The 40,508-nt window shown below is 65.1% G+C and carries 32 protein-coding genes; 19 read left to right on the plus strand and 13 right to left on the minus strand.

The window, feature by feature from the left end; genetic code table 11:
• The 6 genes from BSTEL_RS10860 to BSTEL_RS11590 all read left to right on the plus strand — a co-directional run.
• Positions 1-1,080 (plus strand): DNA gyrase C-terminal beta-propeller domain-containing protein (locus BSTEL_RS10860; protein ID WP_034530342.1); only part of this gene is annotated, 1,080 nt, incomplete at its 5' end.
• Between the two features lie 226 nt (positions 1,081-1,306).
• A complete protein-coding gene (locus BSTEL_RS10865; RefSeq protein ID WP_034530344.1) occupies positions 1,307-1,978 on the plus strand; it encodes a hypothetical protein in 672 nt (223 codons plus the stop codon).
• The gene (locus BSTEL_RS10870; RefSeq protein WP_051923087.1) at positions 1,965-2,294 is read left to right on the plus strand and encodes a transcriptional regulator; all 330 of its coding nucleotides are present in this window, start codon (positions 1,965-1,967) and stop codon (positions 2,292-2,294) included. Before BSTEL_RS10865 ends, BSTEL_RS10870 begins: the two co-directional genes overlap by 14 nt.
• A gap of 182 nt (positions 2,295-2,476) precedes the next feature.
• The gene (locus BSTEL_RS12840) at positions 2,477-3,784 is read left to right on the plus strand and encodes an ABC transporter ATP-binding protein (RefSeq protein WP_238567705.1); all 1,308 of its coding nucleotides are present in this window, start codon (positions 2,477-2,479) and stop codon (positions 3,782-3,784) included.
• On the plus strand, positions 3,781-4,494 hold the full coding sequence (locus BSTEL_RS10880) for a hypothetical protein (protein ID WP_034530346.1): 714 nt from the start codon (positions 3,781-3,783) through the stop codon (positions 4,492-4,494). Before BSTEL_RS12840 ends, BSTEL_RS10880 begins: the two co-directional genes overlap by 4 nt.
• Positions 4,495-4,689: 195 nt before the next feature.
• On the plus strand, positions 4,690-5,340 hold the full coding sequence (locus tag BSTEL_RS11590) for a response regulator transcription factor (RefSeq protein ID WP_051923088.1): 651 nt from the start codon (positions 4,690-4,692) through the stop codon (positions 5,338-5,340).
• Positions 5,341-5,500: 160 nt separating this feature from the next.
• Here the strand turns inward: BSTEL_RS11590 and BSTEL_RS10890 are convergent, their stop codons facing one another.
• A complete protein-coding gene (locus tag BSTEL_RS10890; protein ID WP_051923089.1) occupies positions 5,501-6,352 on the minus strand; it encodes an inositol monophosphatase family protein in 852 nt (283 codons plus the stop codon).
• Between the two features lie 810 nt (positions 6,353-7,162).
• On the opposite strand from BSTEL_RS10890, the gene BSTEL_RS10895 reads away from it, so the two are divergent.
• The 5 genes from BSTEL_RS10895 to BSTEL_RS10915 all read left to right on the plus strand — a co-directional run bounded on the left by BSTEL_RS10895 (position 7,163) and on the right by BSTEL_RS10915 (position 15,962).
• Positions 7,163-7,621, plus strand: a complete 459-nt coding sequence (locus BSTEL_RS10895) for an NYN domain-containing protein (protein WP_162179003.1) — start codon at positions 7,163-7,165, stop codon at positions 7,619-7,621.
• A 62-nt stretch (positions 7,622-7,683) separates the two neighbouring features.
• On the plus strand, positions 7,684-9,861 hold the full coding sequence (locus BSTEL_RS10900; RefSeq protein WP_084686296.1) for an N-6 DNA methylase: 2,178 nt from the start codon (positions 7,684-7,686) through the stop codon (positions 9,859-9,861).
• 2 nt (positions 9,862-9,863) lie between these two features.
• The gene (locus tag BSTEL_RS10905; RefSeq protein ID WP_034530350.1) at positions 9,864-11,585 is read left to right on the plus strand and encodes a type I restriction-modification system subunit M; all 1,722 of its coding nucleotides are present in this window, start codon (positions 9,864-9,866) and stop codon (positions 11,583-11,585) included.
• A complete protein-coding gene (locus tag BSTEL_RS10910; protein WP_034530352.1) occupies positions 11,585-12,862 on the plus strand; it encodes a restriction endonuclease subunit S in 1,278 nt (425 codons plus the stop codon). The genes BSTEL_RS10905 and BSTEL_RS10910 overlap by 1 nt, the downstream gene beginning before the upstream one ends.
• Positions 12,863-12,881: 19 nt before the next feature.
• Complete coding sequence (locus BSTEL_RS10915; protein ID WP_051923090.1) at positions 12,882-15,962, plus strand: type I restriction endonuclease subunit R; 3,081 nt, start codon at positions 12,882-12,884, stop codon at positions 15,960-15,962.
• Positions 15,963-16,502: 540 nt separating this feature from the next.
• Here the strand turns inward: BSTEL_RS10915 and BSTEL_RS12845 are convergent.
• The 4 genes from BSTEL_RS12845 to BSTEL_RS10935 all read right to left on the minus strand — a co-directional run bounded on the left by BSTEL_RS12845 (position 16,503) and on the right by BSTEL_RS10935 (position 19,674).
• A complete protein-coding gene (locus BSTEL_RS12845) occupies positions 16,503-17,462 on the minus strand; it encodes a tetratricopeptide repeat protein (RefSeq protein ID WP_238567706.1) in 960 nt (319 codons plus the stop codon).
• A 52-nt stretch (positions 17,463-17,514) separates the two neighbouring features.
• Complete coding sequence (locus tag BSTEL_RS10925) at positions 17,515-18,003, minus strand: HIRAN domain-containing protein (protein ID WP_034530354.1); 489 nt, start codon at positions 18,001-18,003, stop codon at positions 17,515-17,517.
• Positions 18,000-18,719, minus strand: coding sequence for a hypothetical protein (locus BSTEL_RS10930; RefSeq protein ID WP_162179004.1), 720 nt, complete (start codon positions 18,717-18,719; stop codon positions 18,000-18,002). Before BSTEL_RS10930 ends, BSTEL_RS10925 begins: the two co-directional genes overlap by 4 nt.
• A 151-nt stretch (positions 18,720-18,870) precedes the next feature.
• Positions 18,871-19,674, minus strand: a complete 804-nt coding sequence (locus BSTEL_RS10935; RefSeq protein ID WP_034530358.1) for an ADP-ribosylglycohydrolase family protein — start codon at positions 19,672-19,674, stop codon at positions 18,871-18,873.
• A gap of 126 nt (positions 19,675-19,800) precedes the next feature.
• Between BSTEL_RS10935 and BSTEL_RS10940 the strand changes: the two genes are divergently transcribed.
• From BSTEL_RS10940 to BSTEL_RS10955, 5 genes are all read left to right on the plus strand, one after another.
• Complete coding sequence (locus tag BSTEL_RS10940) at positions 19,801-20,043, plus strand: hypothetical protein (protein WP_156963308.1); 243 nt, start codon at positions 19,801-19,803, stop codon at positions 20,041-20,043.
• A gap of 52 nt (positions 20,044-20,095) precedes the next feature.
• The gene (locus BSTEL_RS10945; RefSeq protein ID WP_034530364.1) at positions 20,096-20,317 is read left to right on the plus strand and encodes a hypothetical protein; all 222 of its coding nucleotides are present in this window, start codon (positions 20,096-20,098) and stop codon (positions 20,315-20,317) included.
• Positions 20,318-20,997: 680 nt separating this feature from the next.
• Positions 20,998-21,120, plus strand: coding sequence for a hypothetical protein (locus BSTEL_RS12935; RefSeq protein ID WP_274518550.1), 123 nt, complete (start codon positions 20,998-21,000; stop codon positions 21,118-21,120).
• 231 nt (positions 21,121-21,351) lie between these two features.
• Positions 21,352-22,497 carry a 4-hydroxybutyrate dehydrogenase gene (locus tag BSTEL_RS10950; RefSeq protein WP_034530366.1) on the plus strand — a complete coding sequence of 382 codons (1,146 nt, stop codon included), beginning with the start codon at positions 21,352-21,354 and terminating at the stop codon, positions 22,495-22,497.
• A gap of 2 nt (positions 22,498-22,499) precedes the next feature.
• Positions 22,500-22,928: a hypothetical protein gene (locus BSTEL_RS10955; RefSeq protein WP_034530368.1), complete on the plus strand. Its 429-nt coding sequence runs from the start codon at positions 22,500-22,502 to the stop codon at positions 22,926-22,928.
• A gap of 77 nt (positions 22,929-23,005) precedes the next feature.
• On the opposite strand, the gene BSTEL_RS10960 is transcribed toward BSTEL_RS10955, so the two are convergent.
• The 3 genes from BSTEL_RS10960 to BSTEL_RS10970 all read right to left on the minus strand — a co-directional run bounded on the left by BSTEL_RS10960 (position 23,006) and on the right by BSTEL_RS10970 (position 28,891).
• Entirely contained in the window at positions 23,006-28,030 is a 5,025-nt protein-coding gene (locus tag BSTEL_RS10960) for an Lhr family helicase (protein WP_034530370.1), read from the minus strand.
• A gap of 75 nt (positions 28,031-28,105) precedes the next feature.
• Complete coding sequence (locus BSTEL_RS10965) at positions 28,106-28,312, minus strand: helix-turn-helix domain-containing protein (RefSeq protein ID WP_034530371.1); 207 nt, start codon at positions 28,310-28,312, stop codon at positions 28,106-28,108.
• Positions 28,313-28,891 (minus strand): DUF2975 domain-containing protein, encoded by a 579-nt coding sequence (locus tag BSTEL_RS10970; protein ID WP_051923091.1) that lies wholly within the window; start codon positions 28,889-28,891, stop codon positions 28,313-28,315. It lies immediately after the preceding gene.
• A gap of 224 nt (positions 28,892-29,115) precedes the next feature.
• Here BSTEL_RS10970 and BSTEL_RS10975 point away from each other — a divergent pair, with 224 nt between their 5' ends.
• On the plus strand, positions 29,116-30,498 hold the full coding sequence (locus tag BSTEL_RS10975; RefSeq protein ID WP_051923092.1) for a DUF4153 domain-containing protein: 1,383 nt from the start codon (positions 29,116-29,118) through the stop codon (positions 30,496-30,498).
• 33 nt (positions 30,499-30,531) lie between these two features.
• Here the strand turns inward: BSTEL_RS10975 and BSTEL_RS10980 are convergent, their stop codons facing one another.
• The 5 genes from BSTEL_RS10980 to BSTEL_RS11000 form a co-directional block, all read right to left on the minus strand.
• Positions 30,532-31,761 (minus strand): MFS transporter, encoded by a 1,230-nt coding sequence (locus tag BSTEL_RS10980; RefSeq protein ID WP_034530373.1) that lies wholly within the window; start codon positions 31,759-31,761, stop codon positions 30,532-30,534.
• Between the two features lie 139 nt (positions 31,762-31,900).
• A complete protein-coding gene (locus BSTEL_RS10985) occupies positions 31,901-32,875 on the minus strand; it encodes a ribokinase (RefSeq protein WP_034530394.1) in 975 nt (324 codons plus the stop codon).
• Positions 32,876-33,554: 679 nt separating this feature from the next.
• Complete coding sequence (locus BSTEL_RS10990) at positions 33,555-35,843, minus strand: DNA gyrase/topoisomerase IV subunit B (RefSeq protein WP_034530375.1); 2,289 nt, start codon at positions 35,841-35,843, stop codon at positions 33,555-33,557.
• Between the two features lie 41 nt (positions 35,844-35,884).
• Positions 35,885-37,300: an RNA polymerase sigma factor gene (locus BSTEL_RS10995; RefSeq protein WP_034530379.1), complete on the minus strand. Its 1,416-nt coding sequence runs from the start codon at positions 37,298-37,300 to the stop codon at positions 35,885-35,887.
• A 155-nt stretch (positions 37,301-37,455) separates the two neighbouring features.
• Positions 37,456-38,169, minus strand: a complete 714-nt coding sequence (locus BSTEL_RS11000; protein WP_051923093.1) for a hypothetical protein — start codon at positions 38,167-38,169, stop codon at positions 37,456-37,458.
• Between the two features lie 184 nt (positions 38,170-38,353).
• Between BSTEL_RS11000 and BSTEL_RS11005 the strand changes: the two genes are divergently transcribed.
• Positions 38,354-39,451, plus strand: coding sequence for a polyprenyl synthetase family protein (locus BSTEL_RS11005; RefSeq protein WP_034530380.1), 1,098 nt, complete (start codon positions 38,354-38,356; stop codon positions 39,449-39,451).
• Positions 39,452-39,545: 94 nt separating this feature from the next.
• Positions 39,546-40,508, plus strand: a 963-nt coding sequence (locus BSTEL_RS11010; protein ID WP_156963309.1) for a protein kinase domain-containing protein, incomplete at its 3' end; no start/stop codon positions are given.

Below are 40,508 nucleotides of genomic sequence, written 5' to 3' on the forward strand. Positions count from 1 at the left end.
GTCTCGTCAGTCGCCGCCGACGTGGCCGCCGCGACGGCCGCCGCGAAGAAGGCGGGCGAGGAGGCGCCGGTCGCCGCCGCGCTGCAGATCGACGACGAGCCGTGCGTGGTGATGCTGAGCGCGACCGGACTGATCGCGCGTACCACGCCGAGCGCGATGGACGTGTACGCGGCGCGCTCCGCGTCCGACAAGCGCGCGGTGGACGACCAGATCCGCGCGATCTTCCCGACGACCACGCGTTCCACGTTCGCGTTGGTCACGTCGGCGGGACGTCTCGTGCTGTCGCATGCGGTCGAGCTCCCGGCGTTGCCCGCCTCCGAAACGCTGAGCGTGGCCGGCGGCGTGAAGGCCGACGAGCTGATCGGCATGACCGAAAGCACCGAACCGATCGACGGCGAGCATGTGGTCGCCGCGTTCGCGATGGAACCGTCCGAGGAGGGCGGCACGCTGCCGCCGCTTGCGATCGGCACACGCGGCGGCGTCGTGAAGCGCTGGAACCGCGAGGCTCCGACGACGATGGATTCGTGGCAGGTCATCGATCTGAAGGACGGCGACGAGGTGCTGGCCGCCGCGCCGGCCGCTGACGATGACCGCATCGTGTTCGTCGCATCCGACGCGTCGCTGCTCACGTTCGAGGCGAAGAACGTGCGCCCGCAGGGCCGTACCGCCGGCGGCATGGCCGGCATCCGTCTGGCCGCGGGGGCGCGCGTGCTCGCGTTCGCCGTCATACCGGCCGGCAAGGTCACGTGGACGTACGAGGAAGGCGAGAACGGATTGGCGTCCGCGTCCGGCGCGGTGGTGTTCACCGTGGCCGGCGACGCCGAGGCGTTGCCCGGCACCGAGAACGGTTCGGCGAAGGTGACGCCGCTGGAGATGTACCCGACGAAGGGCCGCGCGACGGGCGGCGTGCGTTCGCAGCGTTTCCTCAAGGGCCAGAACACGCTGATCGCCGCCTACGTGGGCGCGTACCCGCTCAACGCCTCCACCGATTCGGGCGCCCCGGTCGACCTGCCGAAGCCGGACATGCGCCGCGACGGATCCGGCACCGACCTCGCCGCTGCCATCGCGTTCGTCGGCTGATTCTCGTGCTGTGCTCCCCCTGTAGGGGGAGCTGGCGGCCGTAGGCCGGCTGAGGGGGTTTGCCAAACGTTCATCCGACACACCTCACCCAAACTTGTTTCCACATTGGAAAGTGATATTGTTTTCCATAACGGAAAGAGGTTTGGGCGCTTGCCATACCCGCTCGGATACGACGCGCCGCTTCGACCTCCCGTCCCGCATCGCCGTTTGCACGAAGGAGGTCATCATGACGGAACTGAATGGCGAGAAGAACGACCGCATCGACAAAACGGCCATGTCCGGCATGACGCGGCCAGAGCACATCGCGGCCACCGGCACGCCGCCGGACGTCATGGATGCGATGGCGTCGCTCGACGCATTGGACCTGGACCGCAACAACGTCGCGAATCGACTGGACGCAGGCACAAGGATCCCGAACACGCTGATCGGAGGCATCCTCGGACTGGCGAACGCCGGACTGTATTGGTTCATCGGCTGGGCGCTGCTCGCCGGTCGCGGCGAGTTCACCATCATCGACGTGTGGATCTACGTCATCGTCGCCATACTGATCGTAGGCGGCTATGCGGCGCTGATGGCCCGCGCGCAACGCGTCACCGGCATCGGCATGTGGAACCGCCGGCAGCTCTCCCCAGCCCCGCATGCGATGCGGGATGGCGGATACCGCACGGCGTTCATCGTCTTCACCACATGCAGCTGCGTGGCCGTGCCGGTCGGCATGCTGTTGCTCGGCCTGTTCTGCGCACCTTGGTGGCCCGCCCCGGTCGGCATCCTCCTGTGTACGCTGCTGTCCGCCGTGACCTACCTGCGGTATTACGACGAATACATGCGGCTCATGCGCGGGCCGCGCCTCACCGGAACGGGTTCGCATGAATCGGAGGCTCGTCATGACCGTATCTGAACCGCGTGGCACGGACGCCGCGGAACCGGTGTTCGACGAGACCATCCACGCGCCGGTGCGCCTGCGCATCTGCGGACTGCTCGACACCTACGGCACGGTGCGGTTCGATACGTTGCGCGACACGATCGGCGTGAGCGACGCCACCTGCTCGAAGCATCTGAAGACGCTTGTCGACCACGGCTACGTCACGCTCGATAAGCGCGCCGGGGACGGCGGCAAGGCGTATAAGGTCACGTGGGTGAAATTCACCAAGGAAGGCGAGGCCGCGTTCTGCTCCCACGTCGCCGCATTGCGCGCCATCGTCGCAGGACGATAGCAATCGTTCGCCCTCATCCGCAGACGCCTCCGGCGTTTGCCTGACGGCCCGGCCCGTCGGAGGCCCCGACCTTTCATCATCGATCCAGCGCAAGCCATGCCCGGAATCGCTCTTCACACGACATGGTCGGCGTAAGCATACCCAAAATCGTCATTCACCATCACTCCATCATCGAGGCGTATATGCACGCAGTCTTCTATAAGAATCTCATCCAATTCCGGCACGATCCGACGAAGCTGTTCGTCATCGGCCTCACCGTCATCTGTTCGGCGACGATCATCGCGCTCATCGCCGGAACGGATCTGACGGCGCGACTCGCATCGCCGTTGTACCAGTGCGCGTTCGCCATCATCGGCGTGGGGCTCGCGCCACTGATCGTGGACGCGTTCCGTGACGATGCCGCGGAAGGCGTCATCACGGCGATACGCGCGAGCGGCCAGACGACGTGGCGGTACCCCATGGCACAACTCGTCACCGCGCTGCTGCCGCCCGCCGTACTGTCGCTGCTGCTCGCGACCGTCCCGACGTCGCTTGTCCCGTCGCTACGCCCGCTCGCCGAAGGCGGGCAGGGCGTGGCGGCGGCGCTCACGCCGCTGCCGATCGTCGCCGCGACATACCTGTACCAACTCGTCTCCCACGGAAAGGCGATATTCATGACCACGAACACACTCGACCACGGCATCGCGGACGACGCATCGGACGCCGCCGTTCCCACCGCTCCCCTCGCCATCCGCGTGCGGGACCTGACGTTCGGATACAAACGCAACAAGCCGGTGCTCGAACACGTCGATCTGGACGTGCCGGCAGGCCAGTCGCTCGGCATCCTCGGCTACAACGGCGCGGGCAAGACCACGCTGTTCTCGCTCATCACCGGACTGCTGCGCCCATGGCATGGTTCCGCCACGATTAACGCGGACGTGTTCCATTCGATGCGCGACGTGTTCCAACTGACCGAATCCGGCAACCTCGCGATGAACATGACCATACGCGAGAACCTCAGATTCCACGCGATGCTCTACGCCACGCGCGACGACCCGCACCCAATCGACCTCGAACATCTCGACACGCTGCCGATGGTGCGCGCATTCGAACTGCAGGACCATCTCGACAAGAAGGCGAAGGAGCTGTCGACCGGACTGCGCAAACGCGCGGGGCTCATGGCGGGACTGCTGCTCGACCCGAAACTCATCCTGCTCGACGAGCCGACGAACGCGGTGGACCCAATCACCCGCCAGCTGCTCATCGACCTGATGCGGCAGCTCAAGGCGGACGGCCGCACGATTCTCACCATCACGCACGACCTCGACTACTGCCGGCAAGTGGCCGACCGCGTCGTCGTCCTCGACGACAAGCGGATCGTCAGGGATTGCATGGTCGCCGATTTCGCCGACGAGGACGCGTTCCGGAATGCGGTGACGCTCGGACGTGAACGCGACCACGTCGATTTCGGATTGCACATGAACCCGGCAAGCGGAAAGGAATCACGATGAAGGCGATCCTGTGGCGCGATTGGCGGATCTTCCGCACGTCTCCGTTCTGCTGGGGCACGTTCGCCCTGTTCCTCACGACGATGCTGCTGATGGTCGCGTTCCTGACGTCGACGCCGGGCGGCGGCAACGACGCCGGCATCTCCGACGGGCTGATATTCGCGATCATATGCGCGCCGATGACCGGCTGGTCCGCCACGTACAGCACGCTGCACACGATGGACGCCAACCGGTCGATGTTCTCCGAACCGTCCAACGCCGCCGGCGGCGAGCATGCGGGCGACGGCACCATGGAACTGTTCCGCTGCTCCGGCAAGCCGATGCTCACGTATTGCCTGGCGAAAAGCCTGCTGCCGATGGCGGTCGCCGAGACGATGACGCTGATGTTCATGGCGTACCTCGCATGGTGCGGACTGATGACGGCGCATGGGACCATGCCGATCCCCGATGTGCTGTTCACACTCGTCGCGCCATTGTCGACCGCGTTCGCGCTCGAGGAGATGCTGCTCGTCATCGGCGGCGGCGCCTTGGGGATGACCGCCGGCATGCTGGTGTCGCCGGTGCTGCTGACCGGGTTCGTCGGCCTGTGCCTGAGCCTGCCGCTCGGCTGGGCGCCGGCGCTGGCCGTCGTTTTCGGCTTGGCGATGGCCGCACTCACCGTGGCGTTGGCTCGCAGACGCTATCCGGACACGCTGCGCCCGGTGCGGGAGTGACCTATCCGCTTGTTCCCGCCGGCGGGAGCTGGCCCACGAAGCGGGTCTGAGGGTGGTATAGGAGGTTAGACGCAGACCACCCCCAGTCGGTTACGCCGACAGCCCCCGCCAGTGGGGGCCTGATTCTGTTCCCGCCCGATTCCGCACCGGCACCGCTGCGTTGCTACTACACTTGAGGCGCAGGAGGCGACAATCATGAGACTGCTTGTGGCGGTGGAAGGCGTGGCCCTGTCCCGCGCGATTGCGGATACGCTCGAACGCGCCGGTCACGTCGTGACCACGGTGAAGCCGGCGTTGGCCGGCACGTTCGGTTCGGCGGTGACGGACGCGCTACGCGACGACGAAAACGCGCCGTTCGACGCGGTCATCGTCGACACGCCGCAGGCGCTCGCCACGGCGTCCTCCGTGACGCCGCACGTCAGGTCGCTGCTGCTGGCGACGACCTCCTCGCCCGCACCCGAGCACTCCCCCGACGCGACGTTGCGCATGCCGTTCTCCGACACGGAACTGCTCGCCTACGTGGAGATGCTGTCGCGCGAGTCGAACGGGCTTGGCGCACGATCGATGATCATCCGCGGCGACCTGACGCTGGACCTCGCGAACCGCAAAGCCTATTTCGCGAGCACGCACCGGCCGATGCCGCTCTCCCGTCTCGAATACGACGTGCTGGAGGCGTTGGTGAAGGCGAACGGGCGGTTCGTCGATTTGAACGAGCTGCAACGTGGCATCGGCGGCTCGTTCACCGGGGAGGAACTGATCCGAAACGCGTTGTATACGCTGGACCGCAAGCTACGTCGCGCGGGGCTCAACCTGAACCGACATGATGATTCGTTCCGCGTGATGTAGCACGTGATGCGACGACGCGACCGGATCGTCCGACGCCGGCATTCCTCCCCGTATGCATCATTTGCATTCTTCGCATTGCAGGTGACGACACATGACCCGCGCATGCCGCACGAATGACATGTGGCGTTCGCACTTGCGCGCGATGCGCGCACTACACGCGCTATGCAAGGTAACGGTCGCGTAGCGCGGCGAAGACGGCGGGCGTGCCGGCGAGCACCCCGGTCTCGAGCTTGTGGCCGAGGTCATGGCCCTCCCAGTCGCCGACCATGCCGCCCGCCTCGGTGACGAGCAGCCGACCTGCCGCGTAATCCCAGAGCTTGATGTCCATTTCGAAGTAGGCGTCGGCGCGGCCGCACGCCACGTAGGCGAGGTCGAGCGCGGCGGAGCCGGTGCGGCGGATGTCGGCCGAGTCGACGAACACGCGGCGCATGATGTCGAAATTGCGTGCCGCGAGCTCGTGATGGTAGGGCGACGTGCCCACGTTGACGAGCGATCTCGCCATCTCGGTCTCGCCGGACACGTGGATGGGACGGCCGTCGAGATAGGCTCCGCGGCCCGCTTCTGCGGTGAACGTCTCGCCGCTGAACGGCTGGTATACGACGGCCTTGACGGTCCGGTCGCCGTCGAGCAGCGCGAGCGAGATGGCGCTGTGGCGGAAATCGTGGATGAGGTTCGTGGTGCCGTCGATCGGGTCGAGCACCCAGGTGAGGCCGGTGAAGTCCGCATGCTGTTCGCCGTTCTCCTCGCCGAGGAACGCGACGTGCGGCCAACGGTCGGCGAGCGCGGCTTTGAGGAAGGACTGCACGCCCGTGTCGACCTCGGTGACGAAGTCGGCCACGCCCTTGACGGTGATGCGCTCGCGCGCGTCGGCCGAGGAATCCGCGAGCACGTAACGTCGGGCGGCCTCGTGCACGAGCTCGGTCATGCCGTCGATGGTGATGGAGGTTGTGGGGGTCGGTGATGTGCTACCGTCGGTCGCCGTACCGGAGATCATGTCCGTTGTCTTGCTCATGGTTCCTTCTTTCGTACCGCGGTTCATGCTGGCGGATACCGGGTTCAGTCCACTCGACGAGTGATCGCAGGCCTTGCAGACCTCACTTCAATCCGTGTCACTGCACATTACAGAGTATGTTCAGGCCCACTTTCTTGACATTACAGAACACTTTTCACCTCTCGCAATGCACATTATAGAGGGGCTCGCAGGCAGTTGGAGTCACATTATGCGATTGCGGCCAAGGAGACCAACCCGGAAGAGAACAATGCGAATGGCCCGACTCAAGGTGTGAACGTGCATGGTTTCGGGGCGAATGTGCATGGTTCGGAGAGGAATGTGTACGGTTACGGGGTGGTTGTGTAGGATTTCGGGGCGAACGTGCATGATTCGGAGGGGAATGTGTACGACGCCATCGTGAAGACCCGTGAATCGTGCAGACAAGCGACCGACCATAATGGCGGAATTCCAAGGATTTCGGCCCATCACTCTGCCACTGATTCGACCTTCGGCCAGTCTTCTTCAACGGCACACCATGCAGGTTGCTCGTTTCTAGGTACAGGATGCCCGCGAAACCATACACATTCATGCCGGAACCATGCACGTTCGCCCTCAGACCCTGCACGTTCACGTTCATAAAAGCACTTCACAATGCAACACGCTGTGAACTGTGTTCACACTTGACTTTGTGAAGCACAGGCCTTATGGTATTCACATAACCCGTGAATACGGTCACACATACATTAAGTTGTGAAGGATGCTATTATGAGTACGTCAAGCGAGATGCCACGGCACGGCGCGAGGGTGCGTCGCGCACGGACGCTGTACATCGTGGATATCGAGAACCTGAAAGGAGCCGGCGCCATGAGCGATGCGGATTCACACCTTATCCGCAAGACGTTGTTCGAGCTCTTCCCCCGCAGGCCCGAAGACCTTGTCGTCGTCGGCAGCGGGTGCAATCAGAGCCTGCTGGCTTCGCGAATCTGGACGGGAGCGCGTCTGGTGTTCCGCAAAGGCCATAACGGCGCCGATCTGGCGTTGCTCGATGTTCTGAAGAACGAGAATGTCGCACAGCGTTTCGACCGATTGGTACTGGCCAGTGGAGACGGCATCTTCACCGGCATCGTGCGTCGGTTGGCCAACGAGGGCATGAGCATCCATCAGGTCGGCGTGACCGATCATGTCAGCCGTGCGCTCAGCGAAGCTGCGGACGAATCGGTGCGCATCATATCCCCGTCATGGATATACCCACACGCATCCAGAACCATTGAACTAACCCAGGCCGCATAGACCAGACAAACCTCCCGCCCCGGCATCATTCACCCACCTCCGAAATCACGAAAGACACGACAATGAACATCTTCTCCGGTACAAGCACCATCACTTCAGCCGAAATCGCCCGCATGGCCAAGGTCCGCCCTTCGGCGGTGTCGAACTGGCGCAACAGGGAGAACAAGCACTTCCCGAAGCCAGTGGATTCCAAGGACGGCCGCCCGTTGTTCGACTACGATCAGGTCGCCGCGTGGCTGAAAGACAACGGTATCGATTTCGAGGATTCGCGTCTCGAACAGGCCGCTTGGTCGTTTTTCGAACAGTGGCGCGGGCCGATGGATCCCGCCGCGGCGTCTTCCCTGCTGCTCTGGGGTCTCGCCCTTGGAGCTTCCGCACGACGCTTCGGCTTGTCTGCCGAATGGACGGAGATGGCCTCGTCCGACGCAACCGCCTCCGATGCCGCCGTGATCAACCGTTGCGAGCGATTGGTCGAATCGATTCTGGGGAAGGCGGCGCAAGACTCAGGCGGCTTCAACGTATTCCAGGTCGCCCTAGATGATTCCCGAATCCGCCATTCGAATGACAAGACGCTGCGGGAATTGCTTCGATTCTCCGATGACCTGTTGTCACTCGGAGACGCAAAGGCCAACCGATTGGCATCGATGATTCTTGAACGCGGCATCGTGGCCCAGGGACGCATGAGAACGGAATTCGGGTGCCCGAACGCTCCGGTCTCCACGTTGCTCGCCAAGCTTGCGACATCGTATGTCGACAGCCTGAACGGTTCACGCTCCGACATGATTTCCGTATACGACCCGGCCTGCGGCATCGCGGAAGGCCCCGTTCAGTTCATCGGAATCCGGAGAAACTCCGGAAATGGAACCGTAGGCATCTCGCTTCACGGCGCCGACATCAATCCCGATATGCCGGCGATCGCAGCCCGTCGCCTCATCCTCATGGGAGTCGATGATATGACGGTTACGCTGCACCAGCAGGATTCGCTCATGCAGGACGCCTTCCAGGGACTTCGTGCGGATATCGTCATGGTGGAGCCGCCATTCAGCTTGCGGTGGAATCCCGACGATCTGGATGCCCGGTGGAGGTACGGCGTACCGCCCAGATCCGATTCCGCGCTGGCTTGGATCCAGGATGCCGTGGCTCATCTTGCCGACGGCGGCCGCGCCTTCGTCGTGACTCCGGAAGGGCCACTGTGGCGGCCGAATGTGGAATCCTCGATTCGCCGCGCGCTCGTCGCGGCGGGCTGCGTGGAGGCCATCATCTCGCTTCCTTCGAATCTCTATATGGGTACGGCGATTCCCACGGCCATCTGGGTGCTGACTCCGCCCAACGCCTCCCGCGATTCCGTGGCCATGATCAGCACGGCCGCAGAACGGGATGAATACCATGGGGACGGCGAGCCGCCGGCTTGGATGCGCATCCCGTTGGACGAGTTCTCCCATGACCGGACAGTGACCCGCGTCGTGCGCATGGTCGACATCCTCGGCAAGGATTCCACTCCCCTGCTGCCCACGGATTGGCTGGAGCGAAACACCCCAGATGCCGATATCATCGCCGATGACTACGCGACGCGAAGGGCTGTGCTCGTGGAGTTGCGCTCTGACGCCGAGGAGGCGCTCCGCACCATCGAGGATTTCGACGCCCGCGGGTTCGACTGTTCGACGGCGGGAATGACGACATTGGGCGACATCGCCGCCATCAAACGCGGTGCGACGCCTACCGTGGGACGAGCGGACCCACACAAGCGCATCCCCTTGCCCGAGCAGCCCGCCGTCACCGCATCGGACGTCCGTGAGCACATGTTCCGGCCTCTTGCTTCAGCTACGGACGCCAGTGAGGGAACGGCGACCCAACCGGGCGACATCCTGCTGACGACGGCCGGCGAAATCCACGCCATGGCGGATATGAACGGCAACCACAGTGTGTCCACCGCCGTGCATGTCGCGCGGCTGAAGAGCGGGGAATGGAATCCCGAATATGTGGCCCTGATGCTCGAAGGCGAATGGAACGCCCATCTGATGGAAGGCGCATTGGTCAAGCGCGTACGCCCCGCACAACTGGAGGTGCCACGAATCCCGATGGAACAGCAGAACCGGGTCGTCGCCTACGCGCATGCCGTCAAGACCCTGCGGCGGCAGGCGGACCTGTGCCGCCACCAGCTCGACACGGTGGCGAACGCCGCGCGGTACAGCGCGGTCCTTGGTACGGTAATGGGAGACTCGAAGGAGAATGGAAGGTGACGATGAATCATCAGTCGATCGTGGCGTTCATCTGGTCGGTGGCGGATCTGCTGCGCGGCGACTACAAGCAGCATGAGTACGGCGACATCATCCTGCCGTTCACGGTGCTGCGTCGCTTGGACTGCGTGCTGGCGGAGACCAAGGATCAGGTGTTGGAGGCGGACAGGCTGACCGCCGGCATGACCGACGACCTCGTGGATTTCCAGTTGAAGAACGCTTCCGGCTTTCCGTTCTACAATACGAGCCGCTACACGATGGACAAGCTGCGTGCCGATCCGGGCAACATCGCGGCGAATCTGGGCGACTATGTGCGCGGCTTCTCACCGGACGCGTTGGACGTGTTCGAGAAGTTCGATTTCTTCGCCCGCATCGATTCGCTCGATGCGAACAATCTGCTGTTCCAGATCGTCGACAAGTTCTGCACGGTCGATCTCGGCCCGAAGGCGGTGAGCGACGTCGAGATGGGCAACATCTACGAGAATCTGCTGCGACGGTTCTCCGAAATGTCGAACGAGACGGCCGGCGAGCATTTCAGCCCGCGCGACGGCGTGGAGCTCGCCGTGGATCTTCTGATCGCGGGCGCGTCCGCAGACCTGTCACGCGGAGACAAGGTGGTGAAGGTGTACGATCCGTGCGCCGGCACCGGAGGTGCGTTGTCGATCTTCAAGGATCGGGTGAACGAGTATTACCCGAACGCGGACGTGTACTGCTATGGGCAGGAGCTGAACGCGGCCACATTCGCCACCTGCAAGGCGGATATGCTGCTGCGCGGCGGCGAGGCCGGGAACATCGCGTTCGGCAATACGTTGACCGAGCCCGCGTTCGCCGGCGAGGAGTTCGGCTATCAGATCTCGAATCCGCCGTATGGCGTGGATTGGAAGAAGTCGAAGCGCGAGGTCGAAGACGAGTACAAGAACGAGGGCTTCAAGGGGCGGTTCGGCGCGGGACTGCCGCGTGTGAGCGACGGCCAGCTGCTGTTCATCGAGCACATGGTCTCGAAGATGCGGCCGGCCGGTCTGGGCGGCGGTCGCATCGCCGTGTTCATGAACGGCTCTCCCCTGTTCACCGGCGCGGCCGGTTCGGGCGAAAGCAACATCCGCAAATGGCTGCTGCATGATCTGGACCTGGTGGAGGCGATCGTGGCGATGCCGAACGATTTCTTCTACAACACGGGCATCGCCACCTATATCTGGGTGTTGAACAACAGCAAGCCCGCGGAACGCCGCGGCAAGGTGCAGCTCATCAACGCGAACGGCGTGTTCACGAAGATGCGCAAATCGTTGGGTTCGAAGCGCAACGAGCTGAACGCCGAGCAGATCCGCGCGATCGTGCAGGAGTACACCGCGTTCGAGGAGACGAAGACCTCGAAGATCTTCGATGTGGATGATTTCGGCTATACGACCGTGACCGTGGAACGTCCGCTGCGCGACGAGCACGGCGAGATCGAGACGGACCGCAAAGGCCGTCCGAAGCCGGACACGTCGCTGCGCGACACCGAGAACATCCCGCTCAAGCAGGACATCGACGAGTATTTCGAGCGCGAGGTGAAGCCGTATGCGCCCGACGCGTGGATGGACCGGAAGAAGGACAAGGTGGGTTACGAGATTCCGTTCACGCGGTATTTCTACGAGTACACGCCGTTGCGCCCGAGTATGACGATCCTCGACGACATCCGCTCGCTGGAGGCGTCCATCGCCGACAGCCTCGCGAAGGTGGGACTGTAATGGAGCGATACGCAGAGTATAAGGATTCCGGCGTCGACTGGATCGGCAAGATTCCGGAGGGGTGGGAAACCACTGCCGCTAGACATATCTTTCAGCTCCATAGCGGAAAAACCTTGCCCGATAATCTGTATGCAGAAGACGGTGCTTTCCCGGTTTATGGTGGTGGCAATGTACGAGGACGAACCAATTTCTTCAATGTCCATGACCAAACCGTTATTGTCAGCCGGCAAGGTGCCACGTGCGGCACCACCCGACTCATTCAAGGAAAAGCCTGGATTACCGAACATGCATTAATCGCATATTTCCTGAGCAGCGATTTTCACAAACGATACTTTGCATATGTGTTGCAGGCAATGAACCTGGGGCAGCTTTCGATGACGGCAGCCCAACCCGGAATCTCGGCATCCCTTGTGCAAAGTCAACATATCCCGATTCCCGGTTACAGCGAGCAACGAGCCATCGCCGAGTATCTGAATAAAAAGACGGGGGCGATTGATGCGGCGGTCAAGGATATCGAGCGGTCAATCGAGTCGTTGAACGAGTATCGCCAGTCAGTCATCTCCGAAGCCGTCACCAAAGGTCTTGACCCGAACGCCCCCATGAAGGACTCCAGCATCGACTGGATCGGCCAGATTCCCGAAACTTGGAATGGTCTACGTATGAAAGCAATTCTGAATCGCATTGAACAAGGCTGGAGTCCGTCGGCTGCGTTGTCCATTGACGAGAATAACGGATGGCATGTGCTCACCCTCTCAGCCGTCAAGCATGGCTCTTTCATAGCCGATGCGGTCAAACCCATCGACATGAATTTCGCTATACCGGCAAATCTCGAATTGTCCGATGGTGATTTGCTGATGACACGAGCAAACACCAAAGAGCTTGTGGGCGATGTCTGCTTGGTCGACGATTGTCCTCCTCACGTGATTCCTTCTGACCTGATTTACCGGCTCACTCTCAACCGGTCTCTGGCCCTTCCCCGATTCATCATGTACGCGCTACTGTCGAATATGGTTCGGCGGCAAATATCAGCCGCTGCTAAAGGCTCAAGTGGGACAATGCCTAAGATTTCCCATAATATCATCAAGCAGCTTCAGCTATGTCTGCCACCGCTTAGCGAGCAGCAGTCAATCATAAATCATCTCGATAATGCAACGGCAGGCATAGACTCCCTCATTCAGCAGAAGCAGTCGCTCGTTGTCCGGTTGAAGGAATACAGGACGTCACTCATCAGCGAGTGCGTCACCGGCAAGGTCAAGGTTCCCGGCGTGGAGGAATGACGGGAGGAAAGGAATCATCATGGCAGTGAAGCCGACCCGCAGCATGAGCGAACACACGTTCCAGAAGCATGTGGTGGACGGGTTCGAAACACAGGGCTACACGTATGTGCCCCAGTCGCGGATGGACCAGAACTTCAACCGCGATACGGCGATCGACGAGGAAACGCTACTGCAATTCCTAGTCGATACGCAGCTCAAGGAGGTCACCAAGGTCCAACGCCAATACGGCCTCCGTTGGGGCCAGGCGGTCATCAAGCGCATCGAGCAGGTGATCGCGGACAAGGGTCTGTTGTGGACGCTGCGCAATCAGGTCGAGATGGCTCCGGGCGCGAAGTTCCGGCTCCTCTACTTCAAGCCGAAAAACGACCTCAACCAGACCGCGGTGGAACAGTACCATGCGAACCGTTTCCAGGTCACTGAAGAGTTCCATTACGGCACCTTCAAGAACGACGAGAACAACCGCATCGATGTGGTGCTGCTCGTCAACGGGTTCCCGTTCGTCACCATCGAACTGAAGAACCACCAGACCGGTCAGACCGCGAACAACGCGATCCGCCAGTACATGGCCGACCGCAATCCGAAGGAGCAGGTGTTCCAACCCGACCTGCGTTCGCTCGTGCATTTCGCGGTCGACGCGGACGACGTGTACATGACCACATGGCTCAAGGGCAAGGACACGAAGTTCGTCCCGTCCAACCAAGGCAACGGCAAGGACGGCGGCGGCAATCCCCCGGCCGAGCCGGGCAAGTTCGGCACCTCCTACCTGTGGGAGGAGGTGCTCGCGCCCGACTCCCTGCTGGACATCATCGAACGGTTCGTGCAGATCGTCCACCACAAGAAGGACAGGAACGGCAGGAGAATCACCCGCAAGTGCCGTTCCACGATGAAGGCGGTGGTCTTCCCCCGCTACCATCAGCTGCGCGTCGTGCGCCGTCTGCTTGAGGCGACGCGGGAGCAGGGGCCGGGACACAACTATCTCATCCAACATTCGGCCGGCTCCGGCAAATCGTATTCGATCGCATGGCTCGCCTATCATCTCGCCTCCCTGACGCATGATGACGGCGATTCGTTCTTCAACTCGGTGATCGTGCTGGTCGACCGCGTGGTCCTCGACAGGCAACTGCAAGGCACCATCATGAGCATGTCGCAAACGAGAGGGTTGGTCGCCATCGCCAAGGATTCGGCAGGACTGCGCGACGCGGTCAACGCCGGCTCGCGCATCATCATCTCCACCATCCAGAAATTCCCGTACATCTACGACCAGACCGACACGGCCGGCCGCACGTTCGCCATCATCATCGACGAGGCACATTCGTCGCAGAGCGGCGAGGCGCACCGCAAAACCAAGCAGGCGCTCGGCGACCACACCGGTTTCAACGCCGACGATGCGGACGAGTTTGAGGGCGAAAACTCCGATTCCGACGCGTTCGATTGGGACGACGGCGGATTGGACGAGGACGCGGACGACGCCGCGAAGCGCGTGCGCGACGAACTGAACGCGCAGGGCGTGCAGCACAACCTGTCGTTCTACGCGTTCACCGCCACGCCGAAGCCGAGCACGCTCGAAACGTTCGGCACGCCGAACCCCGCCACCGGCAAACCGGAACCATTCGACCTGTATTCGATGCGGCAGGCCATCGAGGAAGGCTTCATCCTCGACGTGCTCACCAACTACACGACGTTCCAGACGTACTTCCAACTGGTCAGGAAGTCCGACGAGGATCCGAAGCGGAAGACCGGGCGCACGAAGAAGGAGATCATGGACTTCGTGAAGCTCGACCCGAGCAACGTGTCGAAGATCTCCGAGATCATCGTCGACCATTTCCACGATCACGTCATGCCGCTGCTGCACGGCGACGGCAAAGGCATGGTGGTGACGTCCAGCCGCAAGGCCGCCGCCGCATACTTCCGGTACATGCAGCGGCTCGCCGCCAGACCCGAGTACGCCGGGGTGAAGCCGGTGGTCGCGTTCTCCGGCAAACTCGACATCGACGGCAAGGACGTGACCGAGGAGACGCTCAACGGATTCCCGTCCAGCGAGATCGCCGACCGGTTCGACACCCCCGAGTTCAACCTCATGATCGTGGCGAACAAGTTCCAGACCGGTTTCGACCAGCCGAAACTGTGCGCCATGTACGTCGACAAGAAACTCACCGGCGTGGCCGCCGTACAGACGCTGTCGCGTCTCAACCGCACCTGCGCCGGCAAGACCGCGCCGATCGTGCTGGACTTCGCCAACGAGGCGGCGACCATCCAGGCCGCGTTCGAACCGTACTACACGCAGACGGAACTCGACCGCGTCACCGATCCGAACGTCATCTACGACATGAAGACCGAACTCGACGCGTTCCAGATCTACGACGATGAGGACATCGCGGCATTGTGCCGAATCTGGCTCGGCAAGCCGGACGTGTCCACCATGCCGGAAGTGCTGCGGGCGCTCGGACCGGCCAAGGACCGGTACTCCGATCTGGACGAGGACCGTCAGGAGGAGTTCCGCAAACGCGTCGGCAAGTTCCTGCACACGTACACGTACGTGACGCAGCTGATCCGGCTCGACGACAGGCCGCTGTTCGAACTCGACACGTACCTGACGTTCCTCTACCGCGAGCTTGCGCCGGAACGCGAGGCGGAGGAACCCATCGACGGACTCATCGCCGTGACGCAACTGCGCATCGAGAACAAGGGGCGCGCCGGCATCAGACTCACCGGCGGCGAACCGGTCAAGAACAACGCCGGAACCGTCGGCGTCGGCAAAAGCGGCGACGACGAGGATTACCTGTCCTCGATCATCGAACAGATCAACCAACTGTTCGGCACCGATTTCAGCGATCCCGCACGCAAGTTCTTCGAAGGCGTGATGACGCTCCTGAAGGACGACGCCAAACTCGGCCAAAAGGCACGCAGCAACTCCCGCTCCGACTTCCGCACGCCGTTCGGCCGCGCGTTCCTCAACGCCTTCTTCAAATCGCAAGCGGAGAACACGGACCTCTTCCGCCGCATCAGCGGCAGCGAGGAGGCGCTGCGGATCGCACGCGAAGGACTCCTCAACGAGTACTACGACGAGGCGCGGAAGGAGCAGCCGAACCAGTCGGAATGACCTTGTCGTCGGATTGTTCACGAGCTGTTGACCTACATTGCCGGTGAGTCCGATACAGCGAATACACGCTCTCGGACTCGCCAGCATGTAAGGCACCGTCTCCTCGACGCTACTTATGACGCCGATGACGGTGAGATGACGGAAATGGTGGCGTTCGACACCGGACAATCCTCCAGGAATTCGGTTATTGACAGATAAGGGAGGCGGCAAATGAAGACCACAGAACGGCACACAGCACATCGCCCGACGTCGATTCCCGATGAAGCGACCATGCGATATAGGGAGTCACCCATCGGCACAGGCCGCTATCCGGGACGCAACGGTCCGTCTCCAACGGTACGCGCGCTCACAGGCATCGGCAGCGGCCCCGCGGACGAGGACGACTACCGACGCCATCTCGCAGAGAAAAGCCGATGAATCGTCTCGGTTGCATGTGAAAGCTCTCTCCCATTGAGGCGGCCACATTCCGGCGAAAAACCTCGGAAGAATCGCCGCAGCGGGCTGAATGGTGCACTGGCATAGCACGGGAACGTGCAAACGTCAGCGCGCCATGAGCCTCAACGCCTGCTGCATGTCCCTGACGCCGGCTTCCGCCTCCCATAGTCTGGCATCGTAGGCGGCACCGCCGTCACGCACCTCCAGTTCCAGACCCGTCCGCGCGACGCCATACCAGTGCAACGCCCGATCATAATCCAAGGCGCAGCCGCGCGCGTTCGCATACGCCCGTGCGAGACGCAACGCGACGCTTCCCCAGATGCGCGGCGAACCGTCGCGCCCGTAGCGGTACGCCTTCAGGAACATGTCGAGCGCCGCGGCATAGTCGACCTCGCAGCCGCGGCCTTCCGTCAGCATGTCGCCCAGCTTGTAGCAGCCTTCGGCCAGCCGCCTGTCGGCCGCATGCCGGAAACATTCGAAAGCCAGCGTATCCGTATCCGGCTTGGGCGGCACCTCGCCGAAATTATCGAAATAGGAACGATAGTATTCGCCTTCGCACCGGTCGTAGGCGTACACGTAGCCGAGGCACAGCCATCCAATCGTGTTGCCGCGGCCGGCGGCATGCCGGTACAGGATCTCCGCCGCCTTGAAACAGTCGATGCGTGCCCGTCTGTCCTCCGGAGCCGTATATCCCATGCCTTCCTCGTAGTACATGCCGCCGTACTGCAACGCCAGGCGCCCCTCCGGATCGCTTTCGTCGGCCACATGGCATAAGTCGTCCTCGGCGGTTCCGGCATCATAGAACGGCACACCCATATCGGCGGCATCATCCGCATGGCCGATGCCGACGGGATCGATCTCGACCGTCTCCGCATACGGATAACAATCGATCCGGTCCCGTCCGACCGCGCCATCGCCGTCGCGCACCGGTATGGTGATGAACAGCAACGGGAGAATAGGACCGATGACCGGATCATCGTAGAGGAAATACACGTCGCCGTAGTCGATGACGGGTATATCGTCATGCACGCTGAGCAATGGGTCATCACCGATGTCGAACACCATGGCGTTCACCTGCCTTCCACCGGAATCCGCAACGATTCCATGATTTCCACGATCAATCCTCCATGACCAGCGACACCCAGATACGGTGGTATTCGCCCAGCGTCTCCGTTTCCAGGTATTCGGCGTACACGTGTTTGCCGGCGTCCATGAGACGCGCGATGATCTCGTTCTCATGGGCGCGGACCACGCCGAGGAAGACGCCGTCGAGCGACGCCTCCACGGTCCACGGGTCGGCGGCGTCATCGGGTTCACGCCGCAGGACGATACGCGTCTCGCTCCCGGCGCTTCTGATGCCTTCGAGCATGCCCTCGTCGGCGCCGCTGCCGCCGAATCCGCGTCCGCCCACCAGATACGTGCGATCCACCAACGTGATGGTCGTCCCATACGGCTTCGGCAGGTCGACGTCTCCCGCCAACCCTCCGGAAACCGTCAACGCGAATCCGTCCTGCGCGAGCAACGACAACGCCTGCGACTCCGCCCGATCGGTTTCGCGACGCGCATGATCGCCCGCGTCATTCGTCTTGTCGGTCATATCGGTCATCGATCCTCCTTGATCAACCGGTCATACGCTTCATCGTAGTGTGTTTTCTCACGCTCGAACGCCTCCACCCGCGCCCTCAGACCGCCGACCACGCCGCTCACCCATTCCGGATCATCGAGTTTGGCCCGCAACGTGTACGGCTCGGTGGAAACCATCCGATTCAGATCTCCCCGGCAGGACGACAGACGATCCTCCAGCAATTCGATCTCACCGGCGAGCTCGTCCGCGGTCAGACGCCCATAGTCGACGTCGTCCGTCCAATCGGCCGTGGCCACGTCCAGCGCCCGCAGCATTTCCAAGTCGCCATTCGCGAGGGCGTTGCACGCCATCTCATAGTATTGCGCGCGTTGCTCGTCTCCCGGGAACAGGTCGGGGTGGAAACGCCGTGCGAGACGACGGAACAGCCTGTTCAGCTCCCCTGCCTTGCCCGCCGTCATACGCTGTCTGCCGCTACGCCATCGGAGGAGCGCATTGAGCGTGCGCATCTTCTCATCCATCATCCGCCTCCAATCAGCGAATTCGGCATCCAGCGCCTTCGTGATCGCTTCGGGTTCCACAGACTCCCCGCGATTCACGCGCGCCCGCGCCATCGCATAACGGCGTTTGGCGCGGCGCGCCGCAAGCTCGGCCTTGACCCGACGCACATTCCAGACGCCGATCTTGGTCGCGTAATCGGCTTTGATCCGCGGAATCACCTGCTGCCGAATCTCATCCATACGCGCCAACGTCTCCGACAGGTCGGCACGCAGACGCGTTATATGCGCGACGAGTTCCCTGCGGGAATCACCCGATTCCTTCACGTCCACTTCTTCGTCGTACCCCCCACACCACAGCAGGCTCCTTCGTCCATCATCCAACCGAAGCCGATCAGAACAGGCACCGCTCGATGACCTGCTTGCCACGCAACGTCGCCATCCAATCGAAGGGGATGCCGTCCACACCGTAGACGATGCCGGCGAGGCCTCCGGCCACGGCGGCCGTGGTGTCCGTGTCCGCGCCGAGGTTCACGGCCTTCAGCACGCACGCCGCATACGAGTCCGTGGCGAGCAGGCACCAGATCGCGGCGAGCAGCGTGTCCAGCACGTAGCCGCCGGAGCGGATCTCCGTCTCCGGAAGCGACGCCACGTCGGAGCGCACCGGCTTCGCCTCCGCCAACGCCTCGGCCGGGGAACGGCCGGCGATCAGCAGCCGGGCGAACGCGACCAGGCGCACGCACGCGTCCATGCTCGTCGGATGCGCATGCGTAATCGCGCTCACCGCACGAATCTCATCGTCGGTCGCTTCGGCGAACGCGAGCGGGATTGTGCGCATCAGCGAACCATTGCCGTTGTCCCACTCGCCGTCGCAGCCACGGCCCGTCATCAGCGCCTCGACCGTGGTGTTGCCGATGTCGAACAGGCCGTCGACCGTGTACGCGTCATGCCGATACCAATCCTCGAACCGTGCGCGCATATCCGCCACGTCGATGCGCCCGTCGTTCTCGCGGATGGAATCGCAGACCGCGAGCGCCATGCTCGTGTCGTCGCTCCATGTGCCTGCCGGCTGGTCGTGCGTGCCGTGACCGGTCATGGTCTCCGCATGGAAGCTCCCCCGCTTTTTGAACTCGTAGGGCACGCCGAGCGCGTCCCCCACCGCCTGCCCGTACACGGCATCCCGCAACATCGCTGTCATGGCCATCTCCTTGTCGCACTTCGTCGTCCAAACCGGTGTATTCCCAATTGGGAGAACCCTGTAACGAGCATAACCCAAGCCGAGGCGCATCATCCGACGTTCCAACTGACGGATATACTTACGGATATGAGAATGCCGAAGTTTTCCACGTTGTACATGGCTATCGCGGCGATGAACGCCCTGTCGACCATCCTCGAGTTCGCAAAGGACGACAGGGACAACAAGGCCCTGCTGTTCCGCGCCATCACAACGGTCAATTGGATCACCATCACCATCATGCAGCTGCGATGGGAACGGCAGGAAGCGCTGGAGGCCTCCGAAGACGAGGAAGCCGAAGAGAGCGGAAGCCCCGAACGCATCGAGGCGTAGCCGGCTCCTCGGCGTCTCCACGAACACCTCCATCGCCATCACGGAAACGATCATGACGCAACAGCACGAAACCCCCTCAACCCAACCGGAACGCTCATCCGGCTGGCCGAAGCCGCCGCGACATGACGGACAATCCTGGAACGAACCGAAGCGCGCGGACGGCAAAGCCCGGCAGCCCTCCATCAACGCGAACGCCCAGGGCGCGGCGAAATCCGCCAGGCGCGCGATGCCGTTCAAGGCGACCGGGCACAAGGGCGGCATCAGCTTCCGCTGACGCCGCCGCAGGTCTTCCGACCATGACTGGACGCACGCAAATAGGCGGCCCGGGCGACCGTTCCGGAGTCTCAAGGCGAATGTGCATGGTTCGGATGGCAACGTGCATGGCTCAACCGGCAACGTGTATGGTTCCGGCGGCAACGTGCACGATCAGAGGCCGAACGTGCACGGCCATGCCGTGAAGAACGCGATATCCATGACATTGCCGCGATATTAATTCGGCGGAATTCCAAGGTTTTCGCAAAACCAAGGATTCGCCCTGCAGGTCGCTTTCAAAGGGACACCATGCAGGTTGGTCGTTTCCAACTACAGGTTGCCTCCGAAACCATGCACTTCCACGCTTCGACCACGCATATTGCCCTCTGAACCATGCACATAACCTGCCGAATCATACACATTCGCGTATCCCAGCATCGGTTCCCCGTAGCATATCCCGCGGCGGTTCCCTGCGGCGGTTCCCCGTAGCGCACTGCCTGCCACGGCACATCGCGATAAAAAAGCAGCTCAGACAACGACGGGGAGAGACGGGGTAGCTCGTTCCGGCGCCGAGCGCGGATCCGCGAGCGCCATTCCCTCACAGGATTGCCGGGAGACCTTCATCTTCTTCGGAGCATGCGCCAATCCCCCGTCGGCATACTGGGCCCCACCAAGGCAATCACCTTCGGAAAGGAGCCGACCATGTTGGATCTCACCATGCTGGATTTCGCGGAACCGTGGCTCATCGGCGGGGAAGCGCCGACTTCCGACGCCTACGATCCAAGCGTCGACGCCGGCACCAGCTACGCCCGGCACCACCTATGACGGCATCGGCCGACTCCACGGAACGACCGGCACCCGGCACGACGCACACCGACGCCGATCACGCCCTCTGACGTCCACGGTTCTTGGCACGACGTCCCACCGCAACATGGCCGATACGTCACGGCACTACCATCACGCGCCAGCGGGGCGGTTCGCGCAGACCACGACGCACCGGACATAACCGGACATAACCGGACACATACGGCACGCAAAGGAAAGACAGACACATCCATGAAGATGCTCACCGTAGGCCCGAAGGACATCCACCAGTTCGACACGGTCAAGGAGTTCGCCGAGGAGTTCAAGCTCGGCCCGCGCGATCTGGTCGTCACCATCGGCATGATCCACGACGCGTTCCTGGAACCCCATCTCAATGGCGCGAACGTGCTGCTCGTCGACAAGTACGGCAACCAGGAGCCGACCGACGTGATGATCGACGCGATCATCACGGACGCGAAGGCGTTCGACTACGACCGCATCGTCGCGATCGGCGGCGGCGCGGTGATGGACATGTCGAAGATCGTGGCCGTGGCGGGCGGCGCGTCGATCGACGAGGTCATCGACCACCTGCCCGACTTCAAGCGCACGGTGGGTCTCGTGCTCGTGCCCACCACGTGCGGCACGGGCAGCGAGGTCACGGAGATCGCGGCCATCAACCGCACGCGGCTCGGCTGCAAGGCGGGCATCGCCGGCCCGGAGATGTTCGCCGACCATGCGGTGCTCATCCCCGAACTCCTGTACGGTCTGCCCGACCACGTGTTCATGACCAGCTCGCTCGACGCGCTCGTGCATTCGGTCGAATCCACCCTCTCCCCGAACGCGACCCCGTACACGCGCCTGTTCGGTTATGAGGCGATGCGCATGATCGTGGGCGGTTACCAGGCGATCGTCGAGGCCGGCGGCCCGGACGGCGACGCGGAGAAGCGACGTGTGAAGCGCAACGAGCTGATGACCGACTTCCTCATCGCCTCCGACTACGCGGGCATCAGCTTCGACACGGGCGGCTGCGCGGCCGTGCACGCGCTGAGCTACCAGCTGGGCGGCAAGTACCATGTGCCGCACGGCGAATCGAACTACGCGATGTTCACCGGCGTGCTGCGCAACTACATGGAGATCAAGCCGGACGGCGAGATCGCGAAGCTCAACGGCGTGCTCGCCGGCCTGCTCGGCTGCGACGTGGCCGACGTGTACGACGAGCTGGAAAGACTCATCAATAAGCTGCTGCCGAAGAAGGCGCTGCACGAGTACGGTGTGACCCGCGAGGACCTGCCCGAGTTCACGGACCGCGTGATGACCACGCAGGCGCGTCTCATGCGCAACAACTACGTGCCGCTCGACGCGGCTCGCGTGCGCAAGATCTTCGAGGAGCTGTACTGACGATGACGCCCATCGAACTGGCGACGCGCAGACGGGTCACGGGATTGACGTCGGGTGAGTTCGCCCGTCTGTTCGTGACCATCGAGCGCAAGGTGGGCGGCGAGTCCGCGCACTGGGACGCCTCCGACGTGGAGTCGTGGGAGCTGGTCGGCCCGCCCGTGACCGCCGACCAGCATCTCAACGACACGTTCGCCGCCGCGAACGAGTTCGTCGCGACGCTCGCGAAACGCCTGTACCGGATGATCACCCCGGCCGAGGAGGATACGGTCGTCACCGTGTTCGACGACGACGTGACCTTCTGGGCGGAGCAACCCGATCTGGGCGGCATCCCGCACGCCCTGTGGAACATCGCCGCGTTGCAGGCCATCGAGTGGGTGCGCCTGGAAACGGGCGTCGTCTGCACGCTCGACGTGCGCCCCGCGATCGGCTGAATCCGCCCGAATGCTTCCGTCTCCGTTTTCGCCGCCGGTCTCCGACGAAAGCCGGAAACCTCGACGACCGGCGGCCTCTAGTACAATCGCATGCCCTGCGGCACGGGGGTGAAGCCGGCCTGGTGGAGGACGTGCGCGTATGGGTTGCGTGCGTTCAACGGCACGCCGTTCACGTCGGCGAACGTGACGGTGCGCACGGCCACGCCTCCCGCACCGTCCGTGCCGCCGCGGCGCAGCGCGTAGGCGAGTTCGGTCAGTCCGAGACGCAGACGCGTGTCGGCACCAGTCACGTCACGACCGACGAACACCGTCAGATGCTTGGACTTCGGTGTCGCATAGGACACCGGCCTGCCATCGGCCAACACGATGACGCCTCCCTCGCGCCGTACCGGCTTGGATGCGCCCGCCGGCGCGGACGGCCACGGCAATGCCGAGCCGTACAGGTTCGCCGGGTCGAGCACGGACAACGCCACCGGCGAGCGCATATGTCCGGGGACGCCGGCCTGTCCATCGCCTTCGACCCGCCGCAGTTCGTCGACCGTCTCCCGCTCGGCGAATTGGGCGGCGCCGAATCCTTCGACGAACATGCCGCGGGCGAGGCGCCCATGCTCCTCCATGCGTTTGAGCAGCGGGTACAGTGCGGGGAATCCGCCGGGCAGGTTCTCTTTGTCGATCATCGGCTGGGCGATGACGCCGTACCGGTCGAGCAGGATCTCCACCAGTTCGAGCGCGCGTCGCTCGTCACCTCCATCATCGGCATGATGCCCCGCGGGGGCGTTGTCGTATGCGTTCACGGCATGTTCGTCACCATCGGCCGTCGGATTCGTCGCGTTCCCCATGGCACCCGCACCGGTCGCGGCGTCCGCGCCTGCGACGCCGACCACGGACCACAATCCGCCCAGCGTCATCGGCGTCGCGGGCCGCATGCGGATGCGACGGCGCGACGCACGGGCCGGCGTGCGCACCTTGCGCGAGCCCGCGGCCAACGCGCGTACGGGTGCGAACGAGCTGTTGGTCACTTTCCCCTGCCAGACGAGCGTCCACAACGCCTCCTCGAAGCGTGTCGCATCCCACTCGGGAAGGAGGATCTCGCCGGTCGCGGCGTCGATGTCCGGCTCGGCGATGGTGGTCCAGACGCGTTTGGCGGCGTCGGCGAGCTGTGTCGCATGGTAGGCGCCGCCGGAGGATAAGACCGCGAGGATGGCCGCGGTGTAAGGCGATTCTCCTTCGGTGGCCTCTCCCCCAGGCTCCTGTTCCAGCAGGGGCGAGTCGGCGGGGTGGAAGGCGATGAGTCCCAGGTCGGTGGGGTTCGTGCCGCCGGTTTTGGAGCCGACCCATACCGCTTCGCCGCCGGCGAGCAGTTCGTCGAGCATGGCGGGCGTGTATCCGGCGACGCGCGTCGGGAACACCGACGACTCCCAGACGGCTGCGGGCAGCGCCACGCCCTCCAGTTGCTCGATGACGCGCATCAGCCCGTCCGCGCCCTCGTATGTCTCGCCTCCGACCGGCCCGACGCCCTGCCGGTGCAGCAGGAATGACTGGTACACGGCGGCCGGCACGGGTCGTATCGCCTCGCGCGCCTTGGCGAGCGACCGCGCGCGGATACGGCGGAACACGTCGCGATGCAGCCATTGCGTCGGCTTGTCCCCCGTATGCTCCGGCGCATTGGCATCACCGTCTTCGGCCCCATCATCATCCACGAAACGCCCGTGCAGCAGTTCGCCGCGTTGTTCGAGTTCGTCCAGCGTATGCACGGCCTCGGTCGCGCCGACGCAGAGTTCGGCGATCATCCGGTCCGCGGTGAACGGCCCGTGGGTCTTCGCGTAGCGGGTGACGCGTCCGGCCACGTCGTCGTCGGCGAGTTCGTTCCAGAACGTGCGTCCGGCGAGCTCCCGCGAGACCTCGGCGATCACGTCCGGGTCGAGCACGGCGCTCATGTCGGTGTTGCCGAGCAGCCGTTCGAGCACGTCCGGGTCCATGGACAGCATGCGCACGCTGCGTTCGGCCTGCGGCACGTCGTACTGGTACATGACGGAGCCGACGAAGCCGAACAGTAGGTTTTCGGCGAACGGGGACGGCGTTTCGGTCGCCGCGTCCTTGATGGCTATGGTTCCGGCGTCGAGTCCGGTCATCAGGTCGCGGAGCGCCTTGAGATCGTAGACGTCCTGGAGACATTCGCGCGCGGTCTCGAGCAGCAGCGGGAAGTTGCGTCGCGTGCGTGCCGCGGCGAGCAGTTGGGCGGCGCGGAGCCGCTGCTGCCACAGCGGCACGCGCCGGCCGGGTTCGGTGCGTGGCAGGTAGAGCGAGCGTGCGGCACATTCGCGGAACCGCGCCGCGTAGAGCACGCTCTCCCCCACTTCGCGTTCGACGATGCGTGTGAGCTCGTCGGGTGTGAACAGGAGCAGGTCGCGTGCGGGGATGTCGCCGACGCCGTCGGGGATGCGGATGACGATGCCGTCGTCGGCCGCGTAGGCCTGCCCGTCGAATCCGTAGCGTTGCTTCAGCCGCGTGGTGATGGCCATCGACCATGGTTCGTGGACGCGTCGGCCGTATGGCGAGTGGATGATGATGCGTTGGTCGCCTTCCTCGTCCGGGCATCGTTCGACGACGATCGTGCGGTCGGAGGGGATGATGCCGGTGGCCGCCTGCTGTTCGGCGAGCAGCCTGGCGAGGTTGCCGACGGCGTTGCGGTCGAGGCCGTCGGCGGCGAGGCGCGCGAGGACGGACGGGGCGAAGGATGGGGACGACGGTGATACCCCCTCAGTCCGCTTTGCAGACAGCTCCCCCTCGAAGGGGGAGCAATGTTGGTCGGTCGTCGTCATTGCTGTCCGCTTCGCGGACAGCTCCCCCTCACGGGGGGAGCGGGAAATGGTGAGGCCGGCGGCGAGGTCGCGGATGAGGCGGCCTTTGGCTTGGCCGAAGCCGGCGTCGCGTCCGGATTCCTCGCCGTGCCAGAATGGCAGGCGCGCGGTGCGGCCGGGGGCGGGCGTGACGACGACCCGGTCGCGCGTGATCTCCTGGATCTGCCAGGTGGAGGTGCCGAGCGTGATGACGTCGCCGACGCGTGATTCGTACACCATCTCCTCGTCGAGTTCGCCGACCCTCCGTCTCCCTTGGTTGCCGTCCGCTTCGGGCAGGACGACCGTGTAGAGGCCCCGGTCGGGGATGGTGCCGCCGGAGGTGACGGCGAGCCGTTGCGCGCCGGGCCGCGCCGAAATGCGGTTCGCTTCGTGGTTCCACATGAGCGGCGGGCGGAATGCGGAGAACTCCTCGGTGTCGTAGGCGCCGGTGAGCATGCCCATGACCGCGTCGAACATGCTCCGGTCGAGTCCGGAGAACGGTGCGGCATGGCGTACGGCCGCATACCAGGCGTCCGGGTCGAGGTCGTCCATCGCGGCGGCGGCCACGGTCTGCTGGGCGAGCACATCGAGCGGGTTGCGCGGTATGGCCAGTGGTTCGAGACGGCCGTCGCGCATGCTTTCGATGGCCGCGGTCACGCCGATGATCTGCTCCCGCGTCAGCGGGTAGAGCAGGGCGTGCGAGACGCCGCCGACGTGATGGTCGGCGCGGCCGACGCGTTGCAGTCCGGATGCGACGGACAGCGGCGGTGCGATCTGGATGACGAGGTCGACCGACCCCATGTCGATGCCGAGTTCGAGACTGCTCGTCGCGACCACGCACTTGAGCTCGCCGCGCTTCAGTCGTTCCTCGATCTGCTTGCGCCGGTCCTTCGAGACGGAGCCGTGGTGCGCCATCGCGATCACATCGTCCGGACCGTGCGAGCCGACGAGCTGCGTCGTGCCGCCGACGACCGCATCGTAGTGTGCGGCGAACTGCTCACGTCCTTCGGGCGAGCCCGTATCGGCCGACGTGGGAGAGGTGACGGAACTCCCGCTCCCCCGTCGCTCGGCGTACAGGTCGTTCAACCGCGCGGTGAGCTTCTCGGCGAGTCCGCGCGAGTTGACGAACACGAGCGTGGTCCGGTGCGCGAGGATCTCGTCGAGCACGCTCGCCTCGACGACCGGCCAGATCGATCCGCTTGTGCGGTCGCCGGCCGCGCCGACGACCGCCGTGGACGAATCGCGGCCGGCGAGGCCTTTGCGCTCGGCGAGCCGTTGCATGGCGGGCGTCACGCCGGAGATATAGGGCGCGTCGGCACGCGCCGTGTCGACGCCGCCTGCGCGGTGCGGCACGTTCGCGGAGGAGAGGTCGTGCATGTCGGCCAATGGTTCGACGACCTTCAGATCCATGTCCGGACGTGAACCGGGGTTCACGATTGTGACGGACCGGCTCCCGCCGAGGAAGCGCGCCGCCTCGGCGGGCGGGTTCACGGTGGCGGACAGGCCGATGCGCTGCACGGGGGAATCGCCGGCGACGAGCCCGTCGAGCCGTTCGAGGCTCAGCGCGAGGTGGCTCCCGCGTTTAGTGCCGGCGAGCGCGTGCACTTCGTCGACGATGACCGTGTCCACGGTTTTCAGGATGCGCCGGGCCTTGGAGGTGAGCAGCAGGTAGAGCGATTCGGGTGTGGTGACGAGGATGTCCGGCGGGTGGGCGGCGATGGCGCGGCGTTCCTTGGGCGTGGTGTCGCCGCTGCGCGTGGCGACGCGGATGCGCGGCGCGGGCAGGCCGAGCGTCTCGCATTCGCCGGCGATGCCGTCGAGCGGCGTTTCGAGGTTTTTGGCCACGTCGACGGCGAGCGCCTTCAGCGGGGAGATGTAGAGGATGCGCACGCCGTGGGTCGTGCGCTTTGCGGAGGCTGAGGCGGGACCACCCCCAGTCGGCTTCGCCGACAGGCCCCGCCGGCGGGGGCGGGAAGCAGCGGTCGGCTCCGAGTCGCGAGGAACCGCTGCGGCCGATTCCGGGAGGGGGCCGGAAGTAGAAGCCGACTCCGAGTCGGGGCACGATGCGACGGCCATCAGGCGGTCGATGGCGGAGAGGAAGGCGGCGAGGGTCTTGCCGGAACCGGTGGGGGCGACGACCAGCACGTTCTCCCCGGAGCGGATGGCCGGCCACGCCCCGCGTTGGGCTTCGGTCGGTTTGCCGAAGGCGCGGTGGAACCAGACCCTCGTGGGCTCCGAGAACGATTCCAATCCTTCGCACATATGTTCGATTATCGCCTCGGCCGCGGACACGTGACACGCGTTCGTCCCGACGCCGGCACCGACGAATCCGTCCGGTCAGTCCTCCACGTATTCGAGGACGTCGCCGGGCTGGCAGTCGAGGGCCGCGCAGAGCCGGTCGAGCGTAGTGAAGCGTATCGCCTTGGCGCGTCCGTTCTTGAGCACGGACACGTTGACGGGCGTGATGCCGATGCGGTCGGCGAGCTCGCCGACGCTCATCTTGCGTTTGGCGAGCATGACGTCGATGTTCACGCGGATGGCCATTCAGATCACCGCCTCGAGCTCGTCGCGTTGCGCGATGGCCGCGTTGAGCAGGGACCGCATGACGAGCATGAGCAGGATGAACGCGGCGATGAGCAGCAGTGCGACGACGCACGCCACGCTCATGGCGACGGCACCCATCGCGACGTCCGCGGAGGCGCCTCGGGCCGAATCGTAGTATTCGGCGTGCGCCAGCGAGCCGTAGAGCAGCACGAACAGCACGAGCGCGCCTTCCGCAGTGGCGCATGCGACGATGGCATCGGTCCATCTCACGGCTTTGCCGGAGAAGACGTCACGTCGTTTGACGAGCGTGAGCAGCCGCCACAGGGGGATCAGCGCGACCTCGAAGCACAGGATGCCGAGCAGTCCGGCGACGGCGTACGGCCATCGGGCCGGGGCGAGCTCCGGGTACATGGCGGTGATGTCGCCGGAGAGGACGACCACGACGCACTGCCCCCACAGGCAGATCAGTTCGAAGAGGACGATCATCGCCTTGAGCACGGCGATCGCCGTGGGGTGATACTCCTTCCAGAGCCGCACGTCGGGTACATCACTCCCGTCCGATCGATCGACGCCAGCCATATGCCCCACCGCCTTCCTTGTCGCATGCACCTGAACCCATCCCGAACGGGCGCAGCGCATCATTGCAATCGCACGACGATAATAACCTATCGAAATTCGATATGCAAATTCGGTGAAGAATCGTATCTCGATAATCATCTATCGTTTTTCGATAGCTTACGGTGAGGGCAAAGCACGACGAAGCGACGGACGGCCCGCCGCACGCATCATCGAAGGAGCACGACATGAATCCGCAACCATCGACCACCACGCAACCACCCGCCACGCGGCCAACGACCGCACGACCGTCGCCCACCGCCGCGAAACCCTCGACGCGGACCATCCTCACGCTCGCCGTCTCGCTGCTCGTCGTCGTGGCGTTCGATCGTCTCGTCATCGCGGCGCCGTTCCGATACGCATCCCCGTTCACGCCGATCGCCGTCTTCTGGATCGCCGGCGTGGCGGCGACGACCCTGCTGCACTGGCGGACGGCAATCCGCCGCCCGATGACGTGGTTCGTCGCCACGGCCGTCGTCGCCTGCGCCGTCTGGACTGCGACGGACATGGCCGGGGCGTTCGCGACATACGACGTCACCTATCCGCTCACGATGTTCGTGGCCGTGCCCGCGCTGCTCATGCTGCATCTGCAGCTCGTGAACGGCCGGTTCGATGTGTGGCGTCCCGCCGGCGTGGCGTTGCGCTGGCTGACCGGATGGGCGGTGCAGCCGTTCTCCGGATTGGGCGCGTTCGGCCGCGCCGTCGCCGGAATCGCCCGTATCACCACCCGCACCGTCTCGGACGGCGACCGTCGCCCGACGTTGCGCCGCATCGGCCTGGCGGCGGCCATCGCCGTGCCGACGATCATCGTGCTGGGCACGCTGTTGGCGAGCGCCGACATGGTCTTCGCCTACGCGCTCTCCCGTCTCGCCGCGGACGTCGACGTGACGGCGTTCGCCTGGCATGCGGGGTTCGTGCTGGCCGCGTTCCCGTTCATGTTCTCGCTGCTCGCGAACCAGGATATGCGCGGCGGCGAGGTCGCCGACCTGTACGGCAGGCGGGTCGCGCTGTCGTTGGATCCGGTGGTGACGGCGATCGTACTAGGCGCGGTGCTCGCCCTGTACGTCGTGTTCTGCGCGGTGCAGTTCGCGTTCCTGTTCGCCGGCGCGGGCCTGCCGGACGGCATGACGTACGCGGAGTATGCGCGCGGCGGGTTCTTCCAGCTGCTGCTGGTCGCCGCGATCGATCTGGGCGTGTTCGGCGTCGTGCTCTCCTACGCGCCCCGGACGCGCACGCTGACGGCGATGCTCGTCGCGCTCGTCGCGGCGACGGGCGTGATGCTGGTCTCGGCGGGTATGCGGCTCGGCCTGTACGTGGGCGCGTACGGGCTCACGTGGCTGCGGTTCGCGTCGTTGACGTTCATCGGCTTGCTGGCCGTGGTGCTTGTGCTGTGTCTCGTGAAGACGGCGACGGTGCGTATGCGCGTGGACCGGCTGCCGTTGGTCGCGACGTGCCTCGTCCTGTTCGTCGTCTGGTATGTCGCGCTCGGATGGTGCGATCCGATGGCGTTGGTCGACGCGTACAACGCGTCCCACGGGTTCGACGCGGCGGGTGCGATGGCGATGATGTGACGGCGGCCGCCACGCACGACGGCCGCCGGGACGTCATGCGCGCTTGCGGCGCAGGGTCTCATGCATGACGACCATGAGCAGGAGGAACGCGAACAGGTAGAACGGGAACAGGCCGATGCTCATGTACTGGGCGATGAGTCCGAACAACGGCGGCATGAGCATGGAGCCGACGTAGGCGAACGCCATCTGCACGCCGATGATGGCCTGCGAGTTCTCCTCGCCGAAGTATCCGGGCGTGGAGTGGATGACGCACGGGTAGATAGGCGCGCAGCCGAAGCCGACGATCATGAGGCCGGCGAGCACGCCGATGTGGTTCGGCAGCGGGATGAGCATGGTGACGGCGCCGAACGCGATGAGCACCTGTCCGAGGCGGATCATCGCCGGGTCGGACAGCTTCATCGTGATGAAGCCGCTCAGGCCGCGGCCCACGGTGATGCCGATGCAGAACAGGCTGGCCCAGCGGGCGGCGGTCGTCTTGTCGATGCCCTGGCCGAGCACCATGTAGCTGGAGCCCCACAGCATGGCGGTCTGCTCGATGGCGCAATAGCACAGGAACATGATGAGGATCTCTCGCGCGCCGCGGATGGCGAGCACGCCTTTGAGCCCGAGCGGCTTGCGGAGCTCCGCGGACTGGGCGCCCTGCGCGCCGGCGTCGGGGCCGGAATCGGAATCGGGATCGGGCCCGGGCCCGGAGGGAGCCGGGGCCGCGGCCGCCTTGCGCGACTTCCACAGCGGCAGGCTGAGGATGAGGATCGCGGTCAGACCGATCTGCAGGAATCCGATGTACCGGTAGCCCCACGGCCACCCCTGCCCTCCGGCGAGCGCATGACCCATCACATAGGGGCCGATGAGCGCGCCGACGCCCCACATGCAGTGCAGCCAGCTCATGTGACGGCTCTCGTAGTGGATGGCCACGTAGTTGTTGAGCGCCGCGTCGACGCCGCCGGCGCCCAGACCGTAGGGAACGGCGAGGAGCACCAGCACCCAGTAGTTGGGGGCGACGGAGAAGCCGAGCAGGGCGGCCGCGGTGATGGCGACGGATGCGGCGGTGATGCGGCCCGTGCCGAACCGCAGGGTGAGACGGTCGGACAGGAGCGCGGAGCAGATGGTCGCCGCGGAGATGGTCATCGAGATGCCGCCCGCCCACGAGACGGGGGCGCCGAGATCCTGGCTCATCGTCGGCCATGCGGCGCCGAGCAGGGCGTCGGGCAGGCCGAGCGATATGAAGGCGACGTAGATGACGGCGAGCAGCAGGCTTGCCATGGTTTCCCTCCACTGTGACGGTCAATCGTTATGTACGTTCGTACATACTAGCGGGCGGCGCATGACAGAACGGCCCCGGGACACGCCGAAGGCGTCCCGGGGCCGTATGCGATGGAAGACGGCGACTACGCCGCGCCCGTCACGCGGAGAAGTAGGCGAGCACGTCGGCGGCCGAGCCGAACGACGCCTGCGCGCCAAGACGCGTGGCCGCGTAGCCGGCCACGTAGGAGGCCATCTGCGCGGATTCGAGCAGCGAATAGCCGGCGGCGAGGCCGGAAAGCACGGTGCCCATGAACGCGTCGCCGCAACCGGTCGTGTCCTTGGCGGGGACCTTCGCCACATCGACGCGGTACCAGCGGTAGTTCTCGATGACGACGGACCCCTGATCGCCGAGCGTGACGATCGCACGTTCGAACCCGTAGTCGGCGATGCGCGACACCACGTCGTCCCAATCGCAGCCCGACCAGTCGCCGCCGTCCGGCTCGTCGAGTTCGAGCAGCTGGGCGGCCTCATGCTCGTTGACGAGCAGGATGTCGGTGGAGGTGACGAGTTCGTGCGGCAGTTCGGGTAGGAACGGCGACTCGTTGAGCAGCACGGTCACGCCGTCCGCGTGCGCGGCCTCGGCGGCGGCGATCACCGTGGTCATCGGGCTTTCCAGGCACAGGCCGAGCACGCTCGCATCGGCGAGCGCGTCTCGGTGCGACTGCACGTAGCCGGCGCTCACCTTGCCGTTCGCGCCCGGCGAGTAGACGATCGTGTTCTCGCCGTTCGCGTCCACGGTGATGACGGTGGTGCCGGTCGCGCCCTCGGTGCGCAGGATCTCGCTCGTATCGACGCCGGCCGCGTCGAGTTCGCCGAGCAGGAAGTCGGCGTTCGGATCGTTGCCGACCGCGCCGTAGATGCACACGTTGGCGCCGAGACGCGCCGCGGCGGACGCCTGGTTCGCGCCTTTGCCGCCGGGCAGGATGCGCAGCGCCCCGCCGCGGACGGTCTCGCCGGGTTCGGGCAGGCGGCGGGCGGTCACCGTGTAGTCGGCGTTCATCGAGCCGACGACGGCGACCGATCCTTCGGCGCGTTCCAGGCTGATGAGTCTGTCGCGCACCTCCTGCGGCATGACGGGGCGCATGCCGCCTTCGAGCACGACGGCGGGGATGACGCCGGTCATCACCACCGGTTTGAGGCCGGAGCCGGTGCCGTTGGTGACGATCGCCGGCATGGATTGGGTGACCGACTGGACCACCGACTGGGCCAGCGACGGTTTGGCGGCGCGGGAGGAGGATTGCGCCACGGACTGTTGGACGCCGGCGGGCACCTGCACGACCGGCTGCGTGGCCGTGGGCGCCTGCACGACCAGCGGCTGCGGCTGGGATTGGGATTGGATGGGCGGGGACGGCACCCCGGCGGCGAGCGCCTCCTGCTCCACCGACTGCACGAGGGAGGCCAGACGCTCCTGGGATTGGATCTTCGACCGTTCGCTCATCGGCGTGACGGGCGGGATGGCCGCCGGCATCGTCTCGGCGGCGGGATGGACGACGGGAATGCGTTCGGTGTCCGCGGGAGGCTCCACCGCTTGCGCCTGCACCTGCGCCGCTTCCTCGGACGGTACGATGACGGTGGGACCGTCGTCGGGCATGTCGCCGCTCTCTTCTGCGCTCATCTCGGTATTCACATCGAACAAGCATAGTAGCGGTCGCGCACAAATCGTACACATACGTAAGTGCCCGGTTGCACGAAGCTGCAACCGGGCACTTACACTCCCCCGCCGTCGCCGACGCAGGAGCCTCGCAGAACCGTCACGTGTCGATCTTGGAACGGTCGAAATCGTCCGCGTTCTCGACGATGAACGCCTTGCGCGGCGGCACGTCATCGCCCATGAGCAAGCTGAAGATCTCGGCCGCCTGCGCGGCGTCCTCCATGCGGATGCGGCGCAGCATGCGCGTACGCGGGTCCATCGTCGTGTCGGCCAGCTGGTCGGCGTCCATCTCGCCCAAGCCCTTGTAGCGCTGGATGTCCGGATTGTAGGAGATGTGGCGGCGGTCCAGATCGGCGAGCTTGCCGGCGAGCTCGTCGTCCGAATACGTGTAGATGTATTCGCCCTTGTGCGAGCCGGCGAGCGCGATGCGGTGCAGCGGAGGCACGGCCGCGTACACGTGGCCGTGTTCGATGAGCGGACGCATGTAGCGGTAGAACAGGGTGAGCAGCAGGATGCGGATGTGCGCGCCGTCCACATCGGCATCGGTCATCATGATGACCTTGTTGTAGCGCGCCTGCTCGATGTCGAAGCTCTGCCCGCTTCCGGCACCCACCACCTGGATGATGGCCGCGCACTCCTTGTTCGACAGCATCTGAGTGATCGACGCCTTCTGCACGTTGAGGATCTTGCCTCGAATCGGCAGGAGCGCCTGGAAGCCGGAGTTGCGGGCCGCCTTCGCGGTGCCGAGCGCGGAGTCGCCCTCGACGATGAACAGTTCGGCCACGTCGTCGTTGCCCGGCTGGCAGTCGGACAGCTTCGACGGCATCGACGCGGATTCGAGCGCGTTCTTGCGGCGCGTGACCTCCTTGGCCTTGCGCGACTGGACGCGGGCGTGCATCTCGCCGACGATCTTCTCGAGCACGCGCGCCGACTGCTCCTTGTAGCCGCGTTTGGCGCCGGTGATCATCTCACCGAACTGCTTGTCGGTCATGCGGGTGACGATCGGCTTGACCTGCGCGGTGCCGAGCACGTCCTTGGTCTGCCCCTGGAACTGCGGTTCGGCGATGCGCACGGTGACGACGGCCACGAGACCGGCCATGATGTCGTCGCGTTCGACGCGCATGTGCTGGTCCTTGAGGTTCACCTTGAGCTTGCGCGCGTTCGCCTCGACGGCCTTGCGCACCTGCCGGGTGATCGAGTTCATCAGCCCGTCGACGTGCATGCCGCCGCCGGGCGTCTCGATGATGTTGACGAAGCTGCGCATCACCGTGTCGTAGCCGTTCACCCATCTCAGGGCGATGTCGACGCCGCAGGTGCGCGTCACGTTCTGGGCGTGCAGTTCGCCGTTCTCGCCGACGGCCTGCGTCTCCTCCTCGTAGGTGCCTTCGCCCTGGATGCGCCAGATGTCGGAGATTGGTTCGCCGTGGGAGAGGAAGTCGACGAAGTCCTTGACGCCGCCGGTGTGGAGGAACTCCTCGACGCGGGCGTGCGTGTGCGCGGCCGCGTCGGCCTGCGCCACGGCGACCGCCTCGGACGGCTCGGCGACCCCGGACGCGGCGGGCGCGTCGGAGTCATCGGGGGTCTCGGAGGCCGTCTCCGTCTCGGAGGCGGCCGTGGTCCCGGCCGGCGCGACGGCGTCGACCTCGCGCATCTCGTCGAGCGACGCGTCGCCCGTCTCGGGCACGTTCTCGTCGACGACGGTGATCTTGAGACCCGGCACGAGGAAGCTGGTCTGGCGCACGCGGTCGATGAGCTGCTCGTAGGAGAATTCGGCGGTGCTGTTGAAGATCTCCTTGTCCGCCCAGTAGCGGATGCGAGTGCCGGTGCGCTTGGCGGGCACCTTGCCGACGATCTCCAACTCGGTGGGCCGGTTCTTGCGCGTGCGCTTGAACGGCGAGTCCGGCGAGGGGTTCGCCGGGTCGGCGTCCGCGTACACGCCCGGATGGCCCTGATGGAACGACATGTGGTGCGTGAGCCCGTCGCGGTCCACCCACACGTCGAGACGGGAGCTCAACGCGTTGACGACCGACGAGCCGACGCCATGCAGGCCGCCGACCGCGTTGTAGGAGGAGTTGCCGAACTTCGCGCCGGCGTGCAGCTTGGTGAGCACGACCTCCACGCCGGTGAGCTTGGTCTTCGGCTCCTTGTCGACCGGGATGCCTCGTCCGTCGTCCGCCACCTCGATCGATCCGTCGGTGTGCAGAGTCACGACGATGTTCGTGCAGAACCCGGCCAACGCCTCGTCGACGGAGTTGTCGATGATCTCCCACAGGCAGTGCATGAGGCCCTGCGAGTCGGTGGTACCGATGTACATGCCCGGACGCTTGCGCACCGCGTCCAGGCCTTCAAGGACGGCCAAATCCTTGGCGCCGTATTCCTCTTTCGCCATAATCCCCTAGTGTTGAACGATGGTTGGTCGGCGGCCGCCGATCACTGATCCAGGAAGTCGCGCAGCGTCTGCGAACGGGACGGGTGGCGCAGCTTCGACATGGTCTTCGACTCGATCTGGCGGATGCGTTCGCGGGTCACGCCGTACACGCGGCCGATGTCGTCGAGGGTCTTCGGCTGGCCGTCCTCCAGGCCGTAGCGCATCTTGATGACGCCGGACTCGCGCGGCGACAGGGTCTCGAGCACGCTCTTGAACTGCTCCTGGAGCAGCGAGAACGCGACCGCGTCGGACGGGGCGATGGCGTCGGTGTCCTCGATGAGGTCGCCGAACTCGGAGTCGCCGTCCTCGCCGAGCGGGGTGTGCAGCGAGATCGGCTCGCGGCCGTACTTCTGCACCTCCTGCACCTTCTCGACCGGCATGTCGAGCTCGCGCGCCAGCTCGTCCGGCGTGGGCTCGCGGCCGAGGTCCTGCAGCATCTGGCGCTGCACGCGGGAGAGCTTGTTGATGACCTCCACCATGTGCACGGGCACGCGGATGGTGCGCGCCTGGTCGGCCATGGCGCGGGTGATGGCCTGGCGGATCCACCAGGTCGCGTACGTGGAGAACTTGAAGCCCTTCTTCCAGTCGAACTTCTCGACGGCGCGGATCAGGCCCAGGTTGCCTTCCTGGATGAGGTCGAGGAAGAGCATGCCGCGGCCCGTGTAGCGCTTGGCGAGGGAGACGACGAGTCGCAGGTTGGCTTCGAGCAGGTGGTCCTTGGCCTTCTTGCCGTCGTTCGCCGCCCACTTGAGCTCGCGCTTGCGCTTGAAGTCCATCGTGTCGCCCTCGGTGTCCAGCAGGTGCTGGGCGTACAGGCCCGCCTCGATGCGCTCGGACAGGTCGACCTCCTGCTCGGCGTTCAGCAGGTTGACGCGGCCGATCTGCTTGAGGTAGTCCTTGACCGGATCGGCGGTGGCGCCCGCGGTGATCACGCGGCGCTTCGGGTTGCCGACCTTGCCGCCGCGGCGGCGCGGACGCGGCTCGTAGTCGTCGTCATCGTCGCGCACGACGAAGGCGCCCTTCTGCTTGGGCTCCTCCGTTTCGGCGGGCTTGTCGTCATCATCGTCATCGGAGTCGTCGTCATCGTCGAGGTCGTCGTCGGAATCCTCGTCGTCCGCATCATCCGACTCGTCGTCGACGTCGCCGCCGTCGATGTCCTCGTCGAGGTCGTCGAGATCGTCGACGTCGAGATCGTCCTTCTCGTCGTCCAGCTCGTCGACCTCGTCCGCCTCGACCGGCTTCGCCGGCTCGTCCTTCTTCCTGCGCGGACGCTTCGCGGCGGCCTTGCGTGCCGTGGTCTTCGCGGCCGTCTTCTTCGCGGCCGTCCTGCGCGCGGTGCTGGCTTTCTTGGCGGCGGCGGGCTTCGTGTCCTTGGTGTCCTCGGTCTTGTCGCCGGCCGTCGTGCTCTTGGTAGCCAAACTGTTCCTCCTCGCGGTTCCTCGCCCCGCCTCATATACCACAAGGGCACACTTCTGGCAAAGGCAAATCGTCAACTATGTGAGTAAACCACCCCATAGGGACGATTATTCCCGTCGCGAAGAAACCCGCGCGCCCGGACGCGCCACGGCACCGCTCAAGTGCAGCTGCACGCCGGTCCCAGACCGCGTTCCGACGCGCCCAGCACGATCGCCGCCAGCGTGCAATCCTCGTCGGCGGCGAGCGAGCGCAGCGCGTAGACGGGGGCGCGGCAGTCGCCCAGCCACCACAGGATGTAGGCGATCGCGGCGAACGGCTGCGCCGTCATCGACAGCGGCATCAGGCACGCCATGGCGGAGAACATGGTGATCCCCGCCTGGCAGCGGTCCATGTCCGGCCCGTCGTCGTCCTTGAAGGCGGCGGTCATCAGGTCGCGCACCAGCGCGGAGACGGGAGGCGTGCGCGGGCGCGACAGGATCGTCATCAGCGTGTCCCTGTCGCAGGCTGCCCGGTCGACGATCAGCGAGAGGATCAGCGCGTCGCGCATCGCCAGCACCTCGTGCATGCCGACGGCGATCGTGGCCATCGTCTCCTCGTCGAGGTCGACGCGGCCGTGGTCGATGTTGTCGAGCCACTCGTCGAGCGGACCGTCCATCCACTCGTTGTTGCCCGATTCCGGGCCGCGTTCGCGCCGATCGGCGCGCAGGCGCCCCACGAGCCCGTCGATCACGTCGGCATCGAGCTCGTCGAGCCCTTCGAGGAACTCGCGGCACTCGTCCGGGCTGTCGGCGTGCACGGGCCGCTGCCTCCTCCCCTCGGGGCCGGGCGGATCGTGCGGATTCGCGTTACGGGTGCGTCGGTGCTTCGTCATGGCATCCTCCTTGATGGTCGTTCGATGGTCGTTCCGTCACGGCCGGGGTTCCTCGGCCGTGATGCCAGTATGACGGCGCGGACCCGCCGCGCGCACGCTCCACGGCCAATGTGGTCAGTACCCTGCGAGGCCTTGGAACCATTGGGTTCTTGTGTTCGGCGCACATTGTGGATAACTTAGAGGCATGTGCTTGAGAGACGTTGACCGTTCCCTGATTGAACCGCGTATCGCCGCCCTGGTGGCCGAACGGGCGGGCGTGCCCGCCGAAGGCGCCGCCGAGGCCGGCTCCCCCATCCCCGCCGCCTGCCGGTCGATGATGGACGCGGTCGTACGTCAGGGCGTGACCTCCAGCGAAGGCGGCAAACGTCTGCGCGCGCTGCTCGCCCTCGCCGCGTACGACGCGTTCGGAGGGGACACGGCGGCGCGCGACGCGATGGTGGATATGGCGTGCGCGATCGAGGTGTTCCAGACGGCGGCGCTCGTGCACGACGACATCATCGACGACTCCGACCTGCGCCGCGGCAAGCCAAGCGCGCACCGGGCGCTGGAGGACCGCACCGGCGACGCGGCGATCGGCCGCGGGTTGGGGCTCATGCTCGGCGACCTGCTCGCCACCGCCTGCGTCGACATCGCCAACAGCGCGGCCGCACGGCTCGAGAACCCGTCCGCGCTGGTCTCCGCGTTCCTCACCATGCAGCGCGAGGTGGAGATCGGACAGGTGCTCGACCTCGCCGTCGAACAGGCGTCGCTGGCCGACCCGCAGGCGCTCGCGGAGGCGTCGCTCGGCGTGTTCCGCTGGAAGACGGCCAGCTACACGACGATCGCGCCGCTCGAACTCGCACTGCTCGCCGCCGGCGACGCCCCGGCGGACGCGCGCGCGAAGGCGCTCGCCGTGGGTGTGCCGCTGGGTCTCGCGTTCCAATTGGAGGACGATCTGATCGACGTGATCGGGTCGAGCCGCACGAGCGGCAAGCCGGTGGGCGGCGACATCCGCGAAGGCAAGCGCACGGTGCTGCTCGCCGACGCGCTCGAAGCCGCGTCCGACACGGAGCGCGCCGAACTCGTCGCCATGTTCTCCGCCCCCGCGCGCGACGAGGCGGACGTACGCCGCGCGATCGGCCTGTTCGCCTCCACCGGCGCCGTGGACCGTTCCCGCGAACGCATCGCGGACCTGTGGACGCAATCACGCGAGGCGATCGACGCGCTCGGCCTCGGGCCGGCCGCGCACAGGCGCCTCACGGACGCGTGCGCGCGTTTCGTGCCGGACGTGGCCGAACGCTAGAGTGGAACGGCAAGGGAGTCTTCCGCTGCGGCGCGCGCGGCGGGAAACGACCCGGTGATTTTCGTGAGTGACGTAAGGACACGGACGCAACCCTATGAGTGAAGCCGCAAACACCCCCGTAGGCCAGATGATCGAAGGCCGCTACCGCATCGTGCGCCGAATCGCGCAGGGCGGCATGGCGACGGTGTACGAGGCGCAGGACGAACGGCTCGGCCGCACGGTGGCCGTCAAGATGATGCACACGCAACTTGCGCAGGGACCGCACCGCGACCAGTTCCTCGAACGGTTCCGCCGCGAGGCGCGGTCCGCCGCGCGCATCGCCAACCCGCACGTCGTGCAGGTGTACGACGCCGGCGAATCCGACGGCCGCGCCTACCTCGTCATGGAGTACGTGCACGGCGTGAACCTTCGCCACGAGATGAACGAGCAGGGCGTGTTCAGCGTACGCCAGACGCTGCGCGTCGTCGCCGAGACGCTCGACGGCCTGTCCAGCGCGCATCAGGTGAACGTCGTACACCGCGACATCAAACCCGAGAACATCATGCTCAACGATCGAGGCCGCGTGCAGATCACCGACTTCGGTCTCGCGAAGGCCACCTCGCAGGCGACGCTCTCCTCCACCGGCATGCTGCTCGGCACCGCCGCCTACCTGCCGCCGGAAACCATCGAACGCAACGAGGCGACCCCGCAGGGCGACCTGTACGCGGTCGGCATCATGGCGTGGGAGATGCTCGTCGGCCACGTGCCGTTCATCTCCGACAATCCCGTCACGCTCGTCTTCAAGCACGTCCATGAGGACGTGCCGCCCCTCACCACGCCGTGCCCCGGCATCGACCCGGCGGTCGCACGATTCGTCACACACCTGACCGAACGCGCCATCGACGCGCGCCCCGCCGACGCGACCGCCGCGGCGGCGGAACTGCGCGACGTGATGCGCACGCTGTCGGTGGAGGCGTGGCAGTACCGGCGACCGGCGTCGGCGGATGCCACGGACGCCGCGGACGCCGCCGGTTTCGACGGCGCACGCACGCCGGTCGGCGCACGGCTCGCCGGGGCG

This window comes from Bifidobacterium stellenboschense, from assembly GCF_000741785.1.
GTDB lineage: Bacteria > Actinomycetota > Actinomycetes > Actinomycetales > Bifidobacteriaceae > Bifidobacterium > Bifidobacterium stellenboschense.

Excerpts from the sequence above, each read along its gene's own strand:
- BSTEL_RS10865 (WP_034530344.1), top strand. The coding sequence starts at position 1,307 with ATGACGGAACTGAATGGCGAGAAGAACGACCGCATCGACAAAACGGCC.
- BSTEL_RS10870 (WP_051923087.1), top strand. The coding sequence starts at position 1,965 with ATGACCGTATCTGAACCGCGTGGCACGGACGCCGCGGAACCGGTGTTC.
- BSTEL_RS12840 (WP_238567705.1), top strand. The coding sequence starts at position 2,477 with ATGCACGCAGTCTTCTATAAGAATCTCATCCAATTCCGGCACGATCCG.
- BSTEL_RS10880 (WP_034530346.1), top strand. The coding sequence starts at position 3,781 with ATGAAGGCGATCCTGTGGCGCGATTGGCGGATCTTCCGCACGTCTCCG.
- BSTEL_RS11590 (WP_051923088.1), top strand. The coding sequence starts at position 4,690 with ATGAGACTGCTTGTGGCGGTGGAAGGCGTGGCCCTGTCCCGCGCGATT.
- BSTEL_RS10890 (WP_051923089.1), bottom strand. The coding sequence starts at position 6,352 with ATGAGCAAGACAACGGACATGATCTCCGGTACGGCGACCGACGGTAGC.
- BSTEL_RS10900 (WP_084686296.1), top strand. The coding sequence starts at position 7,684 with ATGAACATCTTCTCCGGTACAAGCACCATCACTTCAGCCGAAATCGCC.
- BSTEL_RS10905 (WP_034530350.1), top strand. The coding sequence starts at position 9,864 with ATGAATCATCAGTCGATCGTGGCGTTCATCTGGTCGGTGGCGGATCTG.
- BSTEL_RS10910 (WP_034530352.1), top strand. The coding sequence starts at position 11,585 with ATGGAGCGATACGCAGAGTATAAGGATTCCGGCGTCGACTGGATCGGC.
- BSTEL_RS10915 (WP_051923090.1), top strand. The coding sequence starts at position 12,882 with ATGGCAGTGAAGCCGACCCGCAGCATGAGCGAACACACGTTCCAGAAG.
- BSTEL_RS12845 (WP_238567706.1), bottom strand. The coding sequence starts at position 17,462 with ATGGTGTTCGACATCGGTGATGACCCATTGCTCAGCGTGCATGACGAT.
- BSTEL_RS10925 (WP_034530354.1), bottom strand. The coding sequence starts at position 18,003 with ATGACCGATATGACCGACAAGACGAATGACGCGGGCGATCATGCGCGT.
- BSTEL_RS10930 (WP_162179004.1), bottom strand. The coding sequence starts at position 18,719 with ATGGATGAGATTCGGCAGCAGGTGATTCCGCGGATCAAAGCCGATTAC.
- BSTEL_RS10935 (WP_034530358.1), bottom strand. The coding sequence starts at position 19,674 with ATGACAGCGATGTTGCGGGATGCCGTGTACGGGCAGGCGGTGGGGGAC.
- BSTEL_RS10940 (WP_156963308.1), top strand. The coding sequence starts at position 19,801 with ATGAGAATGCCGAAGTTTTCCACGTTGTACATGGCTATCGCGGCGATG.
- BSTEL_RS10945 (WP_034530364.1), top strand. The coding sequence starts at position 20,096 with ATGACGCAACAGCACGAAACCCCCTCAACCCAACCGGAACGCTCATCC.
- BSTEL_RS12935 (WP_274518550.1), top strand. The coding sequence starts at position 20,998 with ATGTTGGATCTCACCATGCTGGATTTCGCGGAACCGTGGCTCATCGGC.
- BSTEL_RS10950 (WP_034530366.1), top strand. The coding sequence starts at position 21,352 with ATGAAGATGCTCACCGTAGGCCCGAAGGACATCCACCAGTTCGACACG.
- BSTEL_RS10955 (WP_034530368.1), top strand. The coding sequence starts at position 22,500 with ATGACGCCCATCGAACTGGCGACGCGCAGACGGGTCACGGGATTGACG.
- BSTEL_RS10960 (WP_034530370.1), bottom strand. The coding sequence starts at position 28,030 with ATGTGCGAAGGATTGGAATCGTTCTCGGAGCCCACGAGGGTCTGGTTC.
- BSTEL_RS10965 (WP_034530371.1), bottom strand. The coding sequence starts at position 28,312 with ATGGCCATCCGCGTGAACATCGACGTCATGCTCGCCAAACGCAAGATG.
- BSTEL_RS10970 (WP_051923091.1), bottom strand. The coding sequence starts at position 28,891 with ATGGCTGGCGTCGATCGATCGGACGGGAGTGATGTACCCGACGTGCGG.
- BSTEL_RS10975 (WP_051923092.1), top strand. The coding sequence starts at position 29,116 with ATGAATCCGCAACCATCGACCACCACGCAACCACCCGCCACGCGGCCA.
- BSTEL_RS10980 (WP_034530373.1), bottom strand. The coding sequence starts at position 31,761 with ATGGCAAGCCTGCTGCTCGCCGTCATCTACGTCGCCTTCATATCGCTC.
- BSTEL_RS10985 (WP_034530394.1), bottom strand. The coding sequence starts at position 32,875 with ATGCCGCAGGAGGTGCGCGACAGACTCATCAGCCTGGAACGCGCCGAA.
- BSTEL_RS10990 (WP_034530375.1), bottom strand. The coding sequence starts at position 35,843 with ATGGCGAAAGAGGAATACGGCGCCAAGGATTTGGCCGTCCTTGAAGGC.
- BSTEL_RS11000 (WP_051923093.1), bottom strand. The coding sequence starts at position 38,169 with ATGACGAAGCACCGACGCACCCGTAACGCGAATCCGCACGATCCGCCC.
- BSTEL_RS11005 (WP_034530380.1), top strand. The coding sequence starts at position 38,354 with ATGTGCTTGAGAGACGTTGACCGTTCCCTGATTGAACCGCGTATCGCC.